General features: G+C 42.5%; 46 protein-coding genes and 1 pseudogene (1 of these 47 running past the window's edge). 33 read left to right on the top strand and 14 right to left on the bottom strand.

What is annotated here, in order from left to right; all coding sequences use genetic code 11:
• Together ABLA85_RS01385 and ABLA85_RS01390 are read left to right on the top strand one after the other, a co-directional pair.
• A partial coding sequence (locus ABLA85_RS01385) for a peptide deformylase (RefSeq protein WP_367960708.1) occupies nucleotides 1-301 on the top strand: 301 nt, incomplete at its 5' end.
• A gap of 269 nt (nucleotides 302-570) precedes the next feature.
• A complete protein-coding gene (locus ABLA85_RS01390) occupies nucleotides 571-969 on the top strand; it encodes a hypothetical protein (protein ID WP_367960710.1) in 399 nt (132 codons plus the stop codon).
• A 101-nt stretch (nucleotides 970-1,070) separates the two neighbouring features.
• Here the strand turns inward: ABLA85_RS01390 and ABLA85_RS01395 are convergent, their stop codons facing one another.
• The 5 genes and pseudogenes from ABLA85_RS01395 to leuA all read right to left on the bottom strand — a co-directional run bounded on the left by ABLA85_RS01395 (nucleotide 1,071) and on the right by leuA (nucleotide 8,102).
• A complete protein-coding gene (locus ABLA85_RS01395) occupies nucleotides 1,071-3,242 on the bottom strand; it encodes an ornithine decarboxylase (RefSeq protein WP_367960868.1) in 2,172 nt (723 codons plus the stop codon).
• A 562-nt stretch (nucleotides 3,243-3,804) separates the two neighbouring features.
• On the bottom strand, nucleotides 3,805-4,494 hold the full coding sequence (gene mutH, locus ABLA85_RS01400) for a DNA mismatch repair endonuclease MutH (protein ID WP_367960712.1): 690 nt from the start codon (nucleotides 4,492-4,494) through the stop codon (nucleotides 3,805-3,807).
• 588 nt (nucleotides 4,495-5,082) lie between these two features.
• Nucleotides 5,083-5,293: pseudogene (locus ABLA85_RS01405) on the bottom strand (transcriptional regulator); the annotation flags it as partial.
• A gap of 68 nt (nucleotides 5,294-5,361) precedes the next feature.
• Nucleotides 5,362-6,453: a 3-isopropylmalate dehydrogenase gene (gene leuB, locus ABLA85_RS01410; RefSeq protein WP_367960870.1), complete on the bottom strand. Its 1,092-nt coding sequence runs from the start codon at nucleotides 6,451-6,453 to the stop codon at nucleotides 5,362-5,364.
• 32 nt (nucleotides 6,454-6,485) lie between these two features.
• A complete protein-coding gene (leuA, locus tag ABLA85_RS01415) occupies nucleotides 6,486-8,102 on the bottom strand; it encodes a 2-isopropylmalate synthase (protein WP_367960714.1) in 1,617 nt (538 codons plus the stop codon).
• 1,051 nt (nucleotides 8,103-9,153) lie between these two features.
• Here leuA and leuO point away from each other — a divergent pair.
• From leuO to lpxC, 21 genes are all read left to right on the top strand, one after another.
• Entirely contained in the window at nucleotides 9,154-10,107 is a 954-nt protein-coding gene (leuO, locus tag ABLA85_RS01420) for a transcriptional regulator LeuO (RefSeq protein WP_367960716.1), read from the top strand.
• A gap of 206 nt (nucleotides 10,108-10,313) precedes the next feature.
• Nucleotides 10,314-12,116, top strand: a complete 1,803-nt coding sequence (locus tag ABLA85_RS01425) for a long-chain fatty acid--CoA ligase (RefSeq protein WP_367960718.1) — start codon at nucleotides 10,314-10,316, stop codon at nucleotides 12,114-12,116.
• Nucleotides 12,117-12,419: 303 nt separating this feature from the next.
• Entirely contained in the window at nucleotides 12,420-14,147 is a 1,728-nt protein-coding gene (gene ilvI / locus ABLA85_RS01430) for an acetolactate synthase 3 large subunit (RefSeq protein WP_367960720.1), read from the top strand.
• A gap of 2 nt (nucleotides 14,148-14,149) precedes the next feature.
• The gene (ilvN, locus tag ABLA85_RS01435; RefSeq protein ID WP_047681733.1) at nucleotides 14,150-14,641 is read left to right on the top strand and encodes an acetolactate synthase small subunit; all 492 of its coding nucleotides are present in this window, start codon (nucleotides 14,150-14,152) and stop codon (nucleotides 14,639-14,641) included.
• Between the two features lie 89 nt (nucleotides 14,642-14,730).
• A complete protein-coding gene (cra, locus tag ABLA85_RS01440; protein WP_367960722.1) occupies nucleotides 14,731-15,738 on the top strand; it encodes a catabolite repressor/activator in 1,008 nt (335 codons plus the stop codon).
• A 649-nt stretch (nucleotides 15,739-16,387) separates the two neighbouring features.
• Complete coding sequence (gene mraZ / locus ABLA85_RS01445; protein ID WP_038269941.1) at nucleotides 16,388-16,846, top strand: division/cell wall cluster transcriptional repressor MraZ; 459 nt, start codon at nucleotides 16,388-16,390, stop codon at nucleotides 16,844-16,846.
• A 2-nt stretch (nucleotides 16,847-16,848) separates the two neighbouring features.
• Nucleotides 16,849-17,793, top strand: coding sequence for a 16S rRNA (cytosine(1402)-N(4))-methyltransferase RsmH (gene rsmH, locus ABLA85_RS01450; RefSeq protein WP_367960723.1), 945 nt, complete (start codon nucleotides 16,849-16,851; stop codon nucleotides 17,791-17,793).
• Entirely contained in the window at nucleotides 17,790-18,110 is a 321-nt protein-coding gene (gene ftsL, locus ABLA85_RS01455; protein WP_047681743.1) for a cell division protein FtsL, read from the top strand. The genes rsmH and ftsL overlap by 4 nt, the downstream gene beginning before the upstream one ends.
• Before the next feature lie 27 nt (nucleotides 18,111-18,137).
• Nucleotides 18,138-19,892, top strand: coding sequence for a peptidoglycan glycosyltransferase FtsI (locus tag ABLA85_RS01460; RefSeq protein WP_367960725.1), 1,755 nt, complete (start codon nucleotides 18,138-18,140; stop codon nucleotides 19,890-19,892).
• Nucleotides 19,893-19,921: 29 nt separating this feature from the next.
• Nucleotides 19,922-21,409: a UDP-N-acetylmuramoyl-L-alanyl-D-glutamate--2,6-diaminopimelate ligase gene (gene murE / locus ABLA85_RS01465; RefSeq protein WP_367960726.1), complete on the top strand. Its 1,488-nt coding sequence runs from the start codon at nucleotides 19,922-19,924 to the stop codon at nucleotides 21,407-21,409.
• Nucleotides 21,406-22,788, top strand: a complete 1,383-nt coding sequence (murF, locus tag ABLA85_RS01470) for a UDP-N-acetylmuramoyl-tripeptide--D-alanyl-D-alanine ligase (protein ID WP_367960728.1) — start codon at nucleotides 21,406-21,408, stop codon at nucleotides 22,786-22,788. Before murE ends, murF begins: the two co-directional genes overlap by 4 nt.
• On the top strand, nucleotides 22,782-23,864 hold the full coding sequence (mraY, locus tag ABLA85_RS01475; RefSeq protein WP_047681754.1) for a phospho-N-acetylmuramoyl-pentapeptide-transferase: 1,083 nt from the start codon (nucleotides 22,782-22,784) through the stop codon (nucleotides 23,862-23,864). The genes murF and mraY overlap by 7 nt, the downstream gene beginning before the upstream one ends.
• Nucleotides 23,865-23,935: 71 nt before the next feature.
• Nucleotides 23,936-25,249 (top strand): UDP-N-acetylmuramoyl-L-alanine--D-glutamate ligase, encoded by a 1,314-nt coding sequence (murD, locus tag ABLA85_RS01480; protein WP_367960873.1) that lies wholly within the window; start codon nucleotides 23,936-23,938, stop codon nucleotides 25,247-25,249.
• Nucleotides 25,249-26,442: a cell division protein FtsW gene (gene ftsW / locus ABLA85_RS01485; RefSeq protein ID WP_367960729.1), complete on the top strand. Its 1,194-nt coding sequence runs from the start codon at nucleotides 25,249-25,251 to the stop codon at nucleotides 26,440-26,442. The genes murD and ftsW overlap by 1 nt, the downstream gene beginning before the upstream one ends.
• Nucleotides 26,439-27,524 carry an undecaprenyldiphospho-muramoylpentapeptide beta-N-acetylglucosaminyltransferase gene (murG, locus tag ABLA85_RS01490; RefSeq protein WP_367960731.1) on the top strand — a complete coding sequence of 362 codons (1,086 nt, stop codon included), beginning with the start codon at nucleotides 26,439-26,441 and terminating at the stop codon, nucleotides 27,522-27,524. Before ftsW ends, murG begins: the two co-directional genes overlap by 4 nt.
• A gap of 77 nt (nucleotides 27,525-27,601) precedes the next feature.
• A complete protein-coding gene (gene murC, locus ABLA85_RS01495; protein WP_367960733.1) occupies nucleotides 27,602-29,077 on the top strand; it encodes a UDP-N-acetylmuramate--L-alanine ligase in 1,476 nt (491 codons plus the stop codon).
• Nucleotides 29,070-29,990 carry a D-alanine--D-alanine ligase gene (locus ABLA85_RS01500; RefSeq protein ID WP_367960734.1) on the top strand — a complete coding sequence of 307 codons (921 nt, stop codon included), beginning with the start codon at nucleotides 29,070-29,072 and terminating at the stop codon, nucleotides 29,988-29,990. Before murC ends, ABLA85_RS01500 begins: the two co-directional genes overlap by 8 nt.
• Before the next feature lies 1 nt (nucleotide 29,991).
• Nucleotides 29,992-30,798, top strand: coding sequence for a cell division protein FtsQ (ftsQ, locus tag ABLA85_RS01505; protein ID WP_367960736.1), 807 nt, complete (start codon nucleotides 29,992-29,994; stop codon nucleotides 30,796-30,798).
• A 35-nt stretch (nucleotides 30,799-30,833) separates the two neighbouring features.
• On the top strand, nucleotides 30,834-32,090 hold the full coding sequence (gene ftsA, locus ABLA85_RS01510; protein ID WP_038269974.1) for a cell division protein FtsA: 1,257 nt from the start codon (nucleotides 30,834-30,836) through the stop codon (nucleotides 32,088-32,090).
• A gap of 66 nt (nucleotides 32,091-32,156) precedes the next feature.
• Entirely contained in the window at nucleotides 32,157-33,320 is a 1,164-nt protein-coding gene (gene ftsZ / locus ABLA85_RS01515; protein WP_367960738.1) for a cell division protein FtsZ, read from the top strand.
• Between the two features lie 99 nt (nucleotides 33,321-33,419).
• A complete protein-coding gene (gene lpxC, locus ABLA85_RS01520) occupies nucleotides 33,420-34,340 on the top strand; it encodes a UDP-3-O-acyl-N-acetylglucosamine deacetylase (RefSeq protein WP_367960740.1) in 921 nt (306 codons plus the stop codon).
• Between the two features lie 117 nt (nucleotides 34,341-34,457).
• On the opposite strand, the gene ABLA85_RS01525 is transcribed toward lpxC, so the two are convergent.
• A complete protein-coding gene (locus ABLA85_RS01525; RefSeq protein WP_367960742.1) occupies nucleotides 34,458-35,006 on the bottom strand; it encodes a DUF721 domain-containing protein in 549 nt (182 codons plus the stop codon).
• A 36-nt stretch (nucleotides 35,007-35,042) separates the two neighbouring features.
• Here ABLA85_RS01525 and secM point away from each other — a divergent pair, with 36 nt between their 5' ends.
• Nucleotides 35,043-35,579, top strand: coding sequence for a secA translation cis-regulator SecM (secM, locus tag ABLA85_RS01530; protein ID WP_367960743.1), 537 nt, complete (start codon nucleotides 35,043-35,045; stop codon nucleotides 35,577-35,579).
• 103 nt (nucleotides 35,580-35,682) lie between these two features.
• Nucleotides 35,683-38,391: a preprotein translocase subunit SecA gene (gene secA / locus ABLA85_RS01535; RefSeq protein ID WP_367960745.1), complete on the top strand. Its 2,709-nt coding sequence runs from the start codon at nucleotides 35,683-35,685 to the stop codon at nucleotides 38,389-38,391.
• A 63-nt stretch (nucleotides 38,392-38,454) separates the two neighbouring features.
• Here secA and ABLA85_RS01540 read toward each other — a convergent pair whose 3' ends face one another.
• Nucleotides 38,455-40,044 carry an ATP-binding cassette domain-containing protein gene (locus ABLA85_RS01540; protein ID WP_367960747.1) on the bottom strand — a complete coding sequence of 530 codons (1,590 nt, stop codon included), beginning with the start codon at nucleotides 40,042-40,044 and terminating at the stop codon, nucleotides 38,455-38,457.
• Between the two features lie 443 nt (nucleotides 40,045-40,487).
• Here ABLA85_RS01540 and mutT point away from each other — a divergent pair, with 443 nt between their 5' ends.
• Nucleotides 40,488-40,883, top strand: coding sequence for an 8-oxo-dGTP diphosphatase MutT (gene mutT, locus ABLA85_RS01545; RefSeq protein ID WP_367960749.1), 396 nt, complete (start codon nucleotides 40,488-40,490; stop codon nucleotides 40,881-40,883).
• Between the two features lie 125 nt (nucleotides 40,884-41,008).
• Here the strand turns inward: mutT and yacG are convergent, their stop codons facing one another.
• The 6 genes from yacG to ppdD all read right to left on the bottom strand — a co-directional run bounded on the left by yacG (nucleotide 41,009) and on the right by ppdD (nucleotide 46,042).
• A complete protein-coding gene (gene yacG / locus ABLA85_RS01550; RefSeq protein ID WP_340619499.1) occupies nucleotides 41,009-41,194 on the bottom strand; it encodes a DNA gyrase inhibitor YacG in 186 nt (61 codons plus the stop codon).
• A gap of 33 nt (nucleotides 41,195-41,227) precedes the next feature.
• Nucleotides 41,228-41,986, bottom strand: coding sequence for a cell division protein ZapD (gene zapD / locus ABLA85_RS01555; protein ID WP_367960750.1), 759 nt, complete (start codon nucleotides 41,984-41,986; stop codon nucleotides 41,228-41,230).
• Nucleotides 41,979-42,602 (bottom strand): dephospho-CoA kinase, encoded by a 624-nt coding sequence (gene coaE, locus ABLA85_RS01560; RefSeq protein WP_367960752.1) that lies wholly within the window; start codon nucleotides 42,600-42,602, stop codon nucleotides 41,979-41,981. Before coaE ends, zapD begins: the two co-directional genes overlap by 8 nt.
• A 148-nt stretch (nucleotides 42,603-42,750) precedes the next feature.
• A complete protein-coding gene (gene hofC, locus ABLA85_RS01565) occupies nucleotides 42,751-43,950 on the bottom strand; it encodes a protein transport protein HofC (RefSeq protein ID WP_367960754.1) in 1,200 nt (399 codons plus the stop codon).
• Entirely contained in the window at nucleotides 43,947-45,488 is a 1,542-nt protein-coding gene (gene gspE / locus ABLA85_RS01570; protein ID WP_367960756.1) for a type II secretion system protein GspE, read from the bottom strand. Before gspE ends, hofC begins: the two co-directional genes overlap by 4 nt.
• A 131-nt stretch (nucleotides 45,489-45,619) precedes the next feature.
• Nucleotides 45,620-46,042, bottom strand: a complete 423-nt coding sequence (gene ppdD, locus ABLA85_RS01575) for a prepilin peptidase-dependent pilin (protein ID WP_367960757.1) — start codon at nucleotides 46,040-46,042, stop codon at nucleotides 45,620-45,622.
• A 342-nt stretch (nucleotides 46,043-46,384) separates the two neighbouring features.
• Here ppdD and ampD point away from each other — a divergent pair, with 342 nt between their 5' ends.
• The 6 genes from ampD to lpdA all read left to right on the top strand — a co-directional run bounded on the left by ampD (nucleotide 46,385) and on the right by lpdA (nucleotide 55,678).
• Nucleotides 46,385-46,936, top strand: a complete 552-nt coding sequence (gene ampD / locus ABLA85_RS01580) for a 1,6-anhydro-N-acetylmuramyl-L-alanine amidase AmpD (protein WP_367960759.1) — start codon at nucleotides 46,385-46,387, stop codon at nucleotides 46,934-46,936.
• Nucleotides 46,933-47,787: a beta-lactamase regulator AmpE gene (ampE, locus tag ABLA85_RS01585; protein WP_367960760.1), complete on the top strand. Its 855-nt coding sequence runs from the start codon at nucleotides 46,933-46,935 to the stop codon at nucleotides 47,785-47,787. The genes ampD and ampE overlap by 4 nt, the downstream gene beginning before the upstream one ends.
• A gap of 1,013 nt (nucleotides 47,788-48,800) precedes the next feature.
• Nucleotides 48,801-49,565 (top strand): pyruvate dehydrogenase complex transcriptional repressor PdhR, encoded by a 765-nt coding sequence (gene pdhR / locus ABLA85_RS01590; RefSeq protein WP_367960761.1) that lies wholly within the window; start codon nucleotides 48,801-48,803, stop codon nucleotides 49,563-49,565.
• Nucleotides 49,566-49,806: 241 nt separating this feature from the next.
• Entirely contained in the window at nucleotides 49,807-52,470 is a 2,664-nt protein-coding gene (aceE, locus tag ABLA85_RS01595; RefSeq protein WP_367960762.1) for a pyruvate dehydrogenase (acetyl-transferring), homodimeric type, read from the top strand.
• A gap of 13 nt (nucleotides 52,471-52,483) precedes the next feature.
• The gene (gene aceF, locus ABLA85_RS01600; RefSeq protein ID WP_367960764.1) at nucleotides 52,484-54,049 is read left to right on the top strand and encodes a pyruvate dehydrogenase complex dihydrolipoyllysine-residue acetyltransferase; all 1,566 of its coding nucleotides are present in this window, start codon (nucleotides 52,484-52,486) and stop codon (nucleotides 54,047-54,049) included.
• Between the two features lie 201 nt (nucleotides 54,050-54,250).
• On the top strand, nucleotides 54,251-55,678 hold the full coding sequence (lpdA, locus tag ABLA85_RS01605) for a dihydrolipoyl dehydrogenase (protein WP_367960875.1): 1,428 nt from the start codon (nucleotides 54,251-54,253) through the stop codon (nucleotides 55,676-55,678).
• A gap of 64 nt (nucleotides 55,679-55,742) precedes the next feature.
• Here the strand turns inward: lpdA and ABLA85_RS01610 are convergent, their stop codons facing one another.
• Nucleotides 55,743-56,390 carry a hypothetical protein gene (locus tag ABLA85_RS01610; protein ID WP_367960766.1) on the bottom strand — a complete coding sequence of 216 codons (648 nt, stop codon included), beginning with the start codon at nucleotides 56,388-56,390 and terminating at the stop codon, nucleotides 55,743-55,745.
• A 350-nt stretch (nucleotides 56,391-56,740) separates the two neighbouring features.
• Here ABLA85_RS01610 and acnB point away from each other — a divergent pair, with 350 nt between their 5' ends.
• Nucleotides 56,741-57,671 carry the start of a bifunctional aconitate hydratase 2/2-methylisocitrate dehydratase gene (gene acnB, locus ABLA85_RS01615; protein WP_367960767.1) on the top strand. Its footprint extends 1,667 nt past the window's final position, so only the first 931 of its 2,598 coding nucleotides appear in the window; its start codon is at nucleotides 56,741-56,743; its stop codon lies off the right edge, out of view.

Here is a 57,671-nt window from a genome sequence, read left to right on the forward strand (position 1 = left end):
TAACCATTCAATACATGACCCTAAAATCGTTGAAAAAGAGCGTCGGTCTGTCAATCAAGAAGGATGCTTATCTATTCCCGGATATTACGCAGACGTAGAGCGATTTGAAAAAGTAAAGGTGGAAGCTTTGGATCGGCATGGTAAAGCGATTACAGTGGTAAGTGAAGATTTTTTGTCTATCGTTATGCAGCATGAAATTGATCACCTGCATGGTATTATCTTTATCGATTACTTATCGCCATTAAAAAGACAGATGGCGCTAAAAAAAGTGAAAAAGTATTTGAATAGCAGAACAAACTGACTGATTGTTACCAATGAAAATAGTATCTTTAGGTTCATTTCAATATTATTGAATAATGTGATTTATATATTGTTATTATTTAATTTATTAATTATAAATACATATAAAAGGTTTAAAATCTATACCAATAGATTTCGAACTACATCGCTAAGCACAATAATACTGCATAATTTTATGCAGTATTTGTACGGTTTTTAACCATCTCGGCAATAAAATGGTTTTTGTTTTTGAGTGATTGTTTAGATAGTGAAATAAACAGGGGAGTTATTGTGATTGAGACAAGTGAGATTGTATTTTATCAGCAATCTAATTTCATTATCAGCCTGAGCTTGATAGATACCACTGATGCTAGGGACGGTAATTATGTGATGATGATTGATGCAGAAGGTATTAATCATTTGAAGGTTTCTTCGATTAAGACCGGAAATGACATCAGGTATGCCCACATTCCTTCAATAGCGAGTAGTAATCGAATCACCTGTTCTATTTATATTCAGAACAGGGAGAATGGCAGTTATCCACTGGTTGGAACTATTTATGTTCACTACCATCCATCTTCGGGACATATTGATATTACTGAAATCAAGATATCTCCCAACTCTCTGCTCGACTTAGCCATTGATCAAGTGGATAACACCAAATTCCATTTTATACTGAAAAAAAGATAGTGACTTTGGTTTATTATGTCGTAAGTTAAGCAAGGTGGTCATACACGGACCACCGTAGGATGATAATAAATCAGACAGAAAATAATCATATTATTGTGAATTTAGCTTATTTTTGGTTTTATAGCGTATCCATAAATGCGAGTGGAGCCATCAGGTTCTTGTTGGGAATAAACCCCCTGTAAATTTTGTGCAAAACCTGGCAATTGATTGATACATTCTTCCAAAACAAGAAAATAGCTTAATACAGAACCTCCCCAAATTTCACCAGGTACAATACAACATAAACCGGGGGGATAAGGTATTGCGCCTTCTGCTGCAATTTTCTTGTCAATATTTTGCAGGGGAATTAATTCTACATTATTACGGACAAACTCAATATTGGCTTGTTGAGGACTCATGGCTATTTTGGGAAAGTGAGATTTTCGGAACATCTCTTTTTGTAATTGTTTGATGTTGTTACGTACATATAGATCATGCATTTCCTGACATAATTGGCGGATAGTGTAATTAAGATAGCGTGTCTTATAAGTGCGATAGAGTGTAGGTAACATAATTTCTAAGGGAGCATCTTGTTCCAGCAATTGCTCAAAACGAACAAGTTGGGAGACAAGGTGAGTCATTTTGGCCATATCTTCGGCAGGTGTGAGCACAAACAGGATAGAATTCAAATTACATTTTTCTGGGATGATACCATTTTCGCGCAGGAAGTAGGCCAAAACAGTCGCAGGTACACCGAATTGAGCATATTCTCCAACATTGATATCAATTCCTGGCGTTGTGAGTAAAAGTTTGCAAGGATCAACAAAGTATTGATGCTCGTCGTAACACTCAAATGAATGCCATTTTTCTCCTGGCAGAAAATCAAAGAAACGCAGGTTACTTGCGATTTCATCTGTATCATAATGCGCCCAATGACAGCCATTGATGGTATCTGGAATAAACGGTTTGATATGCTGACATTGTTGTAAGATCAATTTCCGTGTTTCAATGCCAATTTTCACGCAATCCATCCACATTTTCCTGCCACTTTCTCCTTCATGTATTTTGGCATTGACATCAAGGGCAGCAAAAAGAAGGTAGAATGGACTGGTAGATGCATGAGCAGTAAAGGCGTGGTTAAATCGTTTGTGGTTTACATAACGTGGCTGTCCTTTGATGTGCCGATCTTTTTTATGGATCTGTGATGTCTGAGAGAAACCGGCTTGTTGTTTGTGTACAGATTGTGTAACCAGAATACCGGGGTCATTTTCATTAAGTTCCAATAATAATGGTGAACAAGTCGCCATCATCGGAATGAATTGTTCGTAACCAAGCCAGGCAGAATCGAATAAAATGTAATCGCAAAGATGACCGATTTTATCCACAACCTGCCTGGCGTTATAGACAGTACCGTCATATGTCCCTAATTGGATGATGGCCAGACGAATCGGACGTTTTTCTTCTGCTCGTTCAGGGGAAACTTCTTTTATTAAGTTACGCAGATAATCTTCCTTAAAGCAATGAGCATTTATACCGCCAATCAGGCCAAATGGACTGCGGGCAGTTTCCAGATAAATGGGAGTTGCTCCTGCCTGAATAAGGGCTCCGATGTGATTAGATTTATGGTTATTTCTATCGAAAAGCACCAGATCACCCGGAGTTAATAACGCATTCAATACGACCTTATTAGCAGAAGAAGTGCCGCTGAGAATAAAGTAGGTTTTGTCAGCATTGAAGACTTTCGCTGCATTCTTTTGGGCAGAGCAGGGCGCGCCTTCATGAATGAGTAAATCCCCCATGAAAACATCGGAACTACTTAGATCTGAATGAAACAAGTTTGCACCGAAGTAATTGAAAAATTGTAATCCAGTGGGGTGACGGCGAAAAAATTGCCCGCCTTGATGTCCTGGGCAATCAAAGGCAGAATTACCCTGTGAAACATATTTGGTTATGGCACCAAAAAAAGGCGGCAATAAGTTATTTTCATATTTCTCTGCTTCTCTATCCAATTGTTTCCCATAAAAGTTTTCATTGCCTTTTTCTGATTGAAATACACCAGTAATACGGGGTAAGAGATTGGGCGGTATAGGCTCATCCGGTGATATGACAAGATAAATAGGAAGTGAATAACCTGTTTTTTCGATACGTTTTAATTCACCCTTTAATGTATCTTCCAATGAAATAACTACAGCAGATACATCAATAAAATTAGTTTCATTAATACTGATAGTTTCTCTTTCACTATTAAAAAAATCGCATACATTGTTACTGCATGCAATATTAAGTTTTTTTATCATTTCAATCTTCTTATATTAAATCTAAATCAATACGGAATTATGGAAAAGTGGTATTGGGTATAATGATTAACTGTTTTATACCTTGCAGTTTTCAGCTTCATGAGCTGTAATTACCCCAGTCATATAGAAATACTGAAGGGAAATCCTTTGTGATTGTACTGTCTTTTGAAATTGATGAAGCTTTAAGCCAGAGAGTAAACCATAAGAGATAAATATTAAATTCTAATTAGTAATAAATAGTAAGTCGTAAAAAGTAATGGTTGAAAGAACAAGATTACTATGCCACAAGAAAAACTAAATAGCCAAAAAAATTGTGTTAGTAAAAATTCTATTTTTATATGTATACATTAAAATATAAATTTATTAAAAATAGTTTCAAATACTTGATGATATTATCAGATTGGGGTTTTTTATCAGTATAGATTATCTTATCTTTTATTTGGTTTTTTATTTTTATCAATATCAGGATACGAGAGATAAATATTATATAAAGTATTCTCCTATTAAGACTCAAATATTGATATCCGTCATCTTTCAAGTTTCAGCATTGTTGATTGCATTAATCATATCCTACGAAAAAATGACGGGCCAATAATGGTGCTGTAAAACTTTTCTTTAAATAGAAACCGCGGGGAAGTGTCATAATGGGTTGACCATATTCACCAATAGCTTCTGTTAATGCCCGGCTATTTGCTGCCTTCGGGCGTAATTGGAGCACTTCACCGTGACGGGCGGTAATATTCTCAACTTTACCTAAGACGATTAAGTCCATTAACTCTTCCCAATCACATCTTAGTAGTTCTTCTTCAACCGGATTTGGACTCCAGAGGAGTGGAGAACCAATACGACGTTTGGAAAGAGGAATTTCTCTTTCTCCTTCAACAGGCACCCACAGAACACGTGACAGTTTGCGTCTGACATGGCTATTTTCCCATGTGATACCACTGTTACCGGTTAAAGGTGCGACACAGACAAAGGTTGTTTCCAGAGGCATACCTTTTCTGTCCACCGGGATCGTTTTCAATTCAACGCCGATATGCTCGAAATCCTGCTCAGGTTTACTGCCCGCATTTGCGCCCAGATAATATTCAAGCAACATGCCTACCCAACCTTTATCACGTTTCAAGTTAGGCGGTATAGGGAGATTGGCTTGTACGGCCAACTCTCCCAGGGTTAAACCTGCCAGAGATTGAGCACGTTCGAGTAATTGTTGTTCGTTTTCTGGTGGTGCCGGCGCTATGAATTGCATGTTTATAAGATATATTTAATGGTGTCTAAAAAATGAACACGTGGTTGTGGCAGTTCATTATAAGTTTATTAGTATACTGATTGACTTGATAATAGCATGATATAAAAGATTTTTTCAGGTGTGTTTTCAGTATTAAAAATAGACTCATTATGATTGTTCACCTATTCCCAGTGATAATAAACAGGATCTTACACCATGTTATCCACAGTTTTATGGGATAAGTAGTAAAAAGTGGGATTACTGGTTTGATTTACAGCCTTATCAAAGGGGATTTTCGACAAAAATAAGCAATTTTTGATTAACTAAAAGGCATATCCTGTGGATAAATTCACCGTTGATTGATATTTGCTCAGCGAGAGGGAGGCGAGAAATTGTGATGTATCGTACAGGTTGTGAAAAAGGGAAGTATAAACTTTAACGTAATGAAAAATAATAGGTATTTATTTAATCTTATAAGGCATTGTAAAATGTGAAAGAAAATTATACCTGTATTACCCCTGACTTTTTCACATACATATCCACAGAAAAAGTGAATAAAATTATCATTGTCAGACTATAAATGTTTATAACTTTGGCTTTTTCTGTGAATTATCCTTCCGAAGGTGTAAACCATGCACATTTAAAGTCAAACCATCCAAAAGTTCATTTTTACTCTTCTTATACTGCTTTGGTCTTGTAACTCAAGATAGTGATGAAATGACGGATGTCACCAATGAGCATTGACGATTCTTAGAGATTTTTTCAACAGTGGAATTTCATGGAGAGCCGCAAGCAGTGAAAACACCATTATCAGCCAGTAAGTCACCTTACTGGCTTTTTCAATGTTAGCTCTTCTTCAATTTAAATTTAGCGCTTACCTTTTAGCACTTAACTTCTTTCGACAATATATTGGGCAATAATATCTCCCATTCTATCAGTGCTGACTGCTTTATCATTACCTGCTAAATCAGCCGTTCGATAACCCTGTTCCAGTGCGTCATTGATAGCGTTCTCAATAGCATCTGCAATATCATCACGTCCAAGGCTATAACGCAGCAACAGTGCTGTGGATAAAATCTGGGCGATTGGGTTAGCGATATTTTTGCCAGCGATATCAGGAGCTGAGCCGCCGGCAGGTTCATATAAGCCAAATCCTTTTTCATTCAGGCTGGCAGAAGGCAACATGCCCATTGAACCGGTGATCATGGCACATTCATCGGATAAAATGTCACCAAAAATATTAGAGCACAACAGAACATCAAATTGAGAAGGAGCTTTGATCAATTGCATGGTGGCGTTGTCGATATACATATGATTGATCTCGACGTCAGGATATTCCTTCGCAATCTCACTAACGACTTCACGCCATAGGACAGAGCTTTGTAAAACATTCGCTTTATCAATTGAAGTGACTTTATGCTGACGTTTGCGAGCGGATTCGAAAGCAATGCGGGCAATTCTTTCTATTTCAAAGCGATGGTAGATTTCAGTATCAAAAGCGCGTTCGTATTTTCCTTCTCCTTCCCGTCCCTTGGGTTGACCAAAATAGATCCCGCCGGTCAACTCTCGCACGCATAAAATGTCGAAACCTGTTTCCGCAATATCATGACGAAGTGGGCAAAAAGATTCTAAGCCAGCATATAAACGCGCAGGTCGCAGGTTGCTGAATAGTCTGAAATGCTTGCGTAATGGTAGCAATGCGCCCCGTTCTGGTTGACTGGCTGGTGGTAAATGTTCCCACTTGGGGCCACCAACGGAGCCAAACAGGATAGCATCTGCTTTTTCACAACCAACGATTGTTGCTTCAGGTAAAGGGCAACCATGCCGGTCGATAGCAATTCCCCCAACATCGTATTCGCTGGTTGTGATGCGAATATTAAAACGATGACGAATAGCATCCAACACCTTGTAGGCTTGCTTCATGACTTCAGGGCCGATGCCATCACCGGGTAATACTGCAATATGATGGTGAGTTGATATTTGCTTGTTTGCAATAGCGTGGTTTGACATCGTTATTCCGCTTCCTTTGTAATGTTCTGAGATATATTTTTCTGGGAAATATTCTGGTTAATGTTTTTAGAAAGAAAGTTTTGTATACGTTGCTTTTCTTTTTTAACCTGTTCTGCCTGCCAAATATTGTTCAGGGCGTGGATCATCGCCTTAGCAGATGATTCAATGATATCCGTCTCCAAACCCATGCCATGAAAACGGCGACCAAAGCATTCCACAATAATATTGACCTGTCCGAGAGCATCCTCCCCATGACCTTTGCTAGATAATTGGTAGGAGATCAATTTCAGTGGATAACCCGTAACGCGATTAATAGCATGATAGATAGCATCTACAGTCCCATTTCCGGTCGCAGCTTCAGATTTAATTTCATCACCACAAGCCAGACGCACAGTTGCTGTTGGGACAATATTGGTTCCGGATTGGATGCTAAAATATTCCAGTCGATAGTATTCATTTTCTTGATGTTGTTGATTAATGAATACCAATGCTTCCAGATCGTAATCAAATACCTGACCTTTTTTGTCTGCCAAGCGCAGGAAGGCTTGGTACAGTGCATCCAGATCATAATCCTGTTCCTGATAGCCCATTTCAGTCATGCGATGTTTTACGGCAGAGCGGCCAGAGCGAGAAGTCAGATTCAGTTGGGTATCTTTCAGGCCGATGGAATCCGGCGTCATGATTTCGTAAGTTTCGCGGTTTTTCAGAACACCATCCTGATGAATACCTGACGAATGGGCAAAAGCATTACTGCCTACAACCGCTTTATTAGCTGGAATCGGAGTATTGCAGATTTGACTGACTAATTGGCTGGTACGATAAATTTCTTTGTGATTAATGTTGGTATGGACTCCCAACATTTGTTGGCGGGTTTTGATTGCCATGATCGCTTCTTCCAGTGAACAGTTTCCGGCGCGTTCGCCTAAGCCATTAATTGTTCCTTCAATCTGTCTGGCTCCGGCTTGAACTGCGGTAATGGAATTGGCTACTGACATACCTAAATCATCGTGGCAATGGACAGAAATAATGGCTTGATCAATATTAGGCACCCGATCAAATAAGGTTTGGATAATACCGCCAAATTGGTAGGGTGTGGTATAACCGACTGTATCAGGAATATTGATCGTTGTTGCTCCTGCTTTAATAGCCTGTTCTACAATATGACATAAGTTATCGATATTGGAACGACCAGCATCTTCACAGGAAAATTCGACATCATTGGTATAATTGCGTGCGCGTTTGATAGAGCGAACTGCCATTTCGACAACATCGTTAAACCCTTTTTTTAATTTATGTTCGACATGCAGGTTGGAGGTGGCTAAAAACACATGTATCCGAAAGGCTTCTGCAACTCTCAAAGCTTCAGCCGCAATGTCAATATCATCATCAACACAGCGGGACAATGCGCAAATGCGGCTGTTTTTAATCTCACGGGCAATAGTCTGGACTGATTCAAAATCCCCCGGAGAGGAAACCGGGAAGCCGGCTTCAATAATATCAATGCCCAGTCTTTCCAATGCATAAGCGATTTGTAGTTTTTCTTTTACACTTAAACTGGCTTGTAATGCCTGTTCTCCGTCACGCAGAGTAGTATCGAAAATAATGACTTGCTGGCTCATGTTGTGCTCCTGTCAATTGGCTGTCGTGATGAGATTTAGAGCGCCGAGCCGGTATAAAAAAACCCGCGCACGGCGCGGGTTTTTTTATCTCTGGTAAAAGTTAACTTAGAATTCAGTCTACCAGCATACCGCGCACATTAAAGGCGATGAGTAGTAGGCTTAGTAGGCGGAAATTGTGAATCATGTAAGTCAACCTTTGAAAATCTGTTAAACGAGTATTATCGGTTCGATATATTTATTGATACGTTATCTGCAAAACAATGTCAAGCAGCATAAATAATGACGTAAGAATAAATAATATTCATTGACAGTTCCTTTTTTGACCTTCATTTAGCCTTAGTGACTATTTTTTACATTTTTAGCGATGCTTTTATCTATTTTTCATATCAATATATGAAGTAAAATCCGGCCTTAATGGATAATAGATATAATGTTTGTGCTTTTACACAGATGTTCATTGAAGAGACAGGGATGAAATGAATACTCACTATGGTGTTCTTAGATATATAAATAATAACTATATTTATAATTTACATACTAATAAAAATAAAAAATTAGTAATAGTAATTACTTGTATTTTTTATTTTTGTTTTTTTTCATTTTTATTAATATCAATCATTAGCTTTTCTGAAAGCGATTTTTACAGGAATAAACTTTCTGAAAATAGTTATAGATATTAATTTATGATAGACAGTTTATTTTTGATGAATTTTAGCGATATATAAAAGGTTGGTTTTAGCCCATATAGGTTTGGTAATTGGAATACAATCATTTTCTATTGAATTATTTATGATTGTTATCCTGTTATTATCGACGGCTTTTTATACCTACTTTGCTAAAGTAAATTGAAACTCATAGGGTATAGATAAGAATATGTCGTATGCATATTTCTTGTACAATGAACAATCTCAATTAAATGATAACTAATTGAGTAAATGCTCTCATTAATTGATATGGCTTTTTAAAATGTTGGAATTTTGCATGGTAAAGTTGCCAATATTTATTCCTTAATGAGAACGTTGCAATAAATATAGTGGAGTGAAATTAAATAATGGCTGGATACAACTCAGTAACTACAGGTATGGGAAGAAAAGAACCATGTGAAGTTCAATTGCGTAGTGTAGATCTTAATTTGCTTACTGTTTTTAATGCTGTTATGCAAATGCAGAATATTACACGCGCGGCTCAGGCATTAGGTATGTCACAACCAGCGGTCAGTAACGCAGTTTCCCGCTTAAAAACGATGTTTGATGATGAGTTATTTGTACGGCATGGGCGGGGAATTCAGCCAACAGCAAGGGCAAAGCAGCTTTTCGGGCCACTTAGGCAGGCACTTCAGATTGTGCATAATGAATTACCCGGTGCCGGATTTGATCCCGATAATAGTACAAGAATATTTAATCTTTCTATTTGCAGCCCACTTGATATCCGTTTAGCTGCTCAAATTGTTGGAGAAATAAAAAAACACTCTCCGAATATTGATGTGGTGATTAAAACACAAATTAGCGACAATGTTGAGAGGCAATTAAAATATCAGGAAATAGAATTTGTTATCAGTTATACCAAATTTGAACATCCTGATTTTCAGCATTTCCCATTATTTAATGACGAGTTGGTTCTGGCTGTTTCCCAAAAACATCCCAGAATTAGTGAATGTATCAATCAACAGCAATTGCTGGAGGAGAGACATGCGATTGTGACATTAGATAATACTGATTCATTCAGTAAACCTTACTATGAAAATAGTGAATTATTGGATTCGATCTCTTATCAGGGAACAGATTTAAATAGTGTTCTCAACATTGTATCTCAGACTTATTTGGTTGCTATAGCGCCTAAATGGATGGTTGAACACTATTCCAAACAATTAAATATACGAGCAGTATCGCTGTCCAATAGTAACATTTCTTGTCCTTGTTATTTAATATGGCACGCTTCTATGAACAGAGATAAAGGGCACCAATGGATGAAATCGTTACTAAGAGATCTTAGTGAGCAGGAATAAGGTGGTAATTAACTCTACATATCTATAGTTATCTGGTAAATCCTGCAAACTTCCCCCGTCAGGGGGGAGAAGATCTTAAAAATATTCTTCCCCCTTTCATCAGGAATGGGTAGACTGCGCGAAAATAGCTAACACATGTAAGCTGAAAAGTAGTCAGTTATCTTTGCTGAATATGATGAACCGAAGATTTAGAACAGGAATATATTGTGATAACAAATTCTTTGCACTCTTATCACTTGATCACGCGATTACAGCAGCAAATCAGCAAGTATCCTGAAAAGATTGCATTCCGCCAATGGTCACCATCAGAACAGTTTGAAATGAGCTGGCAGGATGTCGATAGGAAAACAAAATCTATCGCAAAATCCTTGTTGTCGCTTGGTGTGGAAATTCAGGAAAAAGTCGGTATTTTTGCGCATAACTCAATGGCATGGTCATTGGCAGATCTGGCTATCTTACAGCTACGTGCTGTCACTGTACCGCTTTATTCCACCAGTAGCTGTGATCAGGCTGCATTTATTCTTAATGATGCCGGTGTACGGGTACTATTCGTTGGAGGGCAGGAACAATATGATGTTGCGGTGACCCTGATAGCGTTGTGTCCGCAGCTTAATCATCTGGTTGTATTGGATGAATCTGTTGATTTGCAGGAATGTCCGCAAGCGTTGTATTTATCAACATTTATTGCGACCGATTGGTCACAATATCAATCTGAACTCGATAACCGTATCGCAGGGCAGAATTTGCGTGATCTCTTCACTCTGATTTATACCTCAGGCACAACAGGAGAGCCTAAAGGTGTCATGCTGGATTACCAGAATGTGGCTGCTCAACTCTATCTGCATGACCAGCGATTAACATTGACTGAACAGGATGTATCTCTGAGCTTTCTGCCTTTATCTCATATTTTTGAGCGTGCATGGAGTTATTACGTCATGCATACAGGCGCTTTGAATGTTTATCTGACTGACACAAATTTTGTGCGTGAGGCGATGGTTGATGTGCAACCGACAGTGATGTGCTCTGTCCCTCGTTTTTATGAAAAAGTATATAGCGCAATCTTTGAAAAAGTTTCCCGTGCTCCGTTTTGGCGCAGAATGATTTTTCACTGGGCAATCAAACGGGGTGAAAGTCGTTGGTTACGTCAATTAAACAGTAAGAAAGGGTGCCCGTTTTCTTTATGTGGCGAAAAACTGGCAGATCGGTTGGTATTGGACAAACTTCGTCAAATATTGGGAGGCCGGATCCGTTTTCTGCCAGTTGCGGGAGCACGCCTTGACGATTCCATCATGCATTTCTTCTTGTCTGTTGGACTCAATATCAAGTATGGCTATGGTATGACAGAAACTTGTGCCACCGTTTCCTGTTGGGAAGAAAAAAATTATCTGTTAGGTTCGATTGGTAGCCCATTACCCGGAGTCGATGTTCGTATTAGTACTGAGGGCGAAATTCAGGTTCGTGGCCCAATCGTGATGAAGGGATATTTTAACCGGCCGGAAGACACTGTTCATGCTTTCACCGAAGATGGTTGGCTGCGCACCGGAGATGCAGGAGGGATAGATGATAAAGGTAATTTGTTCATTACAGAACGCCTGAAAGATTTAATGAAAACATCAACGGGAAAATATATTGCTCCACAATTGATTGAGGGGACGTTAGGTCAGGATCGTTTTATTGAACATATTGCTGTTATTGCTGATACCCGTCAGTTTGTTTCTGCACTGATTGTTCCTAGCTATGAAGCGCTGGAGGATTATGCAAAATCCATTAATCTCCATTATCACAGTCGTCTTGAGTTACTGCGTAATCATCAGGTTATCGAGTTATTTGAACAACGCCTGAAAGAATTACAAAAAAATATTGCGAAGTTCCACCAGGTGAAACGTTTTACTCTGTTGCCAGAGGCTTTTTCCATGGAAAAAGGTGAATTAACACCAACACTAAAATTGCGGCGCAAAGTGATCTCACAGCATTATCAGAGTGAAATTGAATCTATGTATCGGGATTGAAAAGAAATAGCAAAAAAGGTTATTGAAAATATAGCATAAAAACACGGTAGTTTCTGGTTCAAATTAGCTCAATGGCAATATCTTTATTAAAAAAATGTTTTCAGTATGTGAATTGATGTTTGATAACCTTGGTATCTAACGTTATGTTAATGGTTCAATGTATTCATGAAATGAGCATGATTAAGTACGCTTATTAAATATTCATTTTATATAAATAAGAAATGGAATAAGTAAGGTTGTTTCTCATGATGACCTTATGAAATTCTGACATTAACTTGCAAACAGAGCCTGGAGGCAAACTCAATGGAGATGTTGTCAGGAGCCGAAATGGTCGTCAGATCGTTAATCGATCAGGGCGTTGAACATGTATTCGGTTATCCGGGCGGGGCAGTTTTGGATATTTATGATGCCCTGCATACGGTTGGGGGAATAGAGCATATTCTGGTGCGTCATGAACAGGGTGCTGTTCATATGGCAGATGGATATACTCGTTCAACGGGAAAAACAGGGGTTGTGTTGGTCACTTCAGGGCCAGGAGCAACCAATGCTATCACGGGAATTGCAACAGCCTATATGGATTCAGTTCCGATGGTCGTGCTGTCTGGCCAGGTGCCTAGTTCTCTGATAGGTAATGATGCTTTTCAAGAATGTGATATGGTAGGGATCTCTCGTCCTATCGTAAAGCACAGTTTTCTGGTGAAGAAAGCAGAAGATATCCCAAGTACAATCAAGAAAGCCTTCTATCTGGCGGCAAGCGGTCGTCCAGGGCCAGTTGTTATTGATTTTCCTAAGGATACCGTCAATCCAGCACTGAAATTTCCCTATGTTTATCCAGAAAAAATCAGTATGCGTTCTTATAACCCCACGATACAGGGGCATAAGGGACAGATTAAGCGTTCGCTGAAAACACTGTTGGATGCGAAAAAACCAGTGCTGTATGTGGGCGGTGGTGCCATCAGTTCAGGGTGTTCACCGCAATTGCTGAAACTGGCAGAGCGTTTTCATCTTCCTGTTGTCAGTTCGCTGATGGGGCTTGGTGCTTTTCCTGCGACTCACCGGCAGAGTCTGGGAATGTTGGGAATGCATGGCACGTTTGAAGCCAATAAAGCAATGCACAATTCTGATGTTATTTTTGCTGTGGGGGTGCGTTTTGATGATCGTACTACCAATAATCTTGCTAAATATTGCCCGAAAGCGACGGTATTACATATTGATATCGATCCGACATCGATTTCTAAAACTGTAACGGCTGACATTCCGATTGTGGGTGATGCCAGACAGGTACTTGGTCAAATGCTGGAGTTGTTGGATACAGCGGAAGATGCACAAGACCCAGATGCCATAAAAGATTGGTGGCTTTCCATTGAGCAGTGGCGTAGCCGCAAGTGCCTTGATTATGATCGTACCAGTCCGAAAATAAAACCGCAGGCGGTGATTGAAACCCTCTATCGCCTGACCGAAGGGAAAGCTTATCTCGCATCAGATGTAGGCCAGCATCAGATGTTCGCTGCCCTGCATTATCCATTTGATGAGCCAAGACACTGGATTAACTCCGGTGGCTTAGGCACCATGGGATTTGGTTTGCCGGCAGCACTGGGTGTTAAGCTGGCGAAACCGGAAGCGACCGTGGTATGTGTGACAGGAGATGGCAGTATTCAGATGAATATCCAGGAACTGTCCACTGCATTACAGTATGGTTTACCGGTGCTGGTGCTGAACTTAAACAACCGTTTTTTAGGGATGGTGAAACAGTGGCAGGATATAATTTATGCCGGTCGCCACTCCCAATCCTATATGGAGTCACTACCTGATTTCGTCAAATTGGCAGAGGCTTATGGTCACATTGGTGTATCCATCCGAACGTATGATGAACTGGAAAGTAAACTGACTCAGGCTTTGCGTGAAGTGACTGAAAACCAGCGTCTGGTTTTTGTTGATGTTACCGTTGATGAAACAGAACACGTTTATCCAATGCAGATCCGGGGTGGAGCAATGGATGAGATGTGGTTAAGCAAAACAGAGAGGACCTGATCATGCGCCGGATTTTGTCTGTATTACTTGAAAACGAATCGGGAGCATTGTCTCGTGTGGTGGGGTTGTTTTCCCAACGTGGCTATAATATTGAAAGTCTGACAGTGGCCCCAACGGAAGACCCAACTTTGTCACGCATGACTATTCAAACCAAAGGCGATGCTAAGGTACTAGAACAGATTGAAAAACAATTACATAAGCTGGTGGATGTTCTACGTGTCAATGAGTTAACTGCCGGTGCTCATGTTGAACGTGAAATTATGCTGGCGAAGTTGCAGGCCAGTGGATATGGCCGTGAAGAAATCAAACGTAGCACAGATATCTTTCGCGGGCAGATCGTTGATGTCACTTCAACGTTGTATACCGTCCAGTTGGTGGGCACGAGCGAAAAACTGGATGCGTTTCTTGATGCTGTGCGAGAGGTTGCAGAAATCGTGGAAGTGGTACGTTCAGGTATTGTTGGTGTCAGCCGTGGTGAGAAAATTATGCGATGAAAGATCGCAATATGCGGATTAATATACAGATATTTACCGGGCCCTACTGTAAAGTAGGGCTTTTTCTATCATATTACTGAGGGGTTAATGTGAAACTGGATGAGATCGCCCGCTTAGCAGGTGTTTCACGTACTACGGCCAGTTATGTTATCAATGGTAAAGCCAAACAGTATCGTGTCAGCGATAAGACAGTAGAAAAAGTGATGGCAGTGGTCAGGGAGCATAACTACCATCCTAATGCTGTTGCCGCTGGTCTTCGGGCGGGGCGTACCCGTTCAATAGGTTTAGTGATACCGGATTTGGAAAACACAAGCTATACCCGTATTGCCAACTATCTTGAACGTCAGGCACGGCAACGCGGATATCAGTTATTGATAGCCTGTTCTGAAGATCAGCCAGATAATGAAATGCGTTGCGTTGAACATCTTTTGCAACGACAAGTGGACGCTATTATTGTTTCCACCGCTCTTCCTCCTGAACATCCATTTTATCAACGTTGGGCAAATCGCTCTCTGCCGATTATCGCGCTTGATCGTGCATTGGATAGTGAACATTTTGTCAGTGTTGTCGGAGATGATCTTGAAGATGCAAAAATGCTGGCCCAAGAATTGCGCCAATTCCCGTCAGAATCTGTTCTTTATTTGGGAGCACTGCCTGAATTATCAGTTAGCTTTTTACGCGAGCAGGGATTCCGCGAAGCATGGGAAAATGATCCGCGTAAAGTAAACTATCTTTATGCGAACAGTTATGAACGTGAAGCCGCCGCAGAAGTTTTTGCTTCATGGATGGAAAATAATCCAGTGCCTCAGGCGTTATACACAACTTCATTTGCCTTGCTCCAGGGAGTGATGGATACCATTCTTAAGCGCAGTGGACGATTGCCAGAGCAATTGGTCATTGCAACGTTTGGTGACCATGAATTACTCGATTTTCTTGAATGTCCGGTATTATCAGTGGCACAACGCCATCGTGATGTTGCCGAACAGGCTCTGTCGCTGGTATTAGCCAGTCTGGATGAAAAACAGAGACCCGCTCCGGGAATGACACGTATGCGCCGTCATTTATGTCGCCGCGGAAGTTTGAGCCGTAAAATCTGACTGTGTGCCCTCATGTAATATGAGGGTGCTATATCATGTACCTAAAATCATTTAAATGGGTTCGTTGACTTAATTTTGAGATTATTCTGACTAAAATTTTTCTAAACAAAAATCTATGAGTGAAAAAATGGCTAACATGCTATTGAAGGTAAAAAAAATAGATTTTTTCTTTTAAAATAACATTATAAATGAATGTTATTTCTTTAATGAAAGAAAGTATTCTATTTGATTGATATTAAAATAATTGTGGTTTTTGGTATTCTATTTTATTTCATTTTATTATTACTTTTTATACTATTTTAACTTGTGTATATTTTTATTATTGATAGATTACCACTGATTAACAATTGGGCAATAATGCGATATAGATTACATAAATTAATTTAAGTAGTAATTATTTGCTCTAAAAAAATTTTTTCAGATTAACCCCGTCAGTATCATTAAATAATTCATATTTATCATAGTGTTATATTTTATTAAGATTACCAAATCTGAAAAATCCTTCTTTTTCTCTCTTAAATCTTTCTGTAAATCTAGCTAAAGCACTTCGGCTCTGGCTTGACAAGGTTTTCATACCATCCGTAAACTCTTAATTGTGGTGATTTGTGGGATAATGTGGAGATTTGGGCCACCAAGGGGTAACCTGAGTATGTTTCGTGGAGCAACGCTGGTTAATCTCGATACTAAAGGGCGACTTACTGTACCTGCCCGATATAGGGAAACACTGAATACGGAATCAAAAGGTCAAATGGTTTGTACAATTGATCTTCATCAACCGTGTCTGTTGCTCTATACATTACCCGAATGGGAAATCATCGAAGAAAAATTATCTCGCTTATCCAGCATGAACCCAGCCGAACGTCGTGTTCAACGTTTGTTATTAGGACACGCTAGTGAATGCCAAATGGACAGTGCAGGGCGTCTTTTGTTAGCCAATACATTGCGTCAGCATGCAGGGCTAACAAAAGAAGTCATGCTGGTTGGGCAATTTAATAAATTTGAATTGTGGGATGAGCAAGTCTGGTATCAGCAGGTACAGAGTGATATCGCTGCTGAACAATCTACACATGAACCTTTATCAGCAAGGCTACAGGATTTATCACTATAAACATGGCAAATAGTCATTTTAAGCACACCAGTGTATTACTGGATGAAGCTGTCAATGGACTGAATATCCGGGAAGATGGAATTTATATTGATGGAACATTCGGGCGAGGGGGACACTCTCGCCTGATTTTATCAAAGTTGGGACCGAATGGTCGTTTGATGGCAATAGATCGCGATCCGCAGGCTATTGAAGCATCAAAAACAATTACTGACTTGCGTTTCTCTATTACTCATGGGCCATTTTCAGACTTGGCTACTTATGTAAGAGATGCAGGTCTGGTTGGAAAAATTGATGGTATTTTGCTGGATTTAGGGGTGTCTTCACCGCAACTGGATGATCCTGAGCGTGGTTTCTCATTTATGCGTGATGGGCCTCTGGATATGCGGATGGATCCTACCCGGGGACAATCAGCCTCAGAATGGTTAATGAAGGCTGAAGCAGATGATATTGCGTGGGTACTGAAAACTTTTGGTGAAGAACGTTTTGCCAAACGAATTGCGAGAGCCATTGTTGCTCGCAATCAGGTAGAACCCATTACGCGGACTAGAGAATTGGCAGAGCTAATTGCTCAGGCCAGTCCAATTAAGGAGAAACATAAGCATCCTGCGACACGCAGTTTTCAGGCTATCAGGATCTACATTAACAGTGAACTGGAAGAAATAGAACGTGCATTGGAAGGTGCATTACAAGTTTTAGCACCACAAGGGCGATTATCAGTCATCAGTTTCCACTCGTTGGAAGATCGCATAGTGAAACGCTTTATCCAGCAACATAGTCAGGGGCCACAGGTTCCAGCAGGTTTGCCTCTTACAGAAGTGCAATTAAAAGCACTAGGGGGGCGTAGTCTGAAATCAATTGGCAGGTTGAAACCCTCTGGGGATGAAGTGGCAACCAATCCGAGAGCAAGAAGCTCGGTATTGCGATTTGCTGAAAAGGCAGGTGAATAATGGCAGGTGAACGTCATGGATTAGTGGGAGTCATTGGCAGCGATTTAATCCGCAATGCCAAAATCCCATTGATTTTACTGGTGGCTGTAGTGATTTCAGCGATCAGTGTTGTGACGGTCACCCATCAGACCCGCTTATTGACTGCGGAGAAAGAACGTCAGGCAATTCAGATTGATGCTCAGGATATTGAATGGCGTAACTTGCTCCTTGAAGAAAATGCATTGGGTGACCACAGTCGGATCGAATCTATAGCGACTGAAAAATTTCATATGCAACATGTCGATCCGGTACAAGAAAACATTGTGATTACTCAATAAGTCCAGTTGACAACTAAAAGGTAGGCGATGAAAGCTGCACGCTCTTTAAAGTTGAAAAAACAAGAAGATAAAGCCAGTTTTGTCAGATGGCGTTTTGTCTTGCTGTGTGGAGGCATTTCGCTTGCTTTAATCGGGCTTTTGATTCGAGTGGCTTATTTGCAGATCATTAATCCTGACCATTTGGTGAAAGAAGGGGATTCCCGTTCTCTGCGTGTCCAATCTATTCCGACTGCCCGTGGCATGATTAACGATCGTAATGGGCGCCCACTGGCAGTCAGTATACCTGTAGATGCTGTCTGGGCAGATCCCAAAGAAATCTTTGAAAAAGGCGGTATTACGGATGACACCCGTTGGCAGGCGTTAGCTGATGCGCTCTCCATTCCTCTTGATCAATTAACCAGTAAAATCAATGAATATCCTAAAGGGCGTTTTGTTTATCTTGCTCGTCAAGTTAATACCTCTATTGGTGATTATGTTGGAAAACTGAAACTGCCGGGTATCTATCTGCGCCAGGAGTCCCGCCGTTATTATCCGGCAGGGCAGGTGACTGCACATATTATTGGTGTGACCAATATTGATGGCAATGGTATTGAGGGGGTGGAAAAGAGTTTCGATAGCTGGCTGACAGGTAAGCCGGGAAGCCGGACTGTTCGTAAAGATCGCACCGGGCGAGTCATTGAAGATGTTTCATCTGTAGACAGAAAAGCTGCTCATGATTTGGCTCTCAGTATTGATGAGCGTCTTCAGACTTTGGTTTATCGGGAATTAATGAAAGCTGTGGTACTTAACAAGGCGGAATCTGGCTCTGCCGTATTGGTAGACGTTAACACCGGCGAAGTGTTGGCAATGGTAAACAGCCCGTCTTATAACCCGAATAATTTGGCGGGAACGCCAAAAGATGCCATGCGTAATCGTACCATTACTGATATGTTCGAACCCGGTTCTACAGTGAAACCGTTGGTTGTGATGAGTGCGCTGAATAGTGGCATTGTTAAAGAAAATACCGTGTTGGATACCAGACCTTACCGATTGATGTATGGTTCGAGAGGACATGAAATCAAAGACGTAGCTCCACGTCCTGAGTTAACCATCACGGGGATTTTACAGAAGTCGAGTAACGTTGGTGTTTCTAAACTGGCGTTAGCGATGCCTGCCTCGGAGCTGGTAGATGTTTATTACCGCTTTGGGATGGGAAAACCGACCGATTTGGGGTTGGTCGGAGAAAAGAGTGGTGTATTTCCAAAAAATAGACAACGGTGGTCTGATCTTGAGAGGGCCACCTTTTCTTTCGGCTACGGGCTGATGGTAACACCGTTACAGTTAGCGCGAGTCTACGCAACAATAGGCAGCTTAGGTATTTATCGCCCTTTATCAATTACTAAGGTCGATCCCCCAGTTCCGGGTACTCGAGTATTTCCTGAGAATATCATGCGCACAGTGGTGCACATGATGGAGAGTGTGGCATTGCCTGGTGGAGGCGGGGTACGTGCGGCGATAAAAGGTTACCGCATTGCAATCAAAACCGGTACGGCGAAAAAAGTCGGGTCGGATGGCAAGTATGTCAATAAATATATCTCTTATACCGCAGGAGTTGCGCCTGCGAGTAACCCACGTTTTGCACTGGTTGTGATTGTCGATGATCCACAAGCAGGTAAATATTATGGCGGTGCAGTTTCAGCGCCTATTTTCGGCAACATCATGAGTGGTGTTCTCCGTACGATGAACGTCGAGCCTGATGCATTGCCTGCGGACGATAAAAAAGAGTTCGTGGTTAATAACTAATTTGTGACGAATAAATAAAGAGGATAAAAGTGGAAGATCGTAATTTACGCGATTTATTGGCTCTTTGGGGAGTTGATGCTCCTGAGCTTCCGCTGCGAGAAATGACATTGGATAGCCGCAAAGCGGCTGCCGGAGATCTGTTTGTTGCGGTTAAAGGGCATCAGGCAGATGGTCGAAAATACATTCCTCAAGCCATCGCTCAAGGGGTCGCTGCGGTGATCGCTGAAGCGAAGGGTGAAGCGGATAACGGCACCATTCAGGAAATACACGGTGTTCCGGTTATCTATTTTGATGATTTAAATAATAAACTGTCGAAATTGGCAGGTGAATTTTATCAACATCCAGGTAATAAATTAAAACTGGTAGGTGTGACGGGCACCAACGGTAAGACCACGACAACACAATTATTGGCACAGTGGAGTCAAGCTCTTGGAGAAACCAGTGCGGTAATGGGTACGGTAGGGAATGGCCTGCTAGGTATGACCGTTCCCAGTGAAAATACCACAGGCTCCGCCGTTGATATTCAGCTTGATTTACAACAGCTCGTCGATCAGCAAGCAACTTTTGCAGCAATGGAAGTTTCTTCACACGGTCTGGTGCAAGGGCGAGTAGCTGCATTACCTTTTCAGTCTGCTGTTTTCACTAACTTAAGCCGTGATCATCTTGATTATCACGGTGACATGAAAAATTACGAAGAAGCCAAATGGTTATTGTTTAGTAACCATGAAGTCAAACAGAAAATTATTAATGCCGATGATGAGGTTGGGCTGAAATGGCTCTCTTGTCTGCCAGAAGCCGTTGCTGTCACGATGGAAAATCGTTTGCCGGAAAGTTGGCAGGGACGTTGGTTATCTGCGGAGGAAATTCGTTATCACGATAAAGGTGCCTCCATTGCATTTACCTCTAGTTGGGGAGCAGGAATAATCGAAAGTCCTCTGATGGGGGCCTTTAATGTTAGCAATCTGCTATTGGCGCTTGCAACGCTATTATCACTGCAATACCCATTGGAAAAATTGTTGAAGACATCATCTTGTCTGATGCCAGTCTGTGGACGTATGGAGGTTTTTTCGGCATCAGGTCAGCCTACGGTTGTCGTGGATTATGCCCACACTCCAGATGCATTGGAAAAAGCGCTGGTTGCTGCACGGTTGCATTGTAAGGGGCAGCTTTGGTGTGTATTTGGTTGTGGCGGAGATCGCGATAAAGGCAAACGTCCACTGATGGGAGGTGTTGCAGAACAAGAGGCTGACCGGGTTGTTGTTACTGACGATAATCCTCGTAGTGAAGAACCTCAGTCTATTGTTGCGGATATTTTGGCGGGTTTTATCAACCCAGGAAGTGCAATGGTTATTCATGGGCGTGTTGAAGCTGTCACTAGTGCCATTATGCAGGCGGGTGAGGAAGATGTTGTGCTGGTAGCAGGTAAAGGCCATGAGGATTATCAATTAGTGGGTAATCGTCGGCTGGATTATTCAGATCGCCTGACGGTTGCGCGTTTATTGGGGGTGGCCGCATGATCCCATTGACACTACAGCAACTGGTACAAGTTACCGAAGGAACGCGACATTGTGTTTCTGAACAGCAGGCTGCTACCACTCAGATTCGGTCTGTAGAAACTGATAGCCGTAAAATAGTTCGTGGTGATCTGTTTATTGCTTTAAAAGGGGAAAACTTTGATGCCCATCGCTTCGCGGCTGATGTTGCGAAACGGGGAGCAGGAGCATTATTGGTTAGCCGACCTCTTGATGTTGATTGTCCGCAAGTGATCGTGCAGGACACCCGTTTGGCAATGGGCAAACTGGCAAGTTGGGTTCGCCAGCAAAGTAATGCGCGAGTTGTTGCATTGACCGGTTCTTCCGGCAAAACATCGGTGAAAGAGATGACCGCAGCGATTTTGCGTCAATGTGGTAATACGCTGTATACCGCAGGGAATTTCAATAACGATATCGGTGTGCCATTAACCTTGTTCAGACTCACTCAGGAACATCAATTTGCCGTGATTGAGTTGGGCGCTAACCACATTGGTGAAATTGCTTATACCACAGAAATGGTATGCCCTGAGAGTGCATTGGTAAATAACCTGTTTTCTGCTCATCTGGAAGGATTTGGCTCGTTGGCGGGAGTTGCAAAAGCAAAAGGTGAAATTTTTATAGGGCTTTCACCAACGGGAACCGCCATTATCAATCTGGAGAGCAATGATTGGCATAACTGGCAGCAGGCTATCAGTGAGCAACAGACAGTCTGGCGTTTTTCTATTACCCCGACAGCAGAAGCTGATTTTTACGCGACAGATATTCAAGAGCAGTTGTTGGAAACGCATTTTTGTCTGCATACGCCAATTGGAAGCCGTAACGTCATATTACCGCTACCCGGAAAACATAATATTACCAATGTGTTAGCTGCCAGTGCGCTGGCGGTTTCTGTAGGGGCCTCCCTCGATAACATTCACGCTGGCCTATTGGAGTTGAAAGCTGTTCCGGGGCGTTTATTCCCTGTTCATTTGGCCGAAGGAAAAATGGTGTTGGATGACACCTATAATGCCAATCCGGGTTCTATGATTGCCGCAGCGCAAGTATTGTCCCGGATGCCCGGCTATCGCGTGATGGTTGTCAGCGATATGGGGGAATTGGGAGAACAGGCGGTTGAATGTCACCATCAGGTTGGTGAAGCCATCGCATCTACAAACATCGATCAACTCATTAGCGTCGGACCTTTAAGTGTACATATCTCTGATGCAAGTGGCCGGGGGCAGCATTTTGCAAACAAGGCTGAATTAGTTGCAGTGCTGCTTTCTTTACTGAAAAAACACGAAACGATTTCTGTATTAATTAAAGGTTCACGCAGTACCAAAATGGAAGAGGTAGTGAACTCATTGAAGGAGAACTTCCAATGTTAGTTTGGCTGGCCGAATATCTAGTTAAATATCACACCGGTTTTAACGTCTTTTCCTATCTGACGTTTAGAGCCATTGTCGGCTTGCTGACTGCACTGTTTATTGCGCTGTGGATGGGACCAACTTTAATTGCTTACCTGCAAAGATTACAGATTGGTCAGGTTGTGCGCAATGACGGGCCAGAATCCCATTTAAGTAAGCGCGGAACACCGACTATGGGCGGGTTGTTGATCCTGTTCTCCATTACCATTTCTGTTCTGCTATGGGCACGTCTGGATAATCCTTACGTTTGGTGCGTACTGGTGGTTCTGCTTGGTTACGGCATCGTAGGATTCGTTGATGATTATCGAAAAGTTGTTCGTAAAGATACCAAGGGGTTGATTGCTCGCTGGAAATATTTTTGGCAGTCCGTACTGGCACTGGGTGTGGCATTTACAATGTACAGCATTGGTAAAGATACACCCGCGACACAACTGGTTGTACCATTTTTCAAAGAGGTGATGCCGCAGCTTGGTCTGCTGTATATCCTGCTGACTTATTTCGTAATTGTAGGTACCAGTAATGCCGTTAACCTGACGGATGGTCTGGATGGACTGGCAATTATGCCAACAGTGTTTGTAGCAGCCGGCTTTGCATTGGTGGCATGGGCGACAGGTAATGTTAATTTCGCTAACTATCTGCATATTCCATATTTAAGCCGTGCAGGTGAACTGGTAATTGTTTGTACTGCAATTGTCGGGGCAGGACTGGGTTTCTTGTGGTTTAACACTTATCCAGCACAAGTATTTATGGGAGATGTTGGCTCATTGGCTTTAGGTGGGGCACTGGGAACCATTGCGGTATTACTGCGTCAGGAATTCCTGTTGGTCATTATGGGCGGAGTATTCGTTGTAGAAACGCTGTCTGTCATTTTGCAAGTTGGTTCGTTCAAGTTACGAGGGCAGCGTATTTTCCGCATGGCACCTATTCATCACCACTATGAACTGAAAGGCTGGCCAGAACCGCGGGTTATTGTGCGTTTCTGGATTATTTCTTTGATGCTGGTGCTGATTGGTCTGGCAACATTAAAGGTACGTTAATCATGACAGGCTATATGACTAACAACACAGCTCCTAATTATATTGCTCCTAACTATATTACCCCTGACTACATGGGTAAAAAAGTTGTCATAGTTGGATTAGGGTTAACCGGACTTTCTTGTGTCGATTTTTTCATGGCGCGTGGTGTGACGCCACGTGTGATAGATACCCGTAGTATGCCGCCGGGAATGGATAAGTTAGCTGATAACGTTGAATGTCATACAGGCAGTTTCAATACACAATGGTTGATGGAAGCTGACTTAATTGTCTCCAGCCCTGGTATTGCACTGGCAACACCTGAATTGCGGGCAGCGGCTGACGCCGGGGTTGAAATTGTCGGAGATATTGAACTGTTTTGTCGTGAAGCAACAGCACCAATTGTGGCTATTACCGGTTCAAATGGCAAAAGCACAGTGACCAGTCTGGTTGGTGAAATGGCAAAAGAAGCGGGATGGCAGGTTGGTGTAGGTGGTAACATCGGCATCCCGGCTTTAGAGCTGTTAAAACAATCGACTAAACAGCCATCGTGCCAGCTATATGTGCTGGAGCTTTCCAGTTTTCAGCTTGAGACGACTTACAGCCTGCGGGCAGCCGCAGCGACAGTTTTAAATGTCACTGAAGACCATATGGTTCGTTACCCTGAAGGATTGGCACAATACCGTGCAGCAAAACTGCGTATCTATGATCAGGCAAAAGTATATGTAGTGAATGCACAGGATGAGTTGACTTTGCCAATAGCAGGCAAAGATAGCCGTTGTATCAGTTTTGGAATAGGCCAGGGTGACTATCAACTTGATAATGAACATCAGCAATTGGTTGTCAATCAACAACCACTGTTGTCCACACAGGAAATGTGTCTGACCGGACAACACAACTACACTAACGGACTTGCAGCGTTAGCACTGGCGGATGCTGTAGGCATACCTCGTGAGGCGAGCCTGCGGGCACTGAGAACATATCAGGGATTGGCACATCGTTTTCAGGTAGTACACATGAGAAATGGTGTTCGTTGGGTAAACGATTCTAAAGCAACCAATGTAGGCAGTACCCAGGCTGCGCTGAGTGGTCTGACCCTGGAAGGTACACTTTATCTTTTAGTGGGAGGAGATGGAAAAGAGGCAGATTTCACGCCACTCAGACCTTATGTATTAGGGAATAACATTCGCCTTTACTGTTTTGGCCGTGATGGTAATCAGTTGGCACAACTGCGTCCGGAAGTATCCAGATTGACGGATACGATGGAACAGGCGATGCGGGAAATTGCACCGAAATTGATTACCGGAGACATGGTGTTATTGTCACCGGCCTGTGCGAGCTTTGATCAGTTTAATGGTTTTGAACATCGCGGGTGTGAATTCGCCCGTTTGGCGGAGGAGCTAGGTTAATGACCATTCCAGGCCTTGGTAAATTTAAACGTTGGCTGGCGGATAATGTGGAGACAGATCCCACAGATATCGTCATGTATGATCGTACCCTGGTCTGGATGATATTGGGGTTAGCCGTGATTGGTTTTGTGATGGTGACATCAGCCTCAATGCCAGTTGGTCAGCGCCTTGCACAAGATCCATTTATCTTTGCGCGTCGCGATGCAATTTATCTGATTCTGTCGTTTAGTCTGTCACTTATCACACTACGTATTCCGATGGAGTTTTGGCAGCGTTACAGCAACGTCATGTTATTAATGACGATCATGATGTTGATCGTGGTGTTGTTTGTTGGCAGTTCAGTTAATGGCGCATCACGTTGGGTAGCGATTGGCCCCCTGCGTATTCAGCCAGCGGAATTATCGAAGTTATCGCTCTTTTGTTATCTCTCCAGTTATTTGGTGAGAAAAGTGGAAGAGGTGAGAAACAACTTCTGGGGATTCTGTAAACCGATGGGGGTCATGATTGCGCTGGCTATCTTACTGCTGGCACAACCTGATCTGGGAACGGTGGTAGTACTGTTTGTGACAACACTGGCTCTGCTGTTTTTGGCAGGGGCAAAATTATGGCAATTTCTTGCCATCATTGGCTGCGGGATCTTTGCCGTAGTCGTGTTGATTGTGGCTGAACCATACCGGGTGCGCCGGGTAACCTCTTTCCTGAATCCGTGGGATGATCCTTTTGGCAGTGGTTACCAGCTCACACAATCCCTGATGGCATTTGGTCGTGGAGATTTTTTTGGACAGGGGCTAGGGAATTCTGTTCAGAAGCTGGAATACCTGCCGGAAGCTCATACTGACTTTATTTTCTCTATCTTAGGAGAAGAATTAGGTTATTTGGGTGTGGTTTTAGTGTTGGCAATGGTATTCTTCGTCGCTTTCCGCGCAATGATGATTGGCCGCCGGGCATTACAGCTTGATCAGCGTTTTGCTGGTTTTCTGGCATGTGCCATTGGTATCTGGTTCAGCTTTCAGGCATTTATCAACGTCGGCGCTGCTTCTGGAATGTTGCCGACGAAAGGACTGACATTACCCCTTATAAGTTACGGTGGTTCGAGTTTGCTCGTGATGTCAACAGCCATCGTTTTATTATTGCGAATTGACTATGAAGTGCGTCTGGCAAAAGCACAGGCGTTCGTAAGGAGCCCTAAATGAGTGGCAAAAACCGGCGGTTAATGGTAATGGCAGGCGGTACTGGAGGCCATGTGTTTCCGGGATTGGCGGTTGCCCATTATTTAAAAGAACAGGGCTGGGATATTCGCTGGTTAGGAACGGCTGATCGCATGGAGGCTGATTTAGTTCCGAAACATGGCATAGATATTGAATTTATTCAAATTTCGGGATTGCGCGGTAAAGGGATAAAAGCGCTGCTTGCCGCTCCTGTCAGAATTTTTAAGGCGATTCGGCAGGCTAAAGCAATTCTCCAACGCTATCAGCCGGACGTAGTGCTGGGAATGGGGGGATATGTTTCGGGACCGGGCGGCATTGCCGCATGGTTGTGCGGTATTCCGGTTGTTCTGCATGAGCAAAATGGCATTGCAGGTTTGACTAACCGCTGGCTGGCGAAAATTGCGAAAACAGTCTTACAAGCATTTCCGGGCGCATTTCCTGAAGCACCTGTGGTTGGTAATCCTGTGCGTAAAGACGTATTGGCATTACCTGCGCCGGAAGAGCGCCTTGCAGGCAGACAAGGGCCTGTGCGCATGTTAGTTGTTGGGGGAAGCCAGGGCGCGAGGATCTTGAACCAGACCATGCCGGAAGTGGCTGCCCGCATGGGAGACAGCATCACGATATGGCATCAGGCAGGGAAAGGCGCACAAGAAGAGACGCAGAAAAAATATGGAAACGCAGTCAACTCTGAATTCAAAGTGACTGAGTTTATTGATGATATAGCGCAGGCTTATGCGTGGGCCGATATCGTAGTATGTCGTTCCGGCGCATTGACCGTCAGTGAAGTATCAGCGGCAGGATTACCTGCGATTTTTGTGCCATTTCAGCATAAAGATCGTCAACAATACTGGAATGCCTTACCACTGGAGAAAGCCGGGGCGGCAAAGATACTCGAACAACCCCAATTTACGGCTGATGCTGTGGTGGAATTGCTGAAACAATGGCAGCGGCCGCAATTGCGGGAAATGGCAAAAAAAGCCCGCTCCGTTGCCATTATTAATGCAACTGAACAAGTGGCTGCGGCATTAATTGATGCTGCCGAAAAATATTCAGGCCGCTCTAAATAGTTCTATGTGTTCTGAATACTAGGTGTTCTGAATAACAGTAGAACAGTGATGTAAACATAACGAGTGAAGATTAAAACGTGAATATACAACAGTTGGCGAAATTAAGAGCTTCAGTGCCTGAAATGAGAAAAGTCAGGCATATCCACTTTGTTGGCATTGGTGGTGCTGGCATGGGTGGTATCGCCGAGGTGTTGGCTAATGAAGGTTACCAAATAAGTGGTTCTGATCTGGCTCCCAACCCTGTCACACAACAGCTAATTGCTCTGGGAGCAACCATTTATTTTAATCACCGAGCGGAAAATGTGCGTAATGCCAGTGTCGTTGTTGCATCTACTGCAATTCCTGCTGACAACCCGGAAATTATTGCTGCCCGTGAAGCACGCATTCCGGTTATCCGTCGTGCAGAAATGTTGGCAGAGCTGATGCGTTATCGGCATGGGATTGCGATTGCAGGAACACATGGCAAAACCACGACAACGGCGATGATTGCAGGCATCTATGCTCAGGCCGGCCTTGATCCTACATTTGTTAATGGTGGATTAGTCAAAGCAGTGGGGACTCATGCTCGTCTCGGTACTAGCCGTTACCTGATTGCAGAAGCGGATGAAAGCGATGCTTCTTTCCTGCATTTGCAGCCGATGATGGCTGTTGTGACTAATATTGAGCCAGATCATATGGATACCTATCAGGGTGATTTCGAAAATCTGAAGCAAACATTTGTCAACTTCCTGCATAATTTGCCGTTTTACGGCCGTGCGGTGATGTGTGTCGATGATCCGGTTGTGAAGGAGTTAATTCCCCGCATTGGGCGTTATGTCACGACTTATGGCTTTAGCAAAGAGGCTGATGTTCGTATTACCCATTATGAACAAAAAGGGGCACAAGGCTTTTTTACTATCAGCCGCGTGGATTCGCCTGAACTTCATGTAGTTCTGAATGCACCTGGACGACATAACGCGTTGAATGCCACTGCCGCGGTTGCGGTTGCGACTGAAGAAGGAATTGATGATGCCGCTATTCTGGCATCACTGGCTGAATTTCAGGGGACCGGCCGTCGTTTTGATTTTCTTGGAGAATTTTCCCTTAGGAACATTAATGGCAAAGAAGGCGGTGTGATGTTGGTGGATGACTATGGCCATCACCCGACCGAAGTTGATGCCACAATTAAAGCGGCCCGAACTGGTTGGCCGGATAAACGTATTGTCATGGTATTCCAGCCTCATCGCTATACGAGAACGCGTGATCTGTATGATGATTTTGCCAATGTTTTAAATCAGGTGGATGTTTTATTAATGCTGGATGTGTATTCGGCAGGAGAAACGCCGATTCCGGGGGCGGACAGTCGTTCCTTATGTCGTACCATCCGAAGTCGAGGGAAGTTAGACCCTATATTTGTGTCAGAACCGGAACAAATTTCAGTCATGTTGTCACAAATAATGGAAAACAACGACTTAGTATTAGTACAAGGTGCCGGGAATATCGGTAAAATAGCGCGCAATTTGGCTGAAACAAAATTACAGCCATCTTTTAATGAGGGGGAACATCATGGTTGATAAGGTCGCTGTTCTGTTTGGGGGAACTTCCGCTGAACGTGAAGTTTCACTGCAATCGGGGCAAACTGTTCTGGCTGGGTTGAGAGAAGCAGGTATTAATGCACATTCAGTCGATACAAAATACGTTGATGTGACTAAACTCAAAGAAGAGGGGTTCAGCAAAGTCTTTATTGCTCTGCATGGGCGTGGTGGAGAAGATGGTACATTGCAAGGTGTACTGGAATTCTTGCAGATCCCCTATACCGGCAGCGGTGTAATGGCATCCGCCTTATCAATGGATAAATTGCGCACAAAATTGTTATGGCAGGGAGCAAAACTGCCCGTTCCTCCTTATGTCGTGATTAATTCTCAAAAATTTGAACAACTTAATGATTTTCGAATCAAAGAATATGTTCAAGAATTAGGGCTGCCACTTATGGTTAAGCCAAATCTGGAAGGTTCCAGTGTCGGCATGACCAAGGTGAATGACTATTCAGAGCTGCGCGGTGCATTGGAACTGGCGTTCCAATATGACGCAGATGTACTGGTTGAGAAGTGGCTGTTTGGCCCTGAGTATACAGTGGCATTTCTTGGTGATGAGATTCTTCCCTCCATTCGGATTCAGGCACCGGAAGTATTTTATGACTATGAAGCTAAATATATTTCCAACGAAACGAAATATTTCTGTCCAAGTGGTTTGAGCACAGAAAAAGAGCAGGAGTTGGCTGATATTGCATCAAAAGCTTATAAGGTGCTGGGCTGCTGTGGCTGGGGGCGGGTTGATATTATGGATGATGGTAATGGCAATTTCTATTTATTAGAAGTGAACACTTCTCCAGGTATGACAAGTCATAGTCTGGTGCCTATTGCTGCACGTCAGGCAGGCTTAAGTTTTTCACAGTTAGTCGCGAGAATTCTGGAGCTGGCCGATTGATATGTCACAGGCAGCCCGGAATACGCGGGAGATTGAAGTTAGAAGCTCCCGCCCCAGTAATGGTTATTATCTGGCTGGGATCCTCTTCTTCTTGATAGTGGTTGGCACTATCACATGGGGAGGCTGGATGACATTAGAGTGGATGAAGGATTCAAACAGGCTGCCACTTTCAAAACTGGTGTTGACTGGTGAGCGGCATTACACCACGAATGATGATGTCAGACAGGCCATTCTGTCACTGGGAACGCCTGAGACATTTATGACACAGGATGTGAATGTCATCCAGGAACAGATAGAGCAACTACCATGGATTAGGCAAGTCACTGTACGTAAACAGTGGCCTGATGAACTGAAAATTCATTTGGTAGAATACGTGCCTTATGTGCGTTGGAATGATACACGCATGTTGGATGCGGAAGGAAGGGTGTTCAGTTTACCGATTGAGCGTAGCGCCGGGGGACATTATCCCATGCTCTATGGCCCGGAAGGCAAAGAAAAAGTCGTATTGGCAGAATATCGCACGATGGCTGTACAGCTTGCTGCACATAAAATGAAATTGAAAGCAGTGATCATGACGGCGCGTAATGCTTGGCAACTGGTACTGGATAATGACATCCGGTTGGAATTAGGCAATAAAGATCAAGAAGAACGAATTCAACGTCTTATTGAACTTTATCCTGTGTTGCTGAAAAACACGGGAAAACGTGTCGCCTATGTGGATTTACGTTATGACAGTGGTGCTGCGGTAGGTTGGGCTCCTTTATTAACTGATGCGCCGGCTTTAATGAACGGGCAAGAAAATAAATAGTGACTGGCAATAATACAGAGACAGGCAGAATAACGATGATCAAATCAACGGACAGAAAATTAGTAGTTGGCCTTGAAATCGGGACAGCAAAGGTATCTGCCCTGGTTGGTGAAATTCTGCCCGATGGTATGGTTAATATTATCGGAGTGGGAAGTTGTCCATCCCGCGGCATGGATAAAGGTGGTGTCAATGATCTTGAGTCAGTCGTTAAATGTGTTCAGCGTGCGATTGACCAGGCTGAATTAATGGCAGATTGCCAAATATCTTCAGTTTATCTGGCGCTATCTGGCAAGCATATTAGTTGTCAGAATGAGATTGGTATGGTGCCAATTTCAGAAGAAGAAGTGACACAGGATGATGTGGACAGTGTAGTCCATACCGCCAAATCAGTTCGTGTTCGCGATGAACACCGTATTTTGCATGTGATCCCACAAGAATACGCTATTGATTATCAGGAAGGGATTAAAAACCCGGTTGGGCTTTCTGGCGTGCGGATGCAGGCCAAAGTTCATTTGATTACCTGCCATAACGACATGGCGAAAAACATTGTAAAAGCTGTTGAGCGTTGTGGCTTAAAAGTTGATCAGCTTATTTTTGCAGGATTAGCAGCAAGTTATGCTGTTTTGACAGAAGATGAACGTGAATTAGGCGTATGTGTCGTTGATATCGGCGGCGGAACGATGGATATCGCTGTATACACAGGTGGTGCATTGCGTCATACCAAAGTGATCCCATATGCAGGAAATGTGGTTACCAGTGATATTGCCTATGCATTTGGTACACCTCCAAGTGATGCTGAAACCATCAAAGTGCGCCATGGTTGCGCGTTGGGTTCGATAGTTAGCAAGGATGAAAGCGTCGAAGTCCCAAGTGTGGGAGGGCGTCCTCCCCGCAGTTTACAACGCCAGACATTGGCTGAGGTTATTGAGCCACGTTATACCGAACTGCTGAATTTAGTAAATGATGAAATTTTGCGATTGCAGGAGCAGTTGCGTCAGCAGGGAGTAAAACATCATCTGGCCGCAGGTATCGTTTTAACAGGCGGGGGTGCTCAAATAGATGGATTGGCCGAATGTGCTCAACGGGTATTCCATACTCAAGTACGTATTGGTCGTCCCCTGAACATTACCGGCTTGACAGATTATGTGCAGGAGCCTTGCTACTCAACAGCGGTCGGCCTTCTGCATTATGGCAAAGAATCCCACCTTGGTGGAGATTCTGATGCTGATAAAAGAACGTCAGTAGGCGGCTGGTTCAAAAAAGTCAGTAGCTGGCTGAGAAAAGAATTTTGATTTTTTATACAGAGGCCGTGAAAATGACGCTGGCCTCGACATAAAGGCACAAAACGGAGAGAAATTATGTTTGAACCACTGGAATTAACCAATGACGCGGTGATTAAAGTCATCGGCGTCGGCGGTGGCGGCGGTAATGCTGTTGAACATATGGTGCGTGAGCGTATTGAAGGTGTAGACTTCTTTGCGGTTAACACTGATGCTCAAGCGTTGCGCAAAACAGCTGTCGGTCAGACTATCCAGATTGGCAACGGCATTACAAAAGGATTAGGCGCTGGTGCAAACCCTGAAGTCGGTCGTACAGCGGCGGAAGAAGATCGCGAATCATTGCGTACTGCCCTAGAAGGGGCCGACATGGTGTTTATTGCTGCTGGTATGGGCGGTGGTACAGGAACTGGGGCTGCTCCTGTTGTGGCTGAAATTGCCAAAGAACTTGGTATCTTGACTGTTGCTGTTGTCACCAAACCATTTAATTTTGAAGGCAAGAAGCGTATGGCCTTCGCGGAACAGGGTATCACTGAGCTGTCCAAACATGTGGACTCATTGATTACCATTCCAAATGACAAATTACTGAAAGTACTAGGGCGTGGTATCTCTTTGTTGGATGCGTTTGGTGCAGCCAATGACGTACTGAAAGGTGCGGTTCAGGGGATTGCTGAACTGATCACCCGTCCTGGACTGATGAATGTTGACTTCGCTGACGTTCGTACCGTGATGTCTGAAATGGGTTATGCCATGATGGGTTCAGGTATTGCACAAGGTGAAGATCGTGCAGAAGAAGCGGCTGAAATGGCTATCTCCAGCCCATTGTTGGAAGATATCGATTTGTCCGGAGCGCGTGGTGTTCTGGTCAACATTACCGCAGGTTTTGATTTACGTTTGGATGAATTTGAAACGGTCGGTAACACCATCCGTGCATTTGCTTCTGATAATGCAACGGTGGTTATCGGTACGTCATTGGATCCAGATATGAATGACGAGCTGCGTGTCACTGTTGTGGCTACCGGTATTGGGATGGATAAACGTCCTGAAATTACCCTGGTGACTAACAACAAAACATCTCAATCAAATACATTGGATCGTCGTTACCAGCAGATGCCTGGTGGAATGTCGCCATTGTCTGATGAGAATAAACCTGCTGCAAAAGTGGTTAATGATCAAAATACACAAACAAGTAAGGAACCTGATTATCTAGATATTCCAGCATTTTTGCGCAAGCAGGCTGATTGATAGCTAAAAAATTGGTTTCTCCGCTTTTTGTGTTAAAATATTCTGCCAATCATATTTTATAGTGGTTGGCAGGATCGGTAACATTGCGAGATATAAACGATGATCAAACAAAGGACATTAAAGCGTATTGCTCAGGCGACAGGGGTCGGTTTGCACACCGGTAAAAAAGTCACATTGACAATGCGTCCAGCGCCGGCTAATACCGGGGTCATCTATCGTCGTACTGACTTGAATCCTCCGGTAGATTTTCCGGCAGATGCCAAATCCGTGCGTGATACTATGCTCTGCACTTGTCTGGTAAATGAACAGAATGTGCGGATTTCAACTGTTGAGCATTTGAATGCGGCATTGGCAGGTCTGGGTATCGATAACATTGTTATTGAAGTTGATGCACCAGAAATTCCAATTATGGATGGTAGCGCCAGCCCATTTGTTTTCCTGCTGTTAGATGCAGGTATTGAAGAGTTGAGCGTTGCGAAAAAATTTGTGCGCATGAAGGATACAGTACGTGTGGAAGATGGTGATAAGTGGGCTGAATTGGCACCATATCACGGTTTTAGTCTGGATTTTACCATTGACTTTAAACATCCCGCTATTGATTCCAGCTCTCAGCGTTATAGTCTGGATTTCTCTGCGGACTCTTTTGTTCGTCAAATTAGTCGTGCGCGTACTTTTGGATTTATGCGTGACATTGAGTATCTGCAATCTCAGGGCTTGTGCTTAGGTGGCAGCTTTGATTGCGCCATTGTGGTAGATGATTACCGCATACTCAATGAAGATGGCTTGCGTTTTGAAGATGAGTTTGTCCGACATAAGATGTTGGATGCCATCGGTGATTTGTTTATGTGTGGTTATAACATTATTGGCGCATTTACTGCGTTTAAATCAGGTCATGCATTGAATAATAAATTGCTGCAAGCAGTTCTGGCACAAGAAAGTGCCTGGGAATTTGTTACATTTGAAGATGAAACTGAAATGCCGTTGGCTTTCCGTGCACCATCTACAGTGTTGGCATATTAATACAGATGTTATTAATACAAACGTTATTGATAAAATATGTATTGAGAATATTCTTATGATTCATCAGTGGGTTATGTTATCTATTACACTTTTCTCGCTGATGTTTTTTATTCAGCGCTAGTCCTTCATCTTGGCTGTACTGGTACTCTCTCCGGCCAGCGCAGCCAATCGTTCTAATTTCCTTTTCAATTTTTCAGGGCAGCGTTCAGCCAATATTATCAATGTTTTTGCACTTTCATGGCTTAACTGGCGCATTGATAAATCCCGATTATCATTATTAAGTTTTTTTGCTGAGATTTTTTCAACATTCTGCCCATTATTACGACTATTAACCATTAATGATGGATTAATCCTGATGTCGATAGAGGATAAAGATGGTAGAATTTCGCATCTTAGGGCTGAAAGTAAGATAGGAATTTCATAGTAAAGTCTGGTTTTCCAACTGGCATTACCTGCTTCCAGTACCAAAATTTGTTTACGATAATTGGCGACCCGGCACCAGGGACGTAGTTGTACGGGAAGCAAACTGAGCACGGTACGATTGAGTTTTAGTAATGCAATGGCATGCCGTTGAATGGTTTGAAGTGGGCTTCCAGCAGTTGCCGCATTTTCAAATGATGTTTCAGACAACAACGTCTCTAGTGATTGTGGGCGGCTATCTCGCATAATGAAGATGGTTCCGTATTTATTAATGAAGGGTTAATGAGTATTTTAAATCTTTGGCGACAATTTGGTAGGCGTTATTTTTGGTCTCACCTTTTACTGGGCATGGTCGCCACAGGAATCGGTGTGCCTCCTGCTCTGGCAAGTATGACAGAAAATATTCTCCATACGAATACTTCATCTGCTCAGAGAAAACACCATCAGGTGCTTTCGTCATTTGAGCATTTATTTCAATTACAAAATTCTCGGTGTCAACCTTCTAATTATTTAAATTATTGGCAGCAACATGCTGTCCGCAATGTCATTCGTCGGCTTTCTTTTGCTTTTTCCACTACTGAACTTGTCAGGAACGAAGAAGCAAAAGAAAGTATCCGAATTGCCATGCCATTCATGCAGCAATTAATGCTGGATACGTTACATTCTATGCTGATACAAGTACCAACCCGATTTGAATCTGCGGTTGATGTTGCAGTTGTGGCAGCAATCTCTCCTGACATCCATACACCCGCACTTTGGGTTGCTCAAATTCAAGGTATTCGGGCCGGGCCTCTGGCTAACCATAGATCTTTATCTTAATGCGTCTGCCTGATTTCTGAATAAATAGGCAGTCATGAAATATTAGTCATAAAAGACACAATTGGTTGGCTACAACTGTGGCCTTATCTGAGATGTATTAATTATGTTGATTAAATTACTTACTAAGATTTTTGGTAGCCGTAATGACCGTACTCTGCGCCGTTTGCGTAAAATGGTTGATGTTATTAATCGTATGGAGCCTGATTTCGAAAAGCTGTCAGATGAAGAGCTGAAAGCAAAAACTGATCAATTCCGTGCCCGGCTCAAAGAGGGAGAATCACTGGATAAGATCCTGCCGGAAGCTTTTGCTACGGTTCGTGAAGCCAGTAAGCGTGTATTTGGTATGCGTCACTTTGATGTGCAATTGTTGGGCGGTATGGTACTCAATGAGCGTTGTATTGCAGAGATGCGGACCGGTGAAGGTAAGACTTTGACAGCAACGCTGCCTGCTTATCTGAATGCGCTGAGTGGACGCGGTGTTCATGTTGTTACCGTGAACGACTATCTGGCACAACGTGATGCTGAAAATAACCGCCCGTTGTTTGAATTTTTGGGTCTGAGTGTTGGCATCAATTTGCCGGGTATGCCGGCTCCGGCTAAACGTGCAGCCTATGCGGCAGATATTACTTATGGCACCAATAACGAATACGGTTTTGACTATCTGCGCGATAACATGGCATTTAGTCCGGAAGAGCGGGTACAACGTAAACTGCATTATGCTTTAGTGGATGAGGTCGATTCCATCCTAATTGATGAAGCCCGTACTCCATTGATTATTTCCGGGCCAGCGGAAGACAGTTCTGAACTTTACATCAAAGTAGATAAGCTGATCCCTAAATTAGTTCGTCAGGAAAAAGAGGATTCAGATACCTTTCAGGGAGAAGGACATTTCTCTGTTGATGAAAAAACACGTCAGGTTAACCTTACCGAGCGAGGCCTGGTTCTGATTGAAGAACTTTTGGTGAACGCTAAGTTGATGGATGAAGGTGAGTCCTTATATTCACCGACCAATATTATGCTGATGCACCATGTTACGGCTGCGTTGCGTGCCCATGCTCTGTTTACCCGTGACGTGGATTATATCGTCAAAGACGGTGAAGTCATCATTGTTGATGAGCATACTGGGCGTACTATGCAAGGACGCCGTTGGTCTGATGGTCTGCATCAGGCAGTGGAAGCCAAAGAGCGTGTTGAAATTCAGAATGAAAACCAAACGCTGGCTTCCATTACTTTCCAGAATTACTTCCGTCTGTATGAAAAATTGGCAGGTATGACAGGTACTGCTGATACTGAAGCCTTTGAATTCAGTTCTATTTACAAACTGGATACTATTGTTGTACCGACAAACCGTCCGATGATCCGTCAGGATTTACCTGATTTGGTTTATATGACTGAGGCGGAAAAAATTGATGCGATCATTGAAGATATCAAGGAGCGTACAAATAACGGTCAGCCGATATTGGTGGGGACTATCTCAATTGAGAAATCAGAACTGGTTTCCAGCGCACTGACAAAAGCAGGGATTGAACATAATGTTCTGAATGCGAAATTCCATGCAATGGAAGCAGATATTATTGCTCAGGCCGGACAAGCAGGGACGGTAACCATCGCAACTAACATGGCAGGACGTGGTACAGATATTATGTTGGGGGGAAGCTGGCAGGCAGAAGTTGCCAAGCTGGAAGAACCTACAGAAGAAAGAATCGAACAGATCAAAGCAGCATGGCAAGAGCGCCATGATGCAGTACTGGCAGCAGGTGGTTTGCATATTATTGGTACAGAGCGCCATGAATCACGTCGTATTGATAATCAGTTGCGGGGTCGTGCTGGACGTCAGGGAGATGCGGGTTCTTCACGCTTTTACCTGTCAATGGAAGATTCTCTGATGCGTATCTTTGCTTCTGAACGTGTTACAGGAATGATGCGCAAATTGGGTATGCAGCCGGGTGAAGCCATTGAACATCCGTGGGTGACTAAAGCCATTGCGAATGCTCAGCGTAAAGTCGAAAGCCGTAACTTCGATATCCGTAAGCAATTGTTAGAATATGATGATGTTGCCAATGATCAACGTCGCGCGATTTATGCACAACGTAACGATCTGCTTGATGTGAGCGATGTCAGTGAAACTATTTCCAGCATCCGTGAAGATGTTTTTAAAGTCACTATTGATGCTTATATTCCACCTCAATCTCTGGAAGAGATGTGGGATGTGGCTGGCTTGCAGGAACGTTTGGTCAACGACTTTGATTTGGCTCTGCCTATTAAAGAGTGGCTGGATAAAGAGCCAGAATTGCATGAAGAAACGTTGCGTGAGCGTATTCTTGAGCAGGCAATTGAAGTTTACAAACAGAAAGAAGAAATTGTCGGCACAGAAATGATGCGTAATTTTGAAAAAGGCATCATGTTGCAAACGCTGGATACATTGTGGAAAGAGCACTTGGCTGCGATGGATTATCTGCGTCAAGGGATTCACCTACGTGGTTATGCGCAGAAAGATCCAAAACAGGAGTATAAGCGCGAATCTTTCGCTATGTTTGCCAATATGCTGGAATCATTGAAATACGAAGTGATCAGCACTTTGAGCAAAGTTCAGGTGAGAATGCCAGAAGAAGTGGAAGCACTTGAGCAGCTGCGTCGTGCGGAAGCAGAACGTCTGGCAAGACAACAGCATTTAAGCCATGAAATTGAGCAAGGTGCTTTGATGTCAGAAGCCGAAGCACAAATAGCAAGCGGTGTCCGTAAAGTCGGACGAAATGATCCTTGTCCATGTGGCTCAGGTAAGAAATATAAACATTGTCACGGTCGTTTATAATTAAAATTAGTCATAAACAGCCAGCGATATTTCATCGCTGGCTATTTTGTCCAACTTTAAGAACTATTTCCCCAGTATTAGCTCCTGCATATTGCCAACACCCTCAAGAAATTGGTCGTCATGGGAAATCAATATCATGGCACCAGTATAATCATGCAATGCTTGTTGAAGTAATTCTCGTGACTCAATATCCAGATGATTATCCGGCTCATCCAATAGCAGCAAGGCTGGTGCGGAAGGCCCACAAAATAGGCAAGCAAGAGATACCTTAAGTTGTTCACCTCCGCTCAGATAACTGACAGGTTTTAATGCTTCTTCTCCACGCATACGTAGTTGTGCCAGCCGAGTACGGTAACGATCTTCGGTCCAGCCTGGTGACTGTAATTGAAAGTTATACAGCGCTGACTGTGTCTTATCCAGAAATGAAAAGTGCTGATCCATCAGACTATGTGAAGAGGTTACGCGGCAGATCCCTTTTATCGGTGCCAATAGCCCCGCCATTACCTTTAATAAGGTGGATTTTCCGCTACCATTTTTACCAGTAATAGCGAGCCGATCACCATTATTGATGGTTAAACTAATAGGGGAGTAGGAACCAAAGGGCAAAATGACATCTTGTAAATAAAGCAACGGAGAAGTTGCTGCTTGTGGCATTGCAACAGCGATTGACAGTGGATCGATAATTTCAAGTTTTGCACTGGCTTCAGCGGCTAATGAAGAGCTGCGTTGCAATCTCTCTTCATTCTGTTTTGCTATCCGTGATAACGTGACTTCTGAGCGTCCAAGTGAGTGATCAAGAAGGAGTTTAGCCTGGTTGGCGTTTTCCCTGCGCTGCTTACCCTGACTTTGCCTTTTATCAGTTTTTTCCCGATCTCTTTGCTTATCGTGCAAAGCTTGTTTGAGGTTTTTTCTGGTCTGATCAGCATCACGTTGTATACCCAACCGGAGCTGTTTTTTACTCTCCTGCCATGTTTCCCAACCACCGGTACTACGGGATAATCCTAACCCACTGAGTTCATAAACAACTGACACATGCTGTAATAGTTTAGTGTCATGTGTTACCAGCAAAATACCGCCATTGAATGTTGTCAGCCACTGAGCTAACCAAAGGCGTCCTTGTCGATCAAGATGGTTACTTGGTTCATCCAGGATCATAAAACCGGCTCCCCGTCTTTTAAGTGTCAACAATCGAAGACGAGTTTGTTCTCCTCCACTTAGTGAATCGAAGGGTTGGTTTAATATCTCCGGGGCCAACTCACCTTCTGCCAGTAAGGATTCGATCTGAAATTGCCAATCCCAATTTCCCTCCATAATGTCAAAATCAACCGTTTCACCAGCGCCAGCGAGGATGCGCTCATTGGCATTTATAATATTAGTCAGCCCAAGCATATCTCCAGCGTTGCCGATAAAAGCAGACAGGCCTTGTGACAAATAACCAACATCACAAAAATGTCTTACACTACCTTCTGAAGGCAGAACCTGTTGTGCCAATATTGATGCTAACCAAGATTTGCCAATACCGTTACGGCCCACTAAAGCGTGTTGTTCTGTATGCAAAAAAATATCAAGATTAGAAAATAATGGATTGGTTTCACCAGAAAATTGATAGGTTATTTGTCTTGCTTCGATTAATGGTTGATCTTCATATTGCATGAATGATTTTTCCTCAATCTTTAAGATGTATACCAATCTAACTTCAAGATGCGAGTGATTTCTCCCCGCGAAGCGGGGAGAAATCAGATTTCATATAGTGTTGTAAATTGCAACTTGAAGTTTAATGCGTATAAAATGCTTATTTTTAATTATTGGGCAGAGCCTTATTTGCAATTTTTTCTGTTCATTTCCCAAGTTACCTCACAGTTGTATTTTATTATTATCTTATTTAGATCAAATAATTAACTATAAGTGTGCAGTGGTTGCTACTATGATGTAATTCTAAATCTGTTGAGTATCTGTATACATAATACTCTCTTATCTGTGGAAGGTTTGGTAAAAAGAGGTAAGAAGTGACTCAGATCTCGTGATATTAATCCTGTGTTTTTCCTGTAAGCCTGTTTTATTATGGTTTGCAGGAAAGACTATTCTGGAAAAGTATTATGGAAAAAAAACATCTGCATATTGCGGCAGGAATTATTAAAAATAGCAATGATGAAATTTTTATCACCCAACGCCGTGCTGATTCACACATGGGGGGATTTTGGGAGTTTCCGGGAGGGAAACTCGAACAGGGAGAAACACCAGAACAGGCTTTGGTCAGGGAATTAAAAGAGGAAGTTGGTATCACGGTAACTCATTGTGAATTGTTGGAAACTATCACACATGAATTCTCGGACAGAAATATTACCCTTTACTTTTATTTGGTTGACCAATGGAAGAATGAGCCATTTGGTAAAGAGGGGCAGCCTTATCGTTGGACCCCGCAAGCTGAATTAATTGCTGATGAATTTCCACCAGCAAACCGCAGTATCGTCAATCTATTAACAAAAGGTTGAACTAACTGAGGCAAATATCGCGGTAGTGTCAGATGATTCGATACTACCGCGATATATTTTAGCGAAAAGCACCATACACTTTCGCCCAATACAGGCGGAAATATAAGATGTGATTACTAATCAGGTTATTCACTCCAGTCATCATTTTCTGTGTTGTCGCCCTGACTGGGGATTTTCTTTTCTTCATTAGCCCACTCGCCCAAGTCAATTAACTGACAACGTTTACTGCAAAATGGGCGATGAGGACTGATTTCACCCCATATTATTGTCTTGCCGCATGTCGGACATGCGACAGTCAATACTTCAGACATTTTAGTTCTCTCCTGCTTAGTTTGATGATTATATTAACAGCAGGCCAATTCAAATGACAAATGCGTAGGCACAGTACCGTTTTCACTATCCATTGGTAAGAAACGGATCGCAAAACGAGTTTTGTGGCCGGAGACTTGTGGATAGATCAGCGAGTTCAGCACAATATCTAATTTTAATCTCAATAGATCTGCCTCATCAGCATTTCCTTGATAGAAACCGTTATGACTAATTTGCACAGAGAACATCGTTGAATGGCGTATCAACCCCAGAATACTTTCTAATGCTTGTTTTAATGGTAACAAACTATCTAGCCAGGATTTAACTGTTTCATCCCGGATAGATTGTGGTAGATGTAGCCACAAATGTAATGTTGGTAAGTCAAAACTGCAACATCCTCCTGGGATGCTGAGCCGTTGACGCACCATGCTGATAATACGATCTTCTTTAATTTGTTGGCTAAGGCGCGGAGCATGATGTAATGCGAGGCTACGCTCTTTTAGTTGTTCTATCAGTTTGTGAATCATAGGGGTGTCCACATTAGGTGCACTGAGCCATTGTTTTAATTTTATTTGTTGACGGTCCAGTTCCTTTAGCAATTCAGAGCGTACTTCACCACGTTCTAATATTTCAATTAATTCAGCAATCGTACGAAAAAACGCGAGACTGTTTGCTTGTGAATCCAGGTAACGCTGTTTTTCTAGCTGTTGTAGTGAAGACTCAATCCTCAACCATGAACGCATTTTCTCATTTAGTGGGTGTTCAAAAATAATAGCGGAGGCTGCATCATTCATTACGTTCTTCCTGTCTAACTAATTCTGCTTGTTTCAAATATTTTTGATGTAATTCGATTATACGTGCGGTGAGATCTTGCTTTTTTTGATCGTTAAGTATGACATCATCTGCCTTTTCCAGCCGTTCTTGACGGCTGGCTTGCGCAGCCAGGATATTTTCAACTTGTTCACGACTGACACCATCACGAGTAATTGTCCGGCTGATTTGTATCTCAGGAGGAACATCAACAACCAAGATACGGTCAGCCAAGTGTGTTAAGTTGTTTTCTATTAACAGAGGAACAACCCAAATAACATAAGGATAACTGACCTGATTTAATTGCTGTTGTGTTTCTGCATGTATTAGTGGATGAAGGAGTGAGTTGAGCCATTGTTTTTCTTCTGGTGCTGAGAAAATCTTCTGACGTAGCGCGGTGCGGTTTAAACTGCCATCTGGTAATAAGATGTCGGAGCCAAAGTGTTCTGAGATTGCTTGTAATGCGGGAGAGCCAGGAGTCACAACCTCTCTGGCAATAATATCTGCATCAACAAGCGGGACACCAAGGGATGAAAATACATTAGAGATAGTCGTTTTACCGCTACCAATTCCACCTGTGAGTGCAACAATATAATTCATTCTATCCCTTAAAAGATTTCTGATAGCATATGCAAATTGTAACTCAAGGGATGCACATGGGCTATAAACAAACATGTATAATTCCAGTTTTTACACCCCTTGAGAAAAAATAATGAAAACATGCAAATTAAGCTGTTACGCCAAACTGTTATGTCAAAATAGTACCTAGCTGAAAGATAGGCAGGTACATGGCGAGTAGTAGTAAGCCAACAATCACCGCCATAATCAGCATTAATACTGGTTCAAGTAGTTGAACTAATTTATCAGCATAGTTAATAAATTGTTCTTGATACCATAACGCTAGATTACCCAAAAATATGTCAAGTTCACCTGATTCTTCACCAATTATGACAAATTGTTTACATAATGGTGGAAAACAATCTTCTTTTTTCAAGGCATTACTCATTGGTATCCCTTGCTGAATCTGTCGGTGAAGGCTTTTTATCCCCGCAATAAATAAAGGATGGTGTGTTGCGTTTAGTGCACATTCCAGACCGCGGGTTAAGGTCAAACCTGCTTTCTGTGTCATAAACAGAATATGGAATATTTGGCTGGTATGCTGGTAGATTATGAGTTTTCTGAAAAGAGGGAATTTCAGAAGAAGCATTTTTTCCTTTGAATGCAACACTGGGAATTTAAAACGTAACCAGGAATAGAGACTTACCAATATTAATATCGCTATTAAAAGTGGTATACCTCGGTTAGTCAAAAAGTCAGATGTTGACAAAACTCCCTGTGTTAATAAAGGAAGTGAGGCATCAAATGCAGAATATACCTGTTTGAATTCAGGCAGGACGACAATTAACATTAACAAAATAACAAGTACTGTGATAAAGGCGACTATTAAAGGATAGCGATACGCTTTTTGGATCTTTTTATGCAGTATATTTTGTTGTTCTAACCTATGAATGAGTAGTTGGCAGCAGGTTTCGAGTTGGCCAGTCTGCTCTCCTACTGCGATAATTTGGCAAAATAAGCGAGAAAATAATCGGGGATAGTGTTGCAATGCGGTGGAAAATGATTCTCCTTGGCTGATTTTTTGGATAAGATCTGTCAATACACATCGCCAAATGATGTTCTTGCATTCTTGTAATAGAATAGTCAGCCCTTGCAGTAAAGGGATACCTGATGTTAGTAATATATTTAGTTGATGGATGAAATGCAGACGATAAGTAATTTCCTTTTCGCTGTAATAAATAATTTTTTTACATTTTATCGTATAAGGTTGCAAATCAAGTTGGTTCAAATACTGGAAAATAGAGTGTCTATTTCGTCCAATATTTTCTCCTCTTATAATATTTCCTTTTTTATTAACCGCTTGCCATTGATAAATATATTCCATTTTCATTCTGTACTCTCTGCCTTGATATCTATTGAATATGTTTCTTGTCCTGTAATTTGATAAACCTCTTCCAGAGTCGTTGTGCCCTGTTCTACTAACGCCAATCCAGCAGAGAAAAGGGTTGCTTGCTGTTGTAGGGTGGGCAAACAGGGAAATTTGTCAGAAGAGTGTTCTGATAAAGCTTGCTGGAGTTCAGGTTTGATTTCGAGAAATTCATAGATGGCTATCCTGCCATAATAACCGGAAAAACAGTGTTCACAGCCAACTGCTATCCATTGCTGCACAGTAATTTGTTGTTTTATCTCTCTGTTTTCAAAATGTATGATCGTAGGTTCTTGCGTTTTTTGCCGGCAATGGGGGCAAAGTTTGCGAACTAACCGTTGGGCAATAATTAATTTTACACATGATGCAGTGGTATAGCCTGAAACCCCAAGATTTTGCAGGCGAGATAGTGTGTCTATTGTGGAATTCGTATGAAGGGTGGATAAAACCAAATGCCCTGTTTGAGCGGCTTTCATTGATATTTCAGCCGTTTCGTTATCACGAATTTCACCAACCATGATGATATCGGGATCTTGCCGCAGTAATGCCCGTAAAACTTTAGCGAAATCGAGCCCAATTTTGTTATTTACCTGTGTTTGGTTGATGCCCGTTAAAGGAATTTCTACCGGATCTTCAACACTACAGATATTCTTCTCCGTTTGGTTTAAGTATTTCAGGCAACTATACAATGTGACAGTTTTACCACTTCCTGTCGGACCTGTGACGACAATCATTCCCTGTGGTATACGAAGTTTCTGCTTTAAAAGCTGTAACTGGGACTCAGACAGACCGAGTTGTTCCAATGATAATTGGTGTATGGTGTTTAAAATTCGCAGAACAATTTTTTCTCCATACAATGTTGGTAATGTAGATATGCGTATTGCATAACTGGTTTTGTGATCATTCCAGTCAAATTGCCCGTCTTGCGGTTGGCGTTTTTCAGCGATATTAAGTTTTGCCATGATTTTTAAGCGAGCAGGAATACCCGCATTCATTTGAGAAGAGGGTGATGACATAGAATGCAACACACCATCAACTCGAATACGTATCCGATAGTTGTATTGAGAAGGTTCAAAATGAATATCTGATGCTCTTTTTTGTATAGAGATTGAGATTGTCTGATTAATTAACTGAATGACAGGAGTGTCAATATCTTCGGTATAGCTGTCATTCAATTGTGTATCGTTGTGATTATTTTTTTGAATACTTAAGTTTTCTATTCGGTAGGTTTCTATCTCATTATTTTCAGCACAGTAATTTTCTGTACAAGGTATAAATGGTCCTTCTTGTGTCAACATAGATTCAATTTTAGCTTTTGGCCAAATATCAAAATCAATTATTGCACCAGAAATAAAGCGTAGTGAAGCAATAAACTCTTCATTAGGGGATTGGCTACAAGCAATAGTTATGGTATACGCATCCCTTTTTATAATAATTGCCTGATGTTTTTGGCAGAGTTCTTTGATTTTTCTTTCAATTAAAATGTTTTCCGTATTTTTCATTTATTATATTCCTTTACTGTTTAAATGGTTTAATGATTTCTATCCAAATAGTATTTTTGTAAGATAATCTTTCTCTATAAAATTAATTGTTATATTTTGCAATTATTGACTAATTATTAAATTAATGACTATTAAAATTTCAGTGTCTCCTGACATTTTGTTTTTAATGATTCATTTTCGGCATTACATGTCGTTTGCCAATGTGTAATACCTGTTTTAATATCCTGAATCGGTTTTAAGATGATATTAAGGCCATTGAGATTTTGTTTACCAACGATAGTTATTTCTCCCATGTTTACAGCTATGGTACTGATATAACGGCTGTTGTGAACAGATGGAATAGATGTATGACCAGTGTTGCACTCTTTGTCGCTTTCTGTTTCAAAACGGCAAATTTCAACTCCAGATTTATAAGGTACAATAGCCTGGAGCACATCGGTTAATGCTGCCTTTTGAATATAGCCTTGATAGCTGGGAATACCAATTGCACCAAGGATAGATACAATTGCCATCACAACCATGACTTCCATTAATGTAAATCCTTGTTGATTCATATTATCTCCTTTTTATTTTCCTCTTTTATGTGTTTTTCTGCATATTCCGGCTATATTTTTTTCAGAACGATGCATGATTTTTAATATGAGTTGGTGCTAATAAGGATGGAGGTATTTTTAAAAAAAGAAAATGATGTTAGTGCATTTTGTGGAAATGGTTCGAAAAGATAACGATTGATTACATTTTTTACCGGAAAATTTTCGAGCTTGCTCGCAAATGAAAACACGAGTGAAAATATCTCTCGATTGAAAATGCTAACATACTAATTTGTTACACTTTGAGCGGTTGTCTTCCAATGTGGTGGAAAAATTAGCGATGAAACAGTTCGATGGAGTAAGAGAATGAAGTTAAATGAAGGGTGGATTGATGATGCCAGAAAAGTGACTTCTCCACATTATGATTTGCGTCCAGAAGGTGAAATCCCATCATTACTTGTCATTCATAATATTAGTTTACCACCCGGTAAGTTCGGCGGGCCGTATATTGATCAGTTATTTATGGGAACGTTGGATCCCAATGAAGATCCTTTCTTTGGAGAGATAAAAGGACTGCGTGTTTCTGCTCACTGTTTGATCCGCCGGGATGGTGAAGTTGTACAGTATGTTCCATTCGATAAAAGGGCTTGGCATGCGGGTGTTTCCTGTTATTGTGATCGTGAAACGTGCAATGATTTTTCAATAGGTATTGAGTTGGAAGGGACGGATTACGAACCATTCACTGAAATCCAGTATCTTAAGTTGGTGGAAGTCACTCAGCTACTTATCAAACAATACCCTGATATCCGTAATAATATTACAGGGCATAGTGAAATCGCACCGGGTAGAAAAACCGACCCAGGGCCTTATTTTTATTGGGAACATTATCGGCAATTATTGAAGGAGCGAGTTGGATGACCCTCTTTATCCTATTGTTAATACTGGCATGGGAACGCATTTTTAAAATGGGGGACCATTGGCAGTTGGAACACTATCTGGTCCCTTTTTTTGCCAGAGTAAAATTATATTCACTGTGGGTAAGTTTAGGGATGACCCTTGTGGTTGTTTTTTTGACCTGGAAGCTCATTGGGGTTCTGAGTACAGTGGCTTTTGGTATGCCGGCAATTTTATTGTGCATCATGATTAGTTTGTTATGTGTTGGTGCAGGTTCTTTGCGTCATAGTTACCGTGAATATCTCCGCGCCGTGCGTATTGATGATTCAGATCAGCAAAATATCCATCTTACCCATTTGACAATGGGGCAAGGAATTTCATCGAATACAACAAAAGATGAACGATTGCGTGAAATACAGAACGCATTAATCTGGATCAATTTCCGTTACTACCTCGCTCCAATTTTTTGGTTAGTTGTGATGGGGGAATTTGGGCCGGCAATTTTGATGGGTTATGGTTTTTTGAGAGCTTATCAAGGATGGTTAGCCAGAAATGGGACTACCCTACAACGTGCTCAATCAGGGGTTGATGCGTTATTAAATTGTCTGGATTGGATCCCTGCACGTTTGGCTGGTATCGCTTATGCTCTGTTGGGACAGGGTGAAAAGGCACTACCTGCCTGGATTGCATCACTCAGCGACTTGCGGACATCCCAATATAAGGTGGTCAGTCAATTGGCACAATTTGCATTGAGTAAGGAACCTCATCTGGATCTTTTGGATACTCCCCTGGCAGCAGTGAAAATCGCGAAAAAAGCAACATTTACCATTGTGATTATTGTTGCCTTGTTGACGATTTATGGGACGTTAACCTAGTTGAGAACAGCCACTTTGGGGCACAACATAAAAAAATCCCGCCAGTGTCAGGTTTGACATATAGGGCGGGAATTGCATGAAAAGGAGCTTTATACCGTCCATCTTTCGGGTTGCTTCTTTGATGGCTGTGAGTGTTCACTTGCTACAGTGATGCAACTTGAAATCTATTGGTACAAATCAATTAGCCTGAACTTATTCATCCTTAATAGTTTTCCATCCTGAGAAGTCGGAATATTCCCTGAGTTGGCACTTAGTGTGACCATTTGAAGAAAATATCCATAACATTCTTGTTCTTCCTGAGGAGAGAGTATTGCTTTCAAAGTATCTTGCTGTTTTTTCTAACTACTCATTTGCCACTGCTGTGTAACTGAAGTTTCTATGTAACTTGAATATGTAGATCATAATCTATCCAATATATCCAGTACATTGATTGTGCATATCGAATATACAGTAGTAATTCTTTAGTTATGCTTAGAGATTAGACATTGGGAATTATACCGATAATATGGTTTTGTTGCTGTTATATTAAACCATTATATCCATTTTCTCTTTCGCCATGCGTTATAAACTAATAATAATGCATAAATTTAAATAATAAATAAACAAATGAATTGATATACTAAATGAATTATAATAATGGATAATGAATTCGCATTATGCCCTTAAATGCTTACTTATTTATTGTCTAAAAGTCCCGTTTGGTTATAATTTTCTGATAAAAATTAAAATAATTTGTTAAAATTTGCAGGTTTTTATGATTTAGCCCAAGGTCTTTATAGACAGCTAGTGAATACTTTGTTACTTTATGACCCGTACTTTAAATTGGTATTACCAATTGACTAAATCCCGGCTAAGTGAAGTCAGTTGAATGAGGTTGATTGTCTAAAAGTTAGTCTGAATACCCTAATAAATAGGGTATAGGGATATAGTTGAAGTAACTAGTTCACATAAAACTAATTCACATAAAAATAGTTCGAAAGTAACGTTTACTTACTGAATGGCTTACAGCAGATATGGCTTATAGCAAAATTCGCCAACCAAAATTATCAGATGTGATTGAGCAACGTCTTGAACACCTCATTCTCGAAGGCTCATTACGTCCTGGAGAAAAACTGCCTCCTGAGCGTGAACTGGCGAAGCAGTTCGAAGTATCACGCCCTTCATTGCGCGAAGCCATTCAAAAATTGGAAGCTAAAGGCTTTCTTTTCCGTCGTCAGGGTGGAGGAACGTTTGTACAGAATAATCTCTGGCAAAGTTTCAGTGACCCACTCGCCCAACTTATTGCAGAGAATCAAGAATCACAATTTGATCTCCTGGAAGCGCGCCATGCACTGGAAGGTATTGCGGCTTATTACGCTGCTCTCAGGGGAACGGATGAAGATTTTAAACGTATTGAGAAAAAACACCTTGCTATTCAAGAAGCCCAACAATGCGGGGATATCAATGCGGAATCAGATGCTGTCTTACAATATCAACTTGTTGTCACAGAAGCGGCCCATAACGTGGTATTGCTGCATTTATTGCGTTGTATGATCCCGATGCTGGAACAGAATATCCGGCGTAATTTCGAATTCATTTATACCCGCAAAGAAATGTTGGCAGCAGTAAGTAACCATAGGGCAGAAATTTTTCACGCAATAATGGGGAGAGAACCGGAAAAAGCGCGTGAAGCTTCGCATCGCCATTTGTCTTTTATAGAAGAAGTTTTATTGGATCTGACTCGTGAGAATACGCGTCGTGAGCGCTCACTAAGACGGTTCCAACAACATCAGGACTAAGAGCCTATCCCCTGGGGCGTCATGCATTAATACAACTCCCAAATGGGATAGATTCTAAACTTGACTGTACAGATCCTGGCTGCTGCGTCTGTACAGTTGTTAGCTCTTTATTTAAGGGGTTTAGCGGCAACATATAGCAGGGCCTATCTTCCGGTCATGACTGACTGAATGTCAAAGGGTATGACCAGAAGATAGGCTCCAAAACAACCATTAGAAATAGATAACAGATAAGGAACACACCATGTCAGATATTTTGAAAAATGACGTGGATCCGATCGAAACTCGCGATTGGTTACAGGCGATCGAATCGGTCATCCGTGAAGAAGGTGTTGAACGCGCTCAATTCTTGATTGATCAGGTTTTGAACGAAGCACGTAAAGGTGGCGTTAATGTTGCGGCTGGTACTGCAAACCGTGATTACATCAACACTATTCCGGTTGAGGATGAGCCGGCTTACCCTGGTAATCTGGATTTGGAGCGCCGCATTCGTTCTGCTATTCGCTGGAATGCAATCATGACTGTTCTGCGTGCATCCAAGAAAGATCTGGAGCTGGGTGGTCACATGGCTTCATTCCAGTCTTCCGCTACTGTTTATGAAGTTTGTTTTAACCATTTCTTCCGTGCTCGTAATGAGAATGATGGTGGCGACTTGGTTTATTTCCAGGGTCACATTTCTCCGGGCATTTATGCACGTGCATTCCTTGAAGGTCGTTTGACAGAAGAACAGATGAACAATTTCCGTCAGGAAATTGGCGGCAATGGTCTGTCTTCTTACCCACATCCAAAATTAATGCCTGATTTCTGGCAGTTCCCAACTGTTTCAATGGGGTTGGGTCCAATTTCTGCTATCTATCAGGCTAAATTCCTGAAATATCTGGAACACCGTGGCTTGAAAGACACTTCTAAGCAAACCGTTTATGCTTTCCTGGGCGACGGTGAGATGGATGAGCCAGAATCCAAAGGTGCAATCACTATCGCAACCCGTGAAAAGCTGGACAACCTGGTCTTCATCATCAACTGTAACCTGCAACGTCTTGATGGACCAGTAACAGGGAACGGTAAAATAGTTAATGAACTGGAAGGCATTTTCGACGGTGCTGGCTGGCAGGTCCTGAAAGTCCTGTGGGGTGAGCGTTGGGATGCACTGCTGCGTAAAGATACCAGTGGTAAACTGGTTCAACTGATGAATGAAACGCTGGATGGCGACTACCAGACATTCAAGTCCAAAAATGGCGCGTATGTTCGTGAACATTTCTTCGGCCGTTACCCAGAAACTGCGGAATTGGTCAAGGACATGACTGATGACGAAATTTGGGCTCTGAATCGTGGTGGTCACGATCCTAAGAAAGTTTTCGCTGCACTGAAAAAAGCGCAGGAAACTACAGGTAAACCAACTGTAATCCTGGCTCAGACCATCAAGGGTTACGGCATGGGTGATACCGCCGAAGGTAAAAACATTGCTCACCAGGTTAAGAAAATGAACATGGAAGGCGTTCGTCAATTCCGTGATCGTTTCAATATTCCTGTATCTGATGAGCAAATTGAAAACTTGCCATACGTAACTTTCGACAAAGACTCTGAAGAATCTAAATATCTGCATGAGCGTCGTAATGCACTGGGCGGTTACCTGCCAAGCCGTCGTATTAACTTCGACGAAAAACTGGACATCCCTGCTCTGGAAGATTTCAGCTCTCTGCTGGAAGAACAATCTAAAGAAATTTCTACCACTATCGCTTTTGTTCGTGCACTGAACATCATGCTGAAGAATAAGTCGATCAAAGATCGTCTGGTTCCAATCATTGCTGATGAAGCACGTACTTTTGGTATGGAAGGCCTGTTCCGTCAGATCGGTATCTACAGCCCGAATGGTCAGCAGTATACTCCGCAAGACCGTGAGCAGGTTGCGTACTATAAAGAAGATTCTAAAGGCCAGATCCTACAGGAAGGTATCAACGAGTTGGGTGCTGCGTCATCCTGGTTGGCTGCTGCAACTTCTTACAGCACCAATAACCTGCCAATGATCCCATTCTATATTTACTATTCTATGTTCGGATTCCAGCGTATCGGTGATCTGTGCTGGGCAGCGGGGGATCAGCAGGCTCGCGGCTTCCTGATTGGTGGTACTTCTGGCCGTACGACTCTGAACGGTGAAGGTCTACAGCACGAAGATGGTCATAGCCATATTCAGTCTCTGACTATCCCTAACTGTATCTCTTATGATCCAGCGTTCGCTTATGAAGTGGCTGTTATCATGCATGATGGTCTGGAGCGTATGTATGGTGAAAAACAAGAGAATATCTACTACTACATCACCACCCTGAACGAAAACTACCACATGCCAGCAATGCCTGAAGGCGCTGAAGAAGGTATCCGTAAAGGTATCTACAAGCTGGAAGGTATTGAAGGCGCGAAAGGTAAAGTTCAGTTGCTAGGCTCAGGTTCTATCCTGCGTCATGTACGTGAAGCAGCTAAGATCCTGTCTGACGAGTACGGCATTGGTTCTGACGTTTACAGCGTAACCTCCTTCACTGAACTGGCTCGCGATGGTCAGGATTGTGAGCGTTGGAACATGCTGCATCCTTCAGAAGAACCACGCGTTCCTTATATTGCTCAGATCATGAACGATACACCAGCAGTCGTTTCTACTGACTACATGAAGCTGTTTGCTGAGCAGGTTCGTAACTTCGTACCAGCAAGCGAATTCCGCGTATTGGGTACTGATGGTTTCGGTCGTTCTGACAGCCGTGAAAATCTGCGTCATCACTTTGAAGTTGATGCTTCTTACGTGGTTGTTGCAGCTCTGGGTGAATTGGCTAAACGTGGCAAAGTTGATGTGAAAGTGGTTGAAGAAGCAATCAAAAAATACAACATCAACCCAGAAAAAGTTAACCCACGTCTGGCATAAGAGGTAAAGATTAATGTCTATCGAAATTAACGTACCTGATATTGGTGCAGATGAAGTTGAAGTTACTGAAATCATGGTGAAAGTTGGTGACACAGTAGAAGCAGAACAGTCACTAATCACTGTTGAAGGTGACAAGGCTTCTATGGAAGTTCCATCGCCACAGGCGGGAGTGGTTAAAGAAATCAAAGTTGCGGTTGGCGATAAGGTGGAAACCGGCAAACTGATTATGATTTTTGAATCCGCAACTGGTGCAGCAGAAGCTGTACCAGCGCAACAGGAAGCGGCTCTGGCAGCGGCGCCTGTAGCGGCTGAAAGCAAAGAAGTTGCTGTACCAGATATCGGTGGTGATGAAGTTGAAGTTACTGAAATTATGGTAAAAGTTGGTGACGTCATCACTGAAGAGCAGTCACTGATCACCGTTGAAGGTGACAAAGCTTCTATGGAAGTTCCGGCCCCATTTGCGGGCACAGTGAAAGAGATCAAAATCTCAGTTGGCGATAAAGTAAAAACTGGCTCTCTGATCATGGTATTCGAAGTTGCCGGCGCAGCACCTGCGGCAGCTCCAGTAGCGGCTCCGGCTCCTGCGGCAGAACCTGCGAAAGCAGCACCAGCACCAGTAGCCAGCCAGTCAGCAGAAAGCAAAAATGAGTTTGCGGAAAACGATGCTTACGTTCATGCAACTCCAGTTATTCGTCGTCTGGCACGTGAATTTGGCGTAAATCTGGCTAAAGTGAAAGGGACTGGTCGTAAAGGCCGTATCCTGCGTGAAGATGTTCAGGCTTACGTGAAAGATGCAATCAAACTTGCAGAAGCAGCACCTGCGGGTGGTGGTCTGCCGGGTATGCTGCCTTGGCCGAAAGTTGATTTCAGCAAGTTTGGTGAAATCGAAGAAGTTGAAATGAGCCGTATCCAGAAAATCTCCGGTGCTAACCTGAGCCGTAACTGGGTAATGATCCCTCACGTTAACCTGTTCGATGAAGCGGATATCACTGAAGTTGAAGAATTCCGTAAGCAACAGAACAAAGAAGCTGAGAAGAAACAGCTTGGCGTGAAGATCACTCCACTGGTATTCGTTATGAAAGCGGCTGCGAAAGCACTGGAAGCAATGCCTCGCTTTAACAGCTCTATCTCTGAAGATGGCCAGAAGCTGATCCTGAAAAGATACGTCAACATCGGTATCGCGGTTGATACACCTAACGGTCTGGTTGTTCCTGTATTTAAAGATGTTAATAAGAAAGGCATCGTTGAACTCTCAAGAGAACTGGCAGAAGTATCTAAGAAAGCGCGTGCTGGTAAGCTGACTGCTTCCGATATGCAGGGTGGTTGTTTCACTATTTCAAGCCTGGGGGGTATCGGTACAACTGGTTTTGCACCAATCGTGAATGCACCAGAAGTAGCCATTATGGGGCTGTCCCGTTCTTCTATGAAGCCAGTCTGGAATGGCAAGGAATTCGTTCCTCGTCTGATTCTGCCTATGTCTCTGTCTTTCGACCACCGTGTGATCGATGGAGCAGATGGTGCTCGTTTCATCACTTACATTAATCAATTGATGAGCGATATTCGTCATCTGGTGATGTAATGCGAAGGCCGGTAAATATGCCGGCCTAATAATTATGATCGTGACAGGTATTTTATACTTGTATCTGGCAGGTTGCGATTTCTGTCACGTTAACGCGCTTTTCAGGTTATTTACAATTCTGTAAACTGCTCGCGGTGTGTACGTCCCGGTGGAATATGTTTTTTTCGTCTGACCCGCCGGACAAATAATTAAGAGGTCATGATGAGTACTGAAATTAAAGCCCAGGTAGTGGTGCTTGGAGCAGGCCCGGCAGGGTATTCTGCTGCTTTCCGTTGTGCAGACTTAGGTTTGGATACTGTTCTGGTTGAGCGCTACTCTACTCTGGGTGGTGTTTGTCTTAACGTGGGCTGCATCCCATCTAAAGCATTGCTTCATGTTGCTAAAGTGATTGAAGAAGCAAAAGCGTTGTCACAACACGGTATCGTGTTTGGAGAGCCACAAACTGATATTGATAAAATCCGTCTCTGGAAAGAAAAAGTTATTTCCCAGTTGACAGGTGGTCTGGGCGGCATGGCTAAAGGCCGTAAAGTTAACGTTGTTAACGGTGTTGGTAAATTTACAGGTGCTAACACTCTGGTAGTAGAAGGCGAGAACGGCACAACAACGATTAATTTTGATAATGCCATTATCGCAGCGGGTTCACGCCCAATTCAACTGCCATTTATTCCACATGATGACCCTCGCGTATGGGATTCTACTGATGCACTGGAACTGAAAACTGTTCCGGGACGCCTGCTGGTTATGGGCGGCGGTATTATCGGTCTGGAAATGGGTACTGTTTATCACGCTCTGGGTTCTCAGATTGACGTGGTAGAAATGTTCGATCAGGTTATTCCTGCTGCGGACAAAGACGTTGTTAAAGTGTTCACTAAGCGCATCAGCAAAAAATTCAACTTGATGCTGGAAACTAAAGTGACCGCGGTAGAAGCTAAAGAAGATGGCATCTACGTGACAATGGAAGGTAAAAAAGCACCAGCAGAACCTCAGCGTTATGATGCCGTTCTGGTTGCTATTGGCCGTGTACCAAACGGTAAACTGCTTGATGCTGGCAAAGCGGGTGTTGCTGTTGATGACCGTGGTTTTATCCATGTTGATAAGCAAATGCGCACGAACGTACCTCATATCTTCGCTATCGGTGATATCGTTGGTCAGCCAATGTTGGCACATAAAGGTGTTCATGAAGGTCATGTTGCCGCAGAAGTTATCTCTGGTAAGAAACATTACTTCGATCCAAAAGTTATTCCATCTATCGCGTACACTGAACCAGAAGTTGCATGGGTTGGTTTGACTGAGAAAGAAGCAAAAGAGAAAGGCATCAGCTACGAAACTGCAACTTTCCCGTGGGCTGCTTCTGGTCGTGCGATCGCATCTGACTGTTCAGATGGTATGACTAAACTGATTTTCGATAAAGAAACTAATCGTATTATCGGTGGTGCTGTTGTTGGTACTAACGGTGGCGAACTATTGGGTGAAATTGGTTTGGCTATCGAAATGGGTTGTGATGCAGAAGATATTGCTCTGACTGTTCACGCTCATCCAACACTGTATGAATCAATCGGTATGGCTGCGGAAATGTACGAAGGCAGCATTACTGACTTGCCAAATCCTAAGGCGAAGAAAAAGAAATAATTCTTTATAATTTGCAGTAGGTTAGCAAAGATATTAAACGGCTTTCAGAGATGGGAGCCGTTACTTACAATATATGGCATTGCCAATTAAATAAAGAGTGGAATTTATTTAATCGATAGCCATTAGGGATAACACTCCAGCGATTGCTTATTTTAGGGTCCAAACGCATTTCAACGGCTCCAAAATTAGAATTACCTGTAAATACAAAACCTAATCGTTGATAAATCGGTATGGCATAGCGCTCAGCGTAGAGTTTCAACATGCCTGAATGATTTAACGAAATGGAAAAATTCACCGCATATTCAATTAGTAAACTTCCATATCCTCGACCACCGGGATAAGTCAATATATATCCTATTAGATCAGCGGTATCGTGAGAAATTACAGGTGATGCTGGAATGAATATCATGATACCAACCGGTTCAGGAGCACAAAAACAAACAAAATAACGATGTGTATTTATATTTCCCTCAATACTCGCATTAGTATAAATATTGTTTATTGAATTTGCTGTGCTGATAAATGATTGGTGTCTTCTCATATCGGGGTGAACCAAAGCCTCATTTCGCTTTAATCCGTTCAGTGCTGATATCATGCCTTCTTTGGAAACTTCTTTGATAATCGTTTTATAATCGGGATAACTTCTTTCTTCAAGGATGGGGCTTGAATGAGGAGTAGATGGCATATCATTTCTTATTGGGATATTTGGCATAATCCCCTCCATGACGACGCATTTTATGTAACATTTGGTATTTTTTACCATTGCCTGACGGTCTTTATTGCTTTTTTAGGCTAAAACAGCAACAAACAGCATTTGGTACTTTAATACACCTTTTAAGCTCATACATCCAAAATTTTATCACGGTTCAATGTTGATTTTATGTGAATGAATTAACATGCTATTCAAATTTTGGTATTCTAATTGTTCGAAGCTCGGCATAATTTTCGTGTTATGTGAGCAAAATCCTCTGACCTGGCATCCTTGATGGTCATTTCATGGTGATCGTTACCGGGTGCAGACAGCCGGGCATATAAAATGACAATGAGAGCGAGGAGTAAGTCGTGCTAGAAGAATATCGCAAGCACGTAGCCGAACGTGAAGCGCAAGGCATCGTCCCTAAGCCATTAGACGCAGCTCAAGCAGCCGCGCTGGTCGAATTACTGAAGAATCCACCTCAAGGTGAAGAGAATTTTCTATTAGACCTGTTGACAAACCGTGTTCCCCCCGGTGTTGATGAGGCGGCCTATGTAAAAGCTGGTTTCCTTGCTGCTATCGCTAAGGATGAAACAACTTCACCACTTGTTACGCGGGAAAAAGCCATTGAGTTATTGGGAACCATGCAGGGTGGGTACAATATCCATGCTTTGATTGATGCTCTCGATGATGAAAAATTGGCTCCAATTGCAGTGAAGGGGCTATCCCATACTTTGCTGATGTTTGACAGCTTCTATGATGTGGAAGAAAAAGCGAAAGCAGGTAATCCACATGCTCAACAAATTATCCAGTCATGGGCTGATGCAGAATGGTTCCTGGAACGTCCTGAACTGGCAGAAAAAATTACAGTTACTGTCTTTAAAGTCACCGGTGAAACTAATACTGATGACCTTTCTCCTGCTCCAGATGCGTGGTCACGACCGGATATTCCATTACATGCCCTGGCAATGTTGAAAAATGCTCGTGAAGGTATCGAACCTGATCAGGCGGGTGTTGTTGGTCCAATCAAGCAAATTGAAGAACTCAATAAAAAAGGCCATCCTCTGGCGTATGTAGGGGATGTCGTGGGTACAGGCTCTTCCCGTAAATCTGCTACAAACTCTGTATTATGGTTTATGGGGGAAGATATCCCGTTTGTGCCAAACAAACGTGGTGCAGGTGTTGTATTGGGTGGAAAGATTGCGCCAATCTTTTTTAACACGATGGAAGATGCAGGCGCATTGCCGATTGAGGTAGATGTTTCCAAACTCAATATGGGTGATGTTATTGATATCTACC

The organism is Xenorhabdus sp. SGI246, from assembly GCF_040838225.1.
Lineage (GTDB): Bacteria > Pseudomonadota > Gammaproteobacteria > Enterobacterales > Enterobacteriaceae > Xenorhabdus > Xenorhabdus indica.

Coding starts and splice junctions, on each gene's coding strand:
- mutH (WP_367960712.1), bottom strand. CDS start 4,494: ATGCAATTCATAGCGCCGGCACCACCAGAAAACGAACAACAATTACTC.
- leuA (WP_367960714.1), bottom strand. CDS start 8,102: ATGAGCCAGCAAGTCATTATTTTCGATACTACTCTGCGTGACGGAGAA.
- leuO (WP_367960716.1), top strand. CDS start 9,154: ATGGCTGGATACAACTCAGTAACTACAGGTATGGGAAGAAAAGAACCA.
- ilvI (WP_367960720.1), top strand. CDS start 12,420: ATGGAGATGTTGTCAGGAGCCGAAATGGTCGTCAGATCGTTAATCGAT.
- ilvN (WP_047681733.1), top strand. CDS start 14,150: ATGCGCCGGATTTTGTCTGTATTACTTGAAAACGAATCGGGAGCATTG.
- mraZ (WP_038269941.1), top strand. CDS start 16,388: ATGTTTCGTGGAGCAACGCTGGTTAATCTCGATACTAAAGGGCGACTT.
- rsmH (WP_367960723.1), top strand. CDS start 16,849: ATGGCAAATAGTCATTTTAAGCACACCAGTGTATTACTGGATGAAGCT.
- ABLA85_RS01460 (WP_367960725.1), top strand. CDS start 18,138: ATGAAAGCTGCACGCTCTTTAAAGTTGAAAAAACAAGAAGATAAAGCC.
- murF (WP_367960728.1), top strand. CDS start 21,406: ATGATCCCATTGACACTACAGCAACTGGTACAAGTTACCGAAGGAACG.
- mraY (WP_047681754.1), top strand. CDS start 22,782: ATGTTAGTTTGGCTGGCCGAATATCTAGTTAAATATCACACCGGTTTT.
- murD (WP_367960873.1), top strand. CDS start 23,936: ATGGGTAAAAAAGTTGTCATAGTTGGATTAGGGTTAACCGGACTTTCT.
- ftsW (WP_367960729.1), top strand. CDS start 25,249: ATGACCATTCCAGGCCTTGGTAAATTTAAACGTTGGCTGGCGGATAAT.
- murG (WP_367960731.1), top strand. CDS start 26,439: ATGAGTGGCAAAAACCGGCGGTTAATGGTAATGGCAGGCGGTACTGGA.
- ABLA85_RS01500 (WP_367960734.1), top strand. CDS start 29,070: ATGGTTGATAAGGTCGCTGTTCTGTTTGGGGGAACTTCCGCTGAACGT.
- ftsQ (WP_367960736.1), top strand. CDS start 29,992: ATGTCACAGGCAGCCCGGAATACGCGGGAGATTGAAGTTAGAAGCTCC.
- ftsA (WP_038269974.1), top strand. CDS start 30,834: ATGATCAAATCAACGGACAGAAAATTAGTAGTTGGCCTTGAAATCGGG.
- ftsZ (WP_367960738.1), top strand. CDS start 32,157: ATGTTTGAACCACTGGAATTAACCAATGACGCGGTGATTAAAGTCATC.
- lpxC (WP_367960740.1), top strand. CDS start 33,420: ATGATCAAACAAAGGACATTAAAGCGTATTGCTCAGGCGACAGGGGTC.
- ABLA85_RS01525 (WP_367960742.1), bottom strand. CDS start 35,006: ATGCGAGATAGCCGCCCACAATCACTAGAGACGTTGTTGTCTGAAACA.
- secM (WP_367960743.1), top strand. CDS start 35,043: ATGAGTATTTTAAATCTTTGGCGACAATTTGGTAGGCGTTATTTTTGG.
- secA (WP_367960745.1), top strand. CDS start 35,683: ATGTTGATTAAATTACTTACTAAGATTTTTGGTAGCCGTAATGACCGT.
- ABLA85_RS01540 (WP_367960747.1), bottom strand. CDS start 40,044: ATGCAATATGAAGATCAACCATTAATCGAAGCAAGACAAATAACCTAT.
- mutT (WP_367960749.1), top strand. CDS start 40,488: ATGGAAAAAAAACATCTGCATATTGCGGCAGGAATTATTAAAAATAGC.
- yacG (WP_340619499.1), bottom strand. CDS start 41,194: ATGTCTGAAGTATTGACTGTCGCATGTCCGACATGCGGCAAGACAATA.
- zapD (WP_367960750.1), bottom strand. CDS start 41,986: ATGAATGATGCAGCCTCCGCTATTATTTTTGAACACCCACTAAATGAG.
- coaE (WP_367960752.1), bottom strand. CDS start 42,602: ATGAATTATATTGTTGCACTCACAGGTGGAATTGGTAGCGGTAAAACG.
- hofC (WP_367960754.1), bottom strand. CDS start 43,950: ATGAAAATGGAATATATTTATCAATGGCAAGCGGTTAATAAAAAAGGA.
- gspE (WP_367960756.1), bottom strand. CDS start 45,488: ATGAAAAATACGGAAAACATTTTAATTGAAAGAAAAATCAAAGAACTC.
- ppdD (WP_367960757.1), bottom strand. CDS start 46,042: ATGAATCAACAAGGATTTACATTAATGGAAGTCATGGTTGTGATGGCA.
- ampD (WP_367960759.1), top strand. CDS start 46,385: ATGAAGTTAAATGAAGGGTGGATTGATGATGCCAGAAAAGTGACTTCT.
- ampE (WP_367960760.1), top strand. CDS start 46,933: ATGACCCTCTTTATCCTATTGTTAATACTGGCATGGGAACGCATTTTT.
- pdhR (WP_367960761.1), top strand. CDS start 48,801: ATGGCTTATAGCAAAATTCGCCAACCAAAATTATCAGATGTGATTGAG.
- aceE (WP_367960762.1), top strand. CDS start 49,807: ATGTCAGATATTTTGAAAAATGACGTGGATCCGATCGAAACTCGCGAT.
- aceF (WP_367960764.1), top strand. CDS start 52,484: ATGTCTATCGAAATTAACGTACCTGATATTGGTGCAGATGAAGTTGAA.
- lpdA (WP_367960875.1), top strand. CDS start 54,251: ATGAGTACTGAAATTAAAGCCCAGGTAGTGGTGCTTGGAGCAGGCCCG.
- ABLA85_RS01610 (WP_367960766.1), bottom strand. CDS start 56,390: ATGCCAAATATCCCAATAAGAAATGATATGCCATCTACTCCTCATTCA.